At 70.0% G+C, this 56,390-nt stretch carries 52 protein-coding genes and 1 pseudogene (1 of these 53 running past the window's edge); 19 read left to right on the forward strand and 34 right to left on the reverse strand.

Features of this window, described 5'->3' with window-relative positions; translation table 11 throughout:
• The 8 genes from Adu01nite_RS26975 to Adu01nite_RS27010 all read left to right on the forward strand — a co-directional run.
• The coding region (locus Adu01nite_RS26975) for a fibronectin type III domain-containing protein (RefSeq protein WP_203730533.1) at window positions 1–564 on the forward strand (564 nt) is incomplete at its 5' end.
• Between the two features lie 218 nt (window positions 565–782).
• A complete protein-coding gene (locus Adu01nite_RS26980) occupies window positions 783–3,350 on the forward strand; it encodes a fibronectin type III domain-containing protein (RefSeq protein ID WP_203730535.1) in 2,568 nt (855 codons plus the stop codon).
• A gap of 11 nt (window positions 3,351–3,361) precedes the next feature.
• On the forward strand, window positions 3,362–4,351 hold the full coding sequence (locus tag Adu01nite_RS26985) for an AAA family ATPase (protein WP_203730538.1): 990 nt from the start codon (window positions 3,362–3,364) through the stop codon (window positions 4,349–4,351).
• A gap of 251 nt (window positions 4,352–4,602) precedes the next feature.
• Window positions 4,603–5,730 (forward strand): DUF58 domain-containing protein, encoded by a 1,128-nt coding sequence (locus Adu01nite_RS26990; protein WP_203730540.1) that lies wholly within the window; start codon window positions 4,603–4,605, stop codon window positions 5,728–5,730.
• Window positions 5,731–5,803: 73 nt separating this feature from the next.
• Window positions 5,804–8,326, forward strand: coding sequence for a transglutaminase domain-containing protein (locus Adu01nite_RS26995; RefSeq protein ID WP_203730542.1), 2,523 nt, complete (start codon window positions 5,804–5,806; stop codon window positions 8,324–8,326).
• 99 nt (window positions 8,327–8,425) lie between these two features.
• The gene (locus tag Adu01nite_RS27000; RefSeq protein ID WP_203730544.1) at window positions 8,426–10,216 is read left to right on the forward strand and encodes an FAD-dependent monooxygenase; all 1,791 of its coding nucleotides are present in this window, start codon (window positions 8,426–8,428) and stop codon (window positions 10,214–10,216) included.
• Window positions 10,217–10,289: 73 nt separating this feature from the next.
• Window positions 10,290–11,384, forward strand: coding sequence for a M4 family metallopeptidase (locus tag Adu01nite_RS27005; protein ID WP_203730546.1), 1,095 nt, complete (start codon window positions 10,290–10,292; stop codon window positions 11,382–11,384).
• Window positions 11,385–11,489: 105 nt separating this feature from the next.
• Window positions 11,490–12,098 carry a DUF3455 domain-containing protein gene (locus Adu01nite_RS27010; protein ID WP_203730548.1) on the forward strand — a complete coding sequence of 203 codons (609 nt, stop codon included), beginning with the start codon at window positions 11,490–11,492 and terminating at the stop codon, window positions 12,096–12,098.
• A gap of 24 nt (window positions 12,099–12,122) precedes the next feature.
• Here Adu01nite_RS27010 and Adu01nite_RS27015 read toward each other — a convergent pair whose 3' ends face one another.
• Window positions 12,123–12,968 carry an alpha/beta fold hydrolase gene (locus Adu01nite_RS27015; protein WP_203730550.1) on the reverse strand — a complete coding sequence of 282 codons (846 nt, stop codon included), beginning with the start codon at window positions 12,966–12,968 and terminating at the stop codon, window positions 12,123–12,125.
• 132 nt (window positions 12,969–13,100) lie between these two features.
• On the opposite strand from Adu01nite_RS27015, the gene Adu01nite_RS27020 reads away from it, so the two are divergent.
• A complete protein-coding gene (locus Adu01nite_RS27020; RefSeq protein ID WP_203730552.1) occupies window positions 13,101–14,045 on the forward strand; it encodes a carboxypeptidase-like regulatory domain-containing protein in 945 nt (314 codons plus the stop codon).
• Between the two features lie 136 nt (window positions 14,046–14,181).
• The gene (locus Adu01nite_RS27025) at window positions 14,182–14,670 is read left to right on the forward strand and encodes a hypothetical protein (protein WP_203730554.1); all 489 of its coding nucleotides are present in this window, start codon (window positions 14,182–14,184) and stop codon (window positions 14,668–14,670) included.
• A gap of 54 nt (window positions 14,671–14,724) precedes the next feature.
• Here the strand turns inward: Adu01nite_RS27025 and Adu01nite_RS27030 are convergent, their stop codons facing one another.
• The 7 genes and pseudogenes from Adu01nite_RS27030 to Adu01nite_RS49170 all read right to left on the reverse strand — a co-directional run.
• A complete protein-coding gene (locus tag Adu01nite_RS27030) occupies window positions 14,725–15,285 on the reverse strand; it encodes a hypothetical protein (RefSeq protein WP_203730556.1) in 561 nt (186 codons plus the stop codon).
• Window positions 15,286–15,350: 65 nt separating this feature from the next.
• Window positions 15,351–16,049, reverse strand: a complete 699-nt coding sequence (locus Adu01nite_RS27035) for a DivIVA domain-containing protein (protein ID WP_203730558.1) — start codon at window positions 16,047–16,049, stop codon at window positions 15,351–15,353.
• 85 nt (window positions 16,050–16,134) lie between these two features.
• Window positions 16,135–16,755, reverse strand: a complete 621-nt coding sequence (locus Adu01nite_RS27040) for a TetR/AcrR family transcriptional regulator (RefSeq protein ID WP_203730560.1) — start codon at window positions 16,753–16,755, stop codon at window positions 16,135–16,137.
• A complete protein-coding gene (locus Adu01nite_RS27045; RefSeq protein ID WP_203730562.1) occupies window positions 16,748–18,730 on the reverse strand; it encodes an acetyl/propionyl/methylcrotonyl-CoA carboxylase subunit alpha in 1,983 nt (660 codons plus the stop codon). The genes Adu01nite_RS27040 and Adu01nite_RS27045 overlap by 8 nt, the downstream gene beginning before the upstream one ends.
• An 8-nt stretch (window positions 18,731–18,738) precedes the next feature.
• Complete coding sequence (locus tag Adu01nite_RS27050) at window positions 18,739–20,334, reverse strand: acyl-CoA carboxylase subunit beta (protein ID WP_438871096.1); 1,596 nt, start codon at window positions 20,332–20,334, stop codon at window positions 18,739–18,741.
• Complete coding sequence (locus tag Adu01nite_RS49165; RefSeq protein ID WP_438871099.1) at window positions 20,331–20,669, reverse strand: AtuA-related protein; 339 nt, start codon at window positions 20,667–20,669, stop codon at window positions 20,331–20,333. The genes Adu01nite_RS27050 and Adu01nite_RS49165 overlap by 4 nt, the downstream gene beginning before the upstream one ends.
• 507 nt (window positions 20,670–21,176) lie before the next feature.
• Window positions 21,177–22,592: pseudogene (locus Adu01nite_RS49170) on the reverse strand (acyclic terpene utilization AtuA family protein); the annotation flags it as partial.
• A 128-nt stretch (window positions 22,593–22,720) separates the two neighbouring features.
• Between Adu01nite_RS49170 and Adu01nite_RS27060 the strand changes: the two are divergent.
• A complete protein-coding gene (locus tag Adu01nite_RS27060) occupies window positions 22,721–23,866 on the forward strand; it encodes an acyl-CoA dehydrogenase family protein (RefSeq protein ID WP_203730566.1) in 1,146 nt (381 codons plus the stop codon).
• 16 nt (window positions 23,867–23,882) lie between these two features.
• Here Adu01nite_RS27060 and Adu01nite_RS27065 read toward each other — a convergent pair whose 3' ends face one another.
• Window positions 23,883–24,761: an alpha/beta fold hydrolase gene (locus Adu01nite_RS27065; protein WP_203730568.1), complete on the reverse strand. Its 879-nt coding sequence runs from the start codon at window positions 24,759–24,761 to the stop codon at window positions 23,883–23,885.
• A gap of 49 nt (window positions 24,762–24,810) precedes the next feature.
• Here Adu01nite_RS27065 and Adu01nite_RS27070 point away from each other — a divergent pair, with 49 nt between their 5' ends.
• A complete protein-coding gene (locus tag Adu01nite_RS27070; RefSeq protein WP_203730570.1) occupies window positions 24,811–25,416 on the forward strand; it encodes a TetR/AcrR family transcriptional regulator in 606 nt (201 codons plus the stop codon).
• A 3-nt stretch (window positions 25,417–25,419) separates the two neighbouring features.
• Here Adu01nite_RS27070 and Adu01nite_RS27075 read toward each other — a convergent pair whose 3' ends face one another.
• Complete coding sequence (locus Adu01nite_RS27075; protein ID WP_203730572.1) at window positions 25,420–25,788, reverse strand: VOC family protein; 369 nt, start codon at window positions 25,786–25,788, stop codon at window positions 25,420–25,422.
• 64 nt (window positions 25,789–25,852) lie between these two features.
• On the opposite strand from Adu01nite_RS27075, the gene Adu01nite_RS27080 reads away from it, so the two are divergent.
• On the forward strand, window positions 25,853–26,311 hold the full coding sequence (locus Adu01nite_RS27080) for a MarR family winged helix-turn-helix transcriptional regulator (protein ID WP_203730574.1): 459 nt from the start codon (window positions 25,853–25,855) through the stop codon (window positions 26,309–26,311).
• A gap of 84 nt (window positions 26,312–26,395) precedes the next feature.
• On the opposite strand, the gene Adu01nite_RS27085 is transcribed toward Adu01nite_RS27080, so the two are convergent.
• Window positions 26,396–29,236 (reverse strand): glycoside hydrolase, encoded by a 2,841-nt coding sequence (locus tag Adu01nite_RS27085; protein ID WP_203730576.1) that lies wholly within the window; start codon window positions 29,234–29,236, stop codon window positions 26,396–26,398.
• A 114-nt stretch (window positions 29,237–29,350) separates the two neighbouring features.
• On the opposite strand from Adu01nite_RS27085, the gene Adu01nite_RS27090 reads away from it, so the two are divergent.
• Window positions 29,351–30,214, forward strand: coding sequence for a family 43 glycosylhydrolase (locus tag Adu01nite_RS27090; RefSeq protein ID WP_203730578.1), 864 nt, complete (start codon window positions 29,351–29,353; stop codon window positions 30,212–30,214).
• Here Adu01nite_RS27090 and Adu01nite_RS27095 read toward each other — a convergent pair.
• Together Adu01nite_RS27095 and Adu01nite_RS27100 are read right to left on the reverse strand one after the other, a co-directional pair.
• A complete protein-coding gene (locus Adu01nite_RS27095) occupies window positions 30,199–31,179 on the reverse strand; it encodes a permease prefix domain 1-containing protein (protein WP_203730580.1) in 981 nt (326 codons plus the stop codon). The genes Adu01nite_RS27090 and Adu01nite_RS27095 overlap by 16 nt on opposite strands.
• Entirely contained in the window at window positions 31,176–31,538 is a 363-nt protein-coding gene (locus Adu01nite_RS27100) for a PadR family transcriptional regulator (RefSeq protein WP_203730582.1), read from the reverse strand. Before Adu01nite_RS27100 ends, Adu01nite_RS27095 begins: the two co-directional genes overlap by 4 nt.
• Window positions 31,539–31,668: 130 nt before the next feature.
• Here Adu01nite_RS27100 and msrA point away from each other — a divergent pair, with 130 nt between their 5' ends.
• Complete coding sequence (gene msrA, locus Adu01nite_RS27105) at window positions 31,669–32,169, forward strand: peptide-methionine (S)-S-oxide reductase MsrA (protein WP_203730584.1); 501 nt, start codon at window positions 31,669–31,671, stop codon at window positions 32,167–32,169.
• Here msrA and Adu01nite_RS27110 read toward each other — a convergent pair.
• Window positions 32,118–32,723: a TetR/AcrR family transcriptional regulator gene (locus Adu01nite_RS27110; protein WP_203730586.1), complete on the reverse strand. Its 606-nt coding sequence runs from the start codon at window positions 32,721–32,723 to the stop codon at window positions 32,118–32,120. The genes msrA and Adu01nite_RS27110 overlap by 52 nt on opposite strands.
• 87 nt (window positions 32,724–32,810) lie before the next feature.
• On the opposite strand from Adu01nite_RS27110, the gene Adu01nite_RS27115 reads away from it, so the two are divergent.
• Window positions 32,811–33,182 (forward strand): DUF4267 domain-containing protein, encoded by a 372-nt coding sequence (locus Adu01nite_RS27115; RefSeq protein WP_203730587.1) that lies wholly within the window; start codon window positions 32,811–32,813, stop codon window positions 33,180–33,182.
• Here the strand turns inward: Adu01nite_RS27115 and Adu01nite_RS27120 are convergent.
• Both Adu01nite_RS27120 and Adu01nite_RS27125 read right to left on the reverse strand, forming a co-directional pair.
• The gene (locus tag Adu01nite_RS27120; protein WP_203730589.1) at window positions 33,165–33,836 is read right to left on the reverse strand and encodes a DUF3632 domain-containing protein; all 672 of its coding nucleotides are present in this window, start codon (window positions 33,834–33,836) and stop codon (window positions 33,165–33,167) included. The genes Adu01nite_RS27115 and Adu01nite_RS27120 overlap by 18 nt on opposite strands.
• A gap of 90 nt (window positions 33,837–33,926) precedes the next feature.
• On the reverse strand, window positions 33,927–35,075 hold the full coding sequence (locus tag Adu01nite_RS27125; protein ID WP_203730591.1) for an LCP family protein: 1,149 nt from the start codon (window positions 35,073–35,075) through the stop codon (window positions 33,927–33,929).
• Between the two features lie 258 nt (window positions 35,076–35,333).
• Here Adu01nite_RS27125 and Adu01nite_RS27130 point away from each other — a divergent pair, with 258 nt between their 5' ends.
• Entirely contained in the window at window positions 35,334–36,107 is a 774-nt protein-coding gene (locus Adu01nite_RS27130) for an NPP1 family protein (RefSeq protein ID WP_203730593.1), read from the forward strand.
• Window positions 36,108–36,112: 5 nt separating this feature from the next.
• On the opposite strand, the gene Adu01nite_RS27135 is transcribed toward Adu01nite_RS27130, so the two are convergent.
• From Adu01nite_RS27135 to Adu01nite_RS27200, 14 genes are all read right to left on the reverse strand, one after another.
• Window positions 36,113–36,295, reverse strand: coding sequence for a hypothetical protein (locus Adu01nite_RS27135; protein ID WP_203730596.1), 183 nt, complete (start codon window positions 36,293–36,295; stop codon window positions 36,113–36,115).
• A gap of 16 nt (window positions 36,296–36,311) precedes the next feature.
• Complete coding sequence (locus Adu01nite_RS27140) at window positions 36,312–36,539, reverse strand: helix-turn-helix domain-containing protein (RefSeq protein WP_203730598.1); 228 nt, start codon at window positions 36,537–36,539, stop codon at window positions 36,312–36,314.
• Window positions 36,539–37,123, reverse strand: coding sequence for a DUF2975 domain-containing protein (locus tag Adu01nite_RS27145; RefSeq protein WP_203730600.1), 585 nt, complete (start codon window positions 37,121–37,123; stop codon window positions 36,539–36,541). The genes Adu01nite_RS27140 and Adu01nite_RS27145 overlap by 1 nt, the downstream gene beginning before the upstream one ends.
• A 151-nt stretch (window positions 37,124–37,274) precedes the next feature.
• Window positions 37,275–38,414 (reverse strand): methyltransferase domain-containing protein, encoded by a 1,140-nt coding sequence (locus Adu01nite_RS27150; protein WP_203730602.1) that lies wholly within the window; start codon window positions 38,412–38,414, stop codon window positions 37,275–37,277.
• Window positions 38,411–39,382: an ATP-grasp ribosomal peptide maturase gene (tgmB, locus tag Adu01nite_RS27155; RefSeq protein ID WP_239132731.1), complete on the reverse strand. Its 972-nt coding sequence runs from the start codon at window positions 39,380–39,382 to the stop codon at window positions 38,411–38,413. The genes Adu01nite_RS27150 and tgmB overlap by 4 nt, the downstream gene beginning before the upstream one ends.
• Window positions 39,383–39,391: 9 nt before the next feature.
• Window positions 39,392–39,661, reverse strand: a complete 270-nt coding sequence (locus Adu01nite_RS27160) for a hypothetical protein (RefSeq protein WP_203730604.1) — start codon at window positions 39,659–39,661, stop codon at window positions 39,392–39,394.
• 334 nt (window positions 39,662–39,995) lie between these two features.
• The gene (locus Adu01nite_RS27165; RefSeq protein WP_203730606.1) at window positions 39,996–40,184 is read right to left on the reverse strand and encodes a DUF6879 family protein; all 189 of its coding nucleotides are present in this window, start codon (window positions 40,182–40,184) and stop codon (window positions 39,996–39,998) included.
• Window positions 40,185–40,240: 56 nt separating this feature from the next.
• Entirely contained in the window at window positions 40,241–40,672 is a 432-nt protein-coding gene (locus Adu01nite_RS27170) for a hypothetical protein (RefSeq protein ID WP_203730608.1), read from the reverse strand.
• Between the two features lie 7 nt (window positions 40,673–40,679).
• Window positions 40,680–41,012, reverse strand: coding sequence for a cupin domain-containing protein (locus Adu01nite_RS27175; RefSeq protein WP_203730610.1), 333 nt, complete (start codon window positions 41,010–41,012; stop codon window positions 40,680–40,682).
• Window positions 41,009–41,731 (reverse strand): respiratory nitrate reductase subunit gamma, encoded by a 723-nt coding sequence (narI, locus tag Adu01nite_RS27180; RefSeq protein ID WP_239132732.1) that lies wholly within the window; start codon window positions 41,729–41,731, stop codon window positions 41,009–41,011. The genes Adu01nite_RS27175 and narI overlap by 4 nt, the downstream gene beginning before the upstream one ends.
• Window positions 41,728–42,333 (reverse strand): nitrate reductase molybdenum cofactor assembly chaperone, encoded by a 606-nt coding sequence (gene narJ, locus Adu01nite_RS27185; protein WP_203730612.1) that lies wholly within the window; start codon window positions 42,331–42,333, stop codon window positions 41,728–41,730. The genes narI and narJ overlap by 4 nt, the downstream gene beginning before the upstream one ends.
• Window positions 42,330–43,988, reverse strand: coding sequence for a nitrate reductase subunit beta (narH, locus tag Adu01nite_RS27190; protein WP_203730614.1), 1,659 nt, complete (start codon window positions 43,986–43,988; stop codon window positions 42,330–42,332). Before narH ends, narJ begins: the two co-directional genes overlap by 4 nt.
• Window positions 43,988–47,659: a nitrate reductase subunit alpha gene (locus tag Adu01nite_RS27195; protein ID WP_203730616.1), complete on the reverse strand. Its 3,672-nt coding sequence runs from the start codon at window positions 47,657–47,659 to the stop codon at window positions 43,988–43,990. The genes narH and Adu01nite_RS27195 overlap by 1 nt, the downstream gene beginning before the upstream one ends.
• Before the next feature lie 57 nt (window positions 47,660–47,716).
• On the reverse strand, window positions 47,717–48,910 hold the full coding sequence (locus tag Adu01nite_RS27200; protein ID WP_203730618.1) for an MFS transporter: 1,194 nt from the start codon (window positions 48,908–48,910) through the stop codon (window positions 47,717–47,719).
• A gap of 197 nt (window positions 48,911–49,107) precedes the next feature.
• Between Adu01nite_RS27200 and Adu01nite_RS27205 the strand changes: the two genes are divergently transcribed.
• A complete protein-coding gene (locus Adu01nite_RS27205) occupies window positions 49,108–49,713 on the forward strand; it encodes an HAD family hydrolase (RefSeq protein WP_203730620.1) in 606 nt (201 codons plus the stop codon).
• A gap of 7 nt (window positions 49,714–49,720) precedes the next feature.
• On the opposite strand, the gene Adu01nite_RS27210 is transcribed toward Adu01nite_RS27205, so the two are convergent.
• From Adu01nite_RS27210 to Adu01nite_RS27225, 4 genes are all read right to left on the reverse strand, one after another.
• Entirely contained in the window at window positions 49,721–51,553 is a 1,833-nt protein-coding gene (locus tag Adu01nite_RS27210; RefSeq protein ID WP_203730622.1) for a sensor domain-containing diguanylate cyclase, read from the reverse strand.
• A gap of 64 nt (window positions 51,554–51,617) precedes the next feature.
• The gene (locus Adu01nite_RS27215) at window positions 51,618–52,643 is read right to left on the reverse strand and encodes a hypothetical protein (RefSeq protein WP_203730624.1); all 1,026 of its coding nucleotides are present in this window, start codon (window positions 52,641–52,643) and stop codon (window positions 51,618–51,620) included.
• An 81-nt stretch (window positions 52,644–52,724) separates the two neighbouring features.
• Window positions 52,725–53,651, reverse strand: a complete 927-nt coding sequence (locus tag Adu01nite_RS27220) for an alpha/beta hydrolase (RefSeq protein ID WP_203731056.1) — start codon at window positions 53,649–53,651, stop codon at window positions 52,725–52,727.
• Window positions 53,652–53,791: 140 nt separating this feature from the next.
• Complete coding sequence (locus Adu01nite_RS27225) at window positions 53,792–55,600, reverse strand: rhamnogalacturonan lyase (RefSeq protein ID WP_239132733.1); 1,809 nt, start codon at window positions 55,598–55,600, stop codon at window positions 53,792–53,794.
• Between the two features lie 178 nt (window positions 55,601–55,778).
• Here Adu01nite_RS27225 and Adu01nite_RS27230 point away from each other — a divergent pair, with 178 nt between their 5' ends.
• Window positions 55,779–56,390: the 5' portion of a ThuA domain-containing protein gene (locus Adu01nite_RS27230; RefSeq protein WP_438871097.1), read on the forward strand. 36 nt of this gene lie beyond the right edge of the window; 612 of the gene's 648 nt are visible here — the first part of the coding sequence; the start codon lies at window positions 55,779–55,781; its stop codon lies beyond the right edge, outside the window.

Consider the following 56,390-nt stretch of genomic DNA (forward strand, 5'->3'; position numbering starts at 1 on the left):
ATCTGGACGCCGCAGAGTCCGGCCCCGCAGTTTCCGGTGCCTCATCCTGGGTATGCGATTGAGGCGACCATCGTTCATCCCGACACGCCCAACGGCGGGTGGGGACAAAGCGGGCCTCCGTACATCGTGGAGGCGGGTGGGGCTTCCGCCTCGTACGGCAAGCGGGGTCTGGGGATTTTTGCTGCCGTTGCGGCTGTGCTGGCCGCTGTGATCGCTGTTGCCGCGCTGGTTTTTGTTCTTGCGAATCGGTCGGACAAGCCTGCGGAGAAGGACGATGTGCCAACTCTCGGGGGATCGCCGCCCAGTGGTGTGGTTCTCAAGGACAGCGGGGCGAGCATTCGGGTGACCTGGAAGGACCCCAGTGACGGGTCTGTTTCGTTCCTTGTCGCGATGGGGCATCCGGGGGAGCAGCTCAAGCCCGTTACCACGCTCGGACCTGGGCAGACGTCCTATGAGGTGCAGGCGCTCAACCCCACCCTGAACTACTGCTTCGCAGTGGTGGCGGTCTATCGGAACAACAAGTTTGCCACCTCGCAGCAGGCCTGTACGGACCGTCCGTCCTGAGAAGTCGATCACGCTCGGCGACCATAGTTATCCACAACCGTGACTTCCGGGTGTCGACAGCTATCCACCTCCCCCTATGATTGCCACCGTCCTTACGGATGGGGGTCCGTCAGAGGGGGAGGATTGCGGTAGTGACCAGCGCAGATAGCGCCAGCACGGAGGGTGTGCGGGTGACCGCGCAGCGACGTAAATGGCGTAGTCGGGGCTACCTCGTCACGATGGGGACCGTCCTTACGCTCGCGGGTGGGCTCGGGTTCACCGTGCTCGGGCTGGGAGCGGCCGATCAGGCCGTGGCCAGCTTCGACGCGGCTTCCTGGGTGTGGTCGCGGTCCAAAGGCGAGGTCGCGCGGATCAACGGCGTGACCGCCAAGGTCGACACGCGTGTCGACGTGCCCAAGGCACGCGGGCATGCGCTCGAGGTGACGCAGACCGATCGGTTCGTGCTGCTCCGGGATGTGAATACCGGTGCGATCGGATCGCTGGATCTGACCACCTTGCAGGAGTATTGGAACTCCACCTCCAGCCCGGGTCTCGGCGTGCGGGTCGCGCTCGACGAGGATTCCGCGTTCGTGGTGGACACCGTGCAGGGCCAGGTGCAGCAGCTCGACCCGCGCACGCTGGGGCCGATCGGTGAGCCGCTGCGCTTCCCGCCGGGCATCACCGGTGGCATCTTCGACGGCAAGGGCAAGCTGTGGATCGCCGCGCCGAGCGAGGGGACCGTCACAGCCATCGCGCCGGCCTCGCTGCCGTCCGATTCGCCCGGCGGTGCCACCGCCGGTGGGCCGCGGATCGTCCGGACCGAGGCGGTTGCGGCCGCCAGTCATGACCTGACCGTGTCCACGCTGGATGACGGGGTCGCGGTGCTCGACCGCACCACCAATCTGCTCGCGACTATCCGCGACGCGGCGCCGGCGGTGAAGCAGACGCTTCCGCTGACCGGGCCGGGCTCGCTCGCGCCGCACACCGACGGGCGATCCGTGCCGGTCACGGTGACCGACTCGCGGCACGTCTATGTGGTCGGTGACCAGGGCGTGCGTGCCGACTTCACGGTTCCCGGCGACGGTGACGCCCTGCAACCGGCGGTGGCGTGGGAGGGCTTCTTCTACGTGGCCGACTCCGACACCGGCAAGGTGCACGTCTTCGACGCGGCCGGCAAGGCGCAGAAGGACATCACGTTCCAGAAGCCGGGCGGCGACCTCGAGCTCGACGTGCGCGAGGGCTACCTGTTCATCAACGCCCCGGGCTCCTCGACCGCCCGGGTCGTCGACGACAACCATGCGGTGCGCACCGTCGACAAGTACGCCGACGACGTGCTCGGCGGCGATCCGCCGGCCACCCCGCCGAACACCGATCCGCCGCCGCCGGAGAAGCCGAAGAAACCCCTGGTGGCCAAGCCTGGAGCGCCGCGCAACGTGAAGGCCGCGGCCGGTAACGCCGAGGCCCGGGTCACCTGGCAGGCGGCGGCCGACAACAACGCGCCCATCACGCGCTACGTGGTGGAGGGCGCCGGCAAGACGTTCCAGGTCGGCGCCGACCAGCGGTCGCTGACCGTGACCGGGCTGACCAACGGCGAGTCGTACCAGTTCGCGGTGCACGCCGTGAACAAGAAGGGCGACGGGCCTACGCGTACGAGTAACAGCGTCAAGCCGACGTCCGAGGTGCCCGACGCGCCGACCGCGGTGACCGCCGAGGCCAAACCGGACGGCACCGTGCTGGTCAGCTGGCCGGCCGCCAACGGGCAGGGGCTGGAGATCAAGCGGTACACGGTGACGGCCATCTCCGAGGGCGGCAGTGCGCCGATCGGGGACGCCACCGAGACATCCCTGACCATCGCGGCGGGGCAATTGGAGTACGGCAAGCAGTACGCGTTCACGGTCGTGTCGGTCAACGAGCGTGGTGCCGGGTCCAAGGCGTCGCCGGTCAGTGGCAGCGTCGTGCCGTTCAACAAGCCGGGCAAGCCGGAGGGTGTCGACGCGGCGACCGTCGCCGAGACGGCCGGCGCGATCAAGGTGACCTGGCAGGCGCCGGCCGACAACGGCAGCGCGATCAGCAAGTACGTGGTGCGCGCGGGCGGGAAGTCGTCCGAGGTGACCGGCGGGACGGCGGTGACGCTGACCGGGTTCGGGGCCGGCGAGACCGTCGCGGTCGAGGTGCGCGCGGTCAACGACGCCGGCGAGAGCGAGCCGGGCACGGCCACCGCCAAGACGGTGTCGGTGCCGAAGGTGACGATCACCGGGGTGGACCCGGGGATCGACACGGCGGCGATCTCGTTCACCGTCGACCAGGGCGGTGGCACGGCGAGCTGCTCGGTCGACAGCTCGGGCACCGGCAGCTCGGCGTCGGGCAGCTGCACGAAGCTGAGCGTGTCGAAGCTGACCGCCGGCACGGCCTACACGTTCACGGTCACCGCCAAGAACGCGGCCGGGTCGGTCACGGCCAGGAGCACCACGACCACCGACTCCCGGTACGGGATCGCCACCTGCAACAACGGCGAGAACGGCGACACCGCGACCTACTGCGACAAGGACGTGTCCGGCCGCAACGGCAACGAGATCTTCAGCGGCACCCAGCAGGACAACGACAACCAGGTCGGCTGGGCCAAACCGGGCACGCGCCTGCAGGCGTACTGCAAGAAGTCCGGTGAAGAGGTGTACGCGTACATCTACAACAGCGACAAGCGCAGCACCTGGTGGATCCAGGTCAACTACAGCGGTAAGAACTACATCCCGTGGGCGTGGCTCAACCTCGAGGGCGGGGACGACCTGAACGACCTGCCGACCTGCTGAGGGGCGCCACCGTGCACAACGAACCGCTGCCGCCGCAGCACATCCAGGGCTTCGCCCAGGTGGCCGCGCAGCTCGCCGACCGGATCGGGACGGTGGTGCTGGGCAAGCCCGAGGTGGTGCGGCTGGCGCTGACCGCGCTGTTCGCGCAGGGGCACGTCCTCCTCGAGGACGTGCCCGGCGTGGGCAAGACGACCCTCGCGCGGGCCATCGCCGCGTCCATCCACGGGCAGTGGCGGCGCATCCAGTTCACGCCCGACCTGCTGCCCTCCGACGTGTCCGGCGTGACCATCTTCAACCAGGCCAGCCGCGGCTTCGAGTTCCACCCGGGGCCGGTGTTCGCCAACATCGTCATCGCCGACGAGATCAACCGGGCCTCGCCGAAGACCCAGTCGGCGCTGCTCGAGGTGATGGAGGAGAAGCGGGTCACCGTCGACGGGGTGCCGCACCCGGTGCCGCAGCCGTTCCTCGTCGTCGCCACCCAGAACCCGGTCGAGATGGACGGCACCTACCGGCTGCCCGAGGCCCAGCTCGACCGGTTCCTGGTGAAACTCTCCGTCGGCTACCCGAGCGAGGACGTCGAGATCGAGGTGCTGCGCGGGGCCGCGCTGCGCTCGCCCGACGCCCTCGAACCGATCACCGACACGGCCACCATCGGCGAGATGGTGAAAATGGCCATGCGCGTGCACATCGCCGACCCCCTTTACGGGTACGCGGTGCGCCTGGCCGCCGCCACCCGAAACCATCCACAGGTCCGCGTCGGGGTCAGCCCGCGCGGGGTGATCGCGCTGACCCGGGCCGCGTGTGCGTTCGCGCTGATCAACTCCCGCGGGTATGTGCTGCCCGAGGACATGAAGGAGCTGATCGGCCCGGTCTTCGCGCACCGCGTGCTGCTGTCGGCCGACGCGCAACTGCGCGGGGTGACCGCGGCCGAGGTGCTCGACGACGCGATCCGCTCGGTGCCGGTTCCGCTGCCCGACAACCGCGTCGCGGCCGGGGCGTGACCGGGGGAGCGGGCATGGCCGGACCATCGCACGAAGCCGGCGACGGCATGCCGCCGCCGGCCGGGGTTACACCGCCGCCCACGGCGGGAAACGCAGGGACAACGGGGACTCATACGCCGTCGCCGGCCGGCAGCGCTCCGCCGGCCGGCGACGGTCCCACCCGCGCCGGTAGCGGTGGCGGCGGTGGCGGTTCTGGCCGCGCAGTGATAGGCAATCGGGCCAGGATCCTAGGACGGCTTGGGCGTGGTGGCATGACCGGGCGCGGGGTCGGGCTGGCGGGCGGTGCGGTTGCGCTGCTCGTCGTGGGGTTCCGCTTCGGGTATCCGGATCTTGCTCTTCTCGGGGCTGCGGCGCTTGTCGCGGTCGTCTGTGGGGTTGTCTTTGCGTTCTGGCGGCCTCGGCTCGGCGTCGAACGGGTTGCCGACCCCGACCGGGTTGCCCGGGGTGAACCGGCTCGGATGACGCTCACCGTGCGGAACACCAGCCGGCTTCGAGCCGCCAACCTTGTCGCCACCGATCGGTGTGGTGGGGAAGCGGTGCCGGTTCCGCTGCTGCGGCTTCGGCCCGGTAAGGACACCACCGTTGACTATCCGGTGCCTACCAGCCGGCGTGGGGTGGTGCCGATCGGGCCGTTGCGGGTCACTCGCGGAGACCCGCTCGGGCTGATCAGCCTGGCTCGGACCTATGGCGGGGTGGCCTCCGTCTGGGTGCATCCGCGGATTCACCTGCTGCGGGCGGTGCCGGCGGGGATGGCTCGCAGCCTTGACGGGCGGATCGACAAGGTGCCGCACGGGACGATCACGTTCGACTCGCTGCGGGAGTACGTGGTGGGGGACGAACTGCGGCGGGTGCACTGGCGGAGCTCGGCCAAGGTCGGCGAGCTCATGGTGCGGGAACAGCTGGACACCTCGGAACCGACCATCGTGGTGCTGCTCGACGACCGGGCCGCCGCTCACCCGCAGGGACGGGACGGGGTTGCCGAGTCGTTCGAGTCGGCCTGTGAAGCGGCGGCCTCCATCGTGGCGGCGGCCGTTCGGGAAGATCTGCCGGTCAGCCTGCACCTGGTTACGGCCGTTCCGAGTGGGCCCTACCTGGATGTGCTCACCGAAGCCGTGCTGCGGCCGGGCGATCTCGACGCCACCCTGCGGCGGATGCGGGCCGGGCGGCTCGGCGACACGCTGGTCTTCCTCACCGGGCCGGGCGGGCGCGGCGACCTGGGCGCCGTCAGCGGGCTGCGTGGGCCGTACCCGGTGGTGATGGCCGGCCTGTTCGGCGACCGCGACGCGGCGCCGGTCTCGGCCGCCGACGGCCTCATCGTCATCGAGGCCGACAACGGCGAGGAGTTCGCGGCCGCGTGGGACGGGGTGCGCGGATGGTGAAGCAGGCGGCATTCGGCCTGGCCTCGGGGCGGCGTGATGCGGAGTTCGCCGCGGTGCGGGGCGGGGTGCGCGGATGGTGAAGTGGGGGCGGTGGAGCGCGGTGGCGGCCGTGCTGGCGGGGATGATCTCGCTGGCGGGGGTCGTGCTCGGTGGGATCTTTGCGGGTTCGCTGATCGTCGAGCTTGTCGCGGGGGCCGCCGTTGGGTCTGTGGGGCTCAGTCTTGCGGCGCGGCGGTTGCCCAACTGGGTGGTGGCGCCTATCTCGGCGGGGCTGCTGGGGGCGTACACCATCGTTGTTCTCCGGGTTGGGGCCGGGCGCGCTGAACTCAGCGAACCGCTTGCTCAGATCGCGCGGGATTCGCTGGTCAATGGGATTCCGCGGCTGCTCACCGCGATGATTCCGGTTGAGCCTGCGCCGGACACCCTGGTGGTGCCGGTCATCGCCGCCTGGCTTGCGGGGCTTGCCGGTGGGGAGATCGCGGTGCGGGCCGGGCGGGTGCTTCTGGGAATGCTTCCCGCGGTCGTGCTCTATGCGGGGGCGCTCTATGTCGTCGGGCCGAACGCCTCCGTGGCGGGGTGGACGACGCTCGGGTTTGCCGGGCTCGCGGTGGTGGGGATGGCCGTGAGTGCGCGGCCGAAGAACGAGACCGAGCTGGCCGGGGTGTCGGCGGCCACCCGGGCGAAGGTGCGTGGGCGGGCTCTTGCCGGAGCGGCGGCGGGGCTTGCGGCGGTGCTGGTGCTGGCGGCGGCGGTCGGGCCCTGGGTGGGCGGTCAGGTGGCGGCCACGCCGGTCGATCCGCGCAAGTATGTGGAGCCGCCGCAGGTGGACAGCCTCGACGAGAGCCCGCTCAACCGGATCTCCGGCTGGGCACTGAGCCCTGAGCAGCGACTGCTCGAAGTGGGCCCGGCGACCGGCAGCGGGGCGACCGGCAGCGGGGCGACCGGCGGCGCGGCAACGGGTAGCAGCGGCGCGGCGACGGGCGGCACCGGCAGCACGGCCGGCGGGACTGCGGGGAACAAGGGCCGGAAAGTGCGGCTTCGGCTTGCGGTGCTGCCGGACTACGACGGGATCACCTGGCGGGTCGGGGCCACCTATCGCAACGCGGGGCGGGTGCTGCCGACTCAGCCGCCGATGCCGGACGCGACCGTCAGCAACGTGCATCAGGAGATCACGGTCGACGGGCTTACCGGGCGGCTGCTGCCGGTGGTGCCGACGCCTACGCAGGTCACCGGGGCCCGGGTCGCCTATGACGCGGCCACCGGCACGCTGATCGGGTCGGAGCAGCTCACCTCGGGGATCAAATACACCGTGGACTCGCAGGTGCAGACGCCCGACTACAACCTGCTGGCGGCCGCCGATGTGCCGTCGGGCGACGCCGTCGCCCGCTATCTGGCCATCGGGGACGACGTGCCCGAGCAGATCACCCGGCTGGCCGAGCAGCTGTCCGACGGCAACGGCGCTGCCTATGACCGGGCCGCTGCCATCGAGGCGTTCATCGCTGAGCACTACCGGAAGGTGTCGGACGCGCCGAGCGGGCATGCGTACCCGAACCTGGCGTTCTTTCTTTTCGGGCCGCGTGGTCAAGGTGGGCAGGTGGGGACGTCGGAGCAGTTCGCGGCGTCGTTCGCGCTGCTGGCCCGGCTCACCGGGTTGCCGTCGCGGGTCGTGGTGGGATTCGACGCGCCGGCCGCCGGTGGCACGGTCACCGGGGGTGACGCGATCGCCTGGCCGGAGGTGTTGTTCGACGGGCTCGGGTGGGTCCCGTTCGATCCGATGCCGAAGTCGAAGAATCCGCGGCCGGTCGAGGAGGACTTCATCCCGAAGCCGACGACCCCGCCGACGCCGCCGTCCGAGGCGCCGACCGTGAGCCAGTCGGCGTCGGCCTCCGCGTCGGCCACCGTGCTCGCTGCCGGTGCCGGCGGTGGTCCGGGCGTGGTGCTCGTCGCCGGGGGGACGTCGGGGTCGCTGCTGCTGGTGCTGCTCGGCGCGGCGGTGGTGATCCTGTCGATGCGGCGTGGTCTGCGCCGGCGCCGGCTCACGTCGGGCACACCCGACGACCGGATCACCGGCGCCTGGACCGAGCTGAGCGATGCGTTGCGCCTGGCGGGCCACCCACTGCCGCGGCATCTCGCGGCGACTGAGGCGGCTGCGTACGCGGCCAGGCCCGCCCCGCCGAAACCCGGCCGTCTCCGCCGCGCCGCGCCGGGCCGGCCGCCGGACGACGCCGGAATGGACGTGTTCGGCACCGCAGGCGGTCCGGGCGACGGCACCGCAGGCGGTCCTGGGACAAAAGCCGACGGCACCGCAGGCGGTCCTGGGACAAAGGCCGACGGCACCACAGGCGGTTTCGGGGCGGGAGCCGGCACCGGCACGCTGGTCGTCGAGCGGCCGGCGGAGAGTGCTTTGCCGCCGCTTGATCAACTTGTTGCCGGGATCAACACGGTCGGCTTCGCGCCCGGGGCCGCCGACGACGGGCAGGCCGAGCAGGCCGGCCGGCAGGCAGTCGCCTACTCGACGGCCCTGCGGGCTCGCCGGTCCTGGTGGCGGCGCGTCTGGTGGAGCGTCCACCCGGGCCCGCTGCGCTGGCACCGCTGAGCCGGCGGCCCTGAGCCGGCGGCCCTGAGCTGGCGGCCCTGAGCCGGCGGCCCTGCGCCGGCGGCGCTGAGGAAGGCCGTCGATGCGTAGGCTCGGGCGATGCAGTTCTATCTGAACGGCTACCGGCCGGGTGATCCGACCGTCGAGGAGCCGCATCCCTCTGTTGCTGAGCGGCCGGACGGGCTGCCCGCCGAGGCCGATGTGCTGATCGTCGGGGCCGGGCCGGCCGGTCTCGTCCTGGCCGCGCAGCTCGCCGCGTTCCCGGAGATCTCCACCGTGGTCGTCGACCGGCGGGACGGCCCGCTCGCGGTCGGGCAGGCCGACGGGGTCGCGTGCCGGACGGTGGAGATGTTTCAGGCGTTCGGGCTGGCGCAGCGGCTCATCGACGAGGCGTACCAGGTGAACGAGGTTTGTTTCTGGCAACCCGATCCGGCCGACCCGAGCCGGATCGTGCGGGCCGGCCGGGTCGACGACGTCGAAGAGGGCCTGTCCGAGATGCCGCACGTGATCGTCAACCAGGCGCGGATGCTCGACTACCTGCGGGAGCACATGGAACGCTCGGCGGCCCGGTTGCGCCCGTTCTACGGACTGCGCGCGGAGAGCCTGGAGATCGGCGACGACCGGGTGGCGGTGACCCTGAGGGACGAGAGCGGCGAGGCCACGGAGGTCCGGGCGCGCTACGTGGTCGGGTGCGACGGGGCGCGCAGTGCGATCCGGTCGGCGATCGGGCGGGAGCTGGCCGGCGACCCGATGAACGTGTCGTGGGGCGTGATGGATGTGCTGGCGGTGACCGACTTCCCGGACATCCGGCTCAAGGCGGCGATCCAGTCGGCGAACGACGGCAGCATCCTGATCATCCCGCGGGAGGGCGGTTACCTGGTCCGGCTGTACATCGAGCTGGCCGACGGCCGTGGTGTCACGCCGGCGACGCTGGTCGAGGCGGCCAACCGGATCCTGCATCCGTACACGATCGAGGTCAAGGACGTCGGCTGGTGGTCGGTGTACGAGATCGGGCAGCGGCTGTGCGACAAGTTCGACGACGTGCCGGCCGGAGCGGAGGCGACCCGGCTGCCGCGGGTGTTCATCGCCGGGGACGCCTGCCACACCCACAGTGCCAAGGCCGGGCAGGGCATGAACGTGTCGATGGCGGACGCCTGGAATCTCGGCTGGAAGCTGGCGGCCGTGCTGCGTGGCACCGCCCGGCCGGAGCTGCTGCACACCTATTCGGCCGAGCGGCAGCGGGTGGCGGCCGAGCTGATCGACTTCGACCGGAAGTTCGCGGGCATGTTCAGTGCCCGGCCGGCCGGGTCCGGTGCGGAGTTCCAGCGGTATTTCGTCACCCAGGGTCGCTTCACGGCGGGGGTGGCCACGCGTTACTCGTCGTCGATGATCACGGGTGCGGGGGCGTACCAGGAACTCGCCGTTGGTTTTCCGGTTGGTATGCGGTTTCATTCCGCGCCGGTGGTGCGCCTGGCCGACGCCAAGCCGGTGCATCTCGGGCACGTGGCTCTCGCCGACGGGGCCTGGCGGCTCTATCTGTTCGCGGACCGGACGCGGGACGGCTTTGCCCGGGTGTGTGCGTGGCTGGGTGCGAACGCGCCCGGGATCGACATCCGCGCCGTCCTTCAGCAGGGGCATCGCGAGGTGGCGCCGGCGGCGATGCCGGCCGTGCTGCTGCCGCGGAAGGGCCGGTTCAGCCTGATCGACTACGAGAAGATCTTCTGCCCGGACCCGCGGCGCGGCGACATCTTCGACCTGCGCGGCGTCGACCGGGACGCCGGGTGCATGGTGCTGGTGCGCCCCGACCAGTACGTCGCCGAGGTGCTGCCGCTGGACGCGACGGCCGATCTGAGCGCGTTTGTCACCCGCTCGGTGGGGCGCGCTGTCTGAATGGGGACTGGTCCCTCGTACCCGGCAATGATCACTGAGAGTATCGGCGCACTGACCAACTTGGGAGTGCGCCATGACTTATCGGATCAACTGCATCACTCCGCCCTACCTCCTGAACCGGCTCCTCGACAGCGATAACGACGTTGTTCGCGAGGCCGCCCTCAACACCCTGCTCACCACCGCGCATTTACGCGGCCAGCGGGAGGTGCGCGGGCTGATCGCCGGGGCGCTCGGCGCGGCCGCCAGCGGCCGGCGCAGCGTCTTCGACTGCGAGCACGGGACCTTCCTGCCGCGCGCCGAGCTGGTCCGCTCGGAGGATGACGCGCCGGTGAAGGACGCGTCGGTCAACCAGGCCTTCGACGGCCTCGGCGCGACCCGGGACTTCTACCGGGAGGTGTTCCAGCGCGACTCGATCGACGGCCGCGGCCTGCGCCTGCTGGGCTACGTGCACCGGGGGCGGCGCTACAACAACGCGTTCTGGGACGGCCAGGAGATGGTCTTCGGCGACGGGGACGGCGAGGTCTTCGGCGACTTCACCGGGTCGCTCGACGTGATCGCGCACGAGCTGGGGCACGGCGTCACCGAGCACACCGCCAACCTCGAGTACCGGAACCAGTCGGGCGCGCTCAACGAGTCGCTGTCCGACGTCGTCGGCTCGATGGTCAAGCAGTGGAGCCGCAAGCAGTCGGCGGAGGAGGCGGACTGGCTGATCGGCGCCGAGATCTTCACCCCGGGGGTGGAGGCCGACGCGCTGCGGTCGATGAAGGCGCCGGGTACGGCGTACGACAACGAGATGTTCGGCAAGGACCCGCAGCCCGCGCACATGGACCACTACGCCGACCTGCCGGACACCGACGAGGGTGACAACGGCGGGGTGCACATCAACTCGGGCATCCCGAACAAGGCGTTCTACCTGGTGGCGACGGGTATCGGCGGCTTCTCGTGGGAGGCGCCGGGGCACATCTGGTACGAGTCGCTGCGCGCGTCGACCTCGACCACCGACTTCCAGGGCTTCGCCGACACGACGTTCCGCAAGGCCGACGAGTTGTACGGCGCCGGCAGCGCCGAACAGCAGGCGGTGCGGTCCGCGTGGGATGCGGTGGGCGTCCGGGTCACCACCACGCCGACGCTGGCGCGAGGATTAGGTCGAACGGCCAGTCCAAAGTGAACAAACGGGTAACAGAATAGTTGACCTTCATCCGTTGCCGTCGACGGCTCGTACGGAGGGGGGTGGGTAGGGGCCCACACACACCTTCCTCAGGGGGATAACTCCATGCTCAACACACGTCGCTCACGTGTCCGCGTTCTCGGTGGGGCCGCCATGGCCGCCGTCGTGGCGGGGATCGGTGCCGTCAGCTACAACGCGTCGGCGGCCGAGGTTGCCGCCCCGGCCGCGGTCGGGGCGGACGCCCGGGCCGTTTCCATCCCGCTCATCGCGGACGCGATCAAGCCGCCGGCCAAGTCGAAGCCGATCGGCGCGTTCTTCGTCACGAAGGGCACCCAGAACTACACGTGCGTCGTCGCCGACGGTGCCACCACCGGCGCGTTCACCGGCAAGTCGACGCCGGAGGCGCAGCTTCTCGGCACCGGCGGCCGCATCCACCACTTCGGCGGCCCGAGCTGGCAGTCGCTGCGGGACAACTCGCTGATCACGGCCGGTTCGCCGGTGCCGTCGCCGCGTACCGGCACGATCCCGGAGCTGCTGCTGACCGTCACCAGCCACACCGGCGCCGGCCTGCTCGCCAAGGCCGACTACATCAACCGCCTGCTCACCTCGGGCGGCGTCGCGCCGACCGGCTCGTGCACCGCGGGCCAGGTCGTCAAGGTGCCCTACGGCGCCGTCTACGTCTTCTGGGACGACCCGGCCACCGCGCCGGTCTGATCCTCGGCGCGCTGCCGTGCGCCATCAGCGCACGGCAGCGCCGCGGGGGGCGATCCGGTCGAGGGCAGCCTCGGCCAGGGCGATCGGCGCCTGATCCGGGATCCAATGGGTCACGCCGGCGAGCTCGACGAACCGATAATCCGCCTTCACCCAGTCGGCGCAGGCTTCTGCCGCGGTGCGGCCCATCGCCAGGTCACCGTCGCTCCAGACGTACGTCGTGGGCACCGCGACCGGGCCTACGCCCAGGTAGTCGGGTTCGGCCATCGCCGCGTACCACCGAAGCGCCGCAAGCAACGCACCCGGCTCGCGCATCGGCGCCACGTAGCGTTCGATGCCCTCCGGGCCGAGCCCGGACCCGGAGAACATGCGGCGCAGCCGCCGTTGGTCGTCGGCGAGAAGAATCCCGGCCGCCCGCTCGGTCTCCCGGAACAACTCGGCGTACGAGAACCGGTCCTGCTGGTCGGCGTCGTCGGTGAGGGCCTGCCACAGCGCCGCCGGATGCGGGACCGAGACGGCGGTCAGCGTGCGCACCCGCTCGGGGTGCCGGACGGCCAGCTGCCAGGCGACCAGCGAACCCCAGTCGTGGCCGATGACGTGCACCTCGGCCAGGCCCAGCTCGTCGAGCACCGCGGCGGCGTCGTCGGCGGCCTCGACCGTCCGGTACGCCTCGACCGCGTCCGGCCGCGCACCCGGTGAATAACCCCGCTGGTCGATCGCGATCGTCTGAAGCCCGGCCGTCCACAGGGCGGGCTGCACCGCGGCCCACTGCCGGCTGTTCTGCGGGAAACCGTGCAGGAGCAGAACCGTGCCACCGCCGGCCGGCCCGCCGCGGAAAACGTCGAAGGTGAGGCCTCGTGCCCGGACTCGCATCGTCGCGCTCCTGACAGTTACAGAGTGGACACTCCCGGTTTCGTGCCGACCCCCGCGCCGACGGCCCTGACCCTACTCCCGCCGTCGATAGCGTCCCCCTCACAGCAACTACACGGGGGAAGGAACCACCCAATGTTCAAGTCCGTCATCCTGGCCGCAACCCTGGTGGGCGTCGCCGCGGCGCCGCTCGTCGCCTCGCCCGCCCTGGCCGGCAACTCCACCACCGGCAACCTCGCCGGCGCCGTCCGGGACACCCGCGGTGCGGTCGTGGCCGACGCCGACATCACCATCCTCGTTCCGAACTCGCCCAACATCGCGGCGCAGACCCACACCGACGCCGCCGGCAAGTTCCGGGTCACCGGTCTGGACGCGGGCGGCTACGACATCCAGATCGACCGGGACGGCTGGTCCGAGTGGGCGCCGGGCCGCGTCGACGCTCCGGTCGAGTACGCCGTCCGGGCCGGCCGCACCACCAAGGCCGACAGCGTCGTCTACGCCGCCGGCAAGGTCACCGGGAAGGTCACCACCGCGACCGGTTCGCCGGCCGCCGGGGTGGTCGTCAACGCCGAGGACGACGAGCACGCCCGGAGCTTCGACGGCGTCACCGCCGCCGACGGGACGTACTCGCTGCGGGTCGCCCCGAACGAGACGTACGTGCTGCGTTTCACCGACGGCCGGCTCCATCAGTTCGCCCCGCACACCACCGACCGGGACGCGGCCACCCGCTACACCGTGCGCTCCGGCCGGACCGTGCACGTCGACGACCAGCTCCTCGAGTCGGCGACGCTGACCGGCACGCTCACCGACGCGACCGGTGCGCCGGCCGCCGGGGTCCGGGTCAGCTACGTCAACATGAACGCCAACGAGTACTCGGCGACCACCGACGCCAACGGCAACTACACCATCGACAAGCTGCCCGCCGGTGACTTCAAGGTCTACTTCCGGACCGTGGACGGCCAGATCCAGTGGGCGTACCAGAAGCTCAGCTACGACGAGGCCGAGACCTTCACGGCCGCGCTCGGCGGCACCACCACGGTCAACGACCAGCTGCTGCCGGTTCCGGCCGCGGTGAGCTAGGTTCCCTGCGCATCGCCGCCCCGGACCGCGATCTGGTCCGGGGCGGTTTCCGTTATCCGCTCGTTATGAACCAAAGGCCCTTCAGGCGCATCGCATTGAAGGACAGCACATCCGAACTTCACCAGGGACATAAAAAATGCGCACCTTCGCCGTTGCCGCCGCCGTCTTTCTCGCCGCCGCCTCGCTCGCCGCCTGCGACTCCTCCGTCGACACCGTGGACGGCCAGGCCGCGCCGGTGACCGCTACGACCACCGCCGCCGCCACGACCGCGGCCACGACCGCCGCCGCCACCACGACCACGCCGGCCACCGCCACGTCGAGCTCGGCCAAGCCGCCGGCCGCCAAGAGCCCCTGCCCGGTCACCGCCGCGGTGCTCGACAAGGCGCTGAAGAACGACGCGGCGTGGACGGACCGGGTGCCGAGCGACACCCACCTGACCGAGGTGACCTGCACCGGTGGCTGGGCGACCGGAATGTCCATCGTCAAGGACGTCGACCCGGCCGGGATCCTCTTCAAGTACAACACCGCCACCGGCGCCTGGAAGCCGGTCAACATGGGCAGCGGCGGCTACTGCGACGGCTTCACCTCGGTGGCCGTGGCGACGAAGCTCGGCAACGGCTGCTGAGCCGGTCCGGGGTAACGGGGGGGCGGGCGCCGGCCATCTGGCCGGCGCCCGTTGTTATGTGGTGGCCGACTGCACGAGGCCGACGATTTCCTTGGTGAGCGGCGGTGGGGTCCCCGCGCTGGGACACGTGTCATACCGGACCATCTGATAATTGACGATCAACAGATAGATGTACGTGTCGTTGCAGCGGCCGGTGGTCTCCTTGCGATCCGACTCGGTCTTGATCCGCGGGTCGGACGCCAGGCCGGTGAGCTTGCCCAGGTCGCCGATGTCGAGCTTGCCGCTGTCCTTGGCGCCCTTGGAGGTGTCCTTCTCCCAGGTGCCGTCGGCCTTGACGGTGATGGTCTCGGTGATGCCCGCGATGCCGCCGGTGCGCACCAGCTGAAGACCGTTGAAGCCGCTGCCGGCCGGGTCGGAGGACCCCGGGGCGGCCGATGGCGACGGCGGGGTGGGGCCCGACGGCCCGACGGGGGACGGCGCGTCGGGCGACGAGGGTGCGGCCGCCGACGAGGCGGCCGGGGCCGAACCGGGCGTCGCGGACGGCTTGTCCTGCGTGCAGCCGGCCAGCGTCACCAGCAGCAGGACGGCGCCCCAGCGCCGGAACTGATCGATCATCATCTCCCCCGTCGGATTGACGGCCGAACATATTCGGCGGGGATCGATGCTGTCAATGCACCGCCTCAGGCGATACCGCCGTCCGGCACCCCGTTCAGCTCCTGCAGCTGCTGGTTGACGTGGTTGTTCAGCGCCGTGTGGTAACTCTGCGCGAGCTGGCCCAGCCGCTCGATCTCCTCGAGCATCGCGGTCCGCTTCACGCCGATGCTGCTGATCGCCTCGGAGTGGTTGCGCCGCGCGTCGCTCTCGATCGTCGCCGCGTTCAGCTGCGCCTCGCTGGTGACCTGCTCGGCCTTGCCGCGGGCGGAACCGATGATCTGGTCCGACTCGGCCTGTGCGTCGCGCATGTGGTCGTCGGCGGTGCGCTGCGCCATCATCAGCACCCGTGCGTTGCGGTCGTCGTCGACCGGGGCCACCGGGACGAGCGCCGAGTTGCGGCTGCGCTCCAGCTCCGACTGCACGTTGCGGGCATTCTGCTCGGCGCGGGCGCGGGCCTCCTGCAGCCGGTCGAGCTGGTTGACCAGGTCGTTGAGCTCGGCGTTGAGCTGCATGTTCGTCTGCGTGGAGCTGGGGCCGCCGCCGAGGCCGCCGCCACCGCCGCGCTGCAGCGTGTCCTGCAGGACGTTGTTCTCCTCGAGCAGACGGATCAGCTCCTGCTCGACCTCGTCGAGAAAGGCGTCCACCTCTTCCTCGTCATATCCACGCTTGCCCATGGGCGGCTTTTTGAAGGCCATGTTGTGGATGTCTGCTGGCGTGAGCGGCATCGTGGTCCTCGGTTCGGCGGTCGGCGTACAGGCTGCGGCCCGAAATATTACGCAACGCTGCTGAGAGCCGGGGACGTGGGCGTGATCACTTCGCGTGCGAATCGGGCGAAATCGGTTGCAGAGCGGCCGCCAATTGCGTCGACCAGGCGCGAACCACCCGGGCGCGTCGCCGCGAGTCGTCGGTCAGAACGTCGGCCAAGGCGAGGCCACGGGCCATGTCGAGGGTCGCCTGGAGGAGAGCGCGGACCTCCGGGTCGGTGTCATCGACACCGAGTAACCGAACTGCCCGCAGGTGCACGCCGCGCGCAAAACGGCGTTCCAGCGGGACCACCGCGGCCCGCAACTCGGGGTCGGCGGCGGCGACCGTCCAGACCTGCAGGGCCGCCCGGAACAGCTCGCCGCCGATCGTGTCGACCAGGCCGGCGACGACCCGGTGCACCCGTGCGGTGCCGGCGCCGGTCGGCTCGGGCAGCGCGTCGAGCAGCGCCGCCCGCTCCTCGAACATGAACTCCAGCGCCCCCAGGATCAGCGCCTCCCGGGTCCGGTAGTGGTGCTGCACGGCGCCCCGGCTGAGCCCGGCCTCGGCCGCGATGAAACCGACCGTGGACGTCTCCCAGCCGTGCGTGGCCAGGCAGCGGATGGTGGTCTCCAGCAGGCGCTGCCGGGTGGCGCGGCTGCGGTCCTGCTTCGGCCGGACGTCAGTCATCGGTCACCACGGCCAGCGGCGTGCCCTGGGCCACCTGCCGGCCGACCCGGACCGGCAGTTCGGTGACCGTGCCGGCGGCCGGGGCCCGCACGGCGTGCTCCATCTTCATCGCCTCCAGCCAGACCAGCGGCTGACCGGCGGTGACGGTGTCGCCGACCGCGACGGCGACCCGGACGACCGTGCCGGGCATCGGGGCGATCAGGGCGCCGGCGGGCATCCGGCCGGCCGGGTCGGCGAAGCGGGGGAGGCGCCGCAGCTCGGCCGAGCCCAGCGCACCGTCGACCACGACACGGTCGTCGAAGCGGGCGACCGCGAAGGTGCGCCACACGCCGTCCAGATCCAGCACGACCTGGTCTTTCGTCGCCTCGACAAGCGTTACCGGCGTTGCCGGCGGACCGGCCGGGGCCGCCGCCGAGCCGCCGTCGCTGCCCGCCGTCGATTCGCCTCGGTCGACCGTGAGACCGTCCCGGTCAAATCGGTATTTGACCGAGATTTCGCTCACGCCGATCGCGTAGCGGCGCTGCCGGAAGCCCACCGAGATGTTGCGGAATCCGCTGCCCAGGCCGGGAAGCAGCGGCCCGCGCTCGGCGGCCGCGTCGGAGACGGCGGCGATCAACGCCGCCAGCGACGGTTCGAGTCCGGTGCCGGCGAGCAGATCGGCCGGAGGGTTCTGGGTGTAAAAGCCGGTATCGGCGGTTCCGGCCAGGAAGTCCGGATGCAGCAGGCTGGCGACCAGCAGGTCCCGGTTGGTGGTCACGCCGTGCACGCGGGCCCGGCGCAGGGTCGCGGCGAGCTGCCGCGCCGCCGTCTCCCGATCATCTGCGTACGCGATGACCTTGGCCAGCATCGCGTCGTAGTGGATCCCCACCACGCTGCCGTCGGCCACCCCGGAGTCGACCCGGATGCCGTCCGCGGCCGGCACGTCGAAGCGCACCACCGTGCCGGTCTGCGGCCGCCAGTCCGCGGCCGGGTCCTCGGCGTACAACCGGGCCTCGATCGCATGCCCGGTCATCGCCGGTTCCCGGCCGGCCAGCGGCCGCCCGTTCGCCACGTCGAGCTGCAGGCCGACCAGGTCGACCCCGGTCACGCACTCGGTCACCGGGTGCTCGACCTGCAAGCGGGTGTTCATCTCCAGGAACCAGAACCCGCCCGCCTCGTCGGCCAGGAACTCGACCGTCCCGGCCCCCCGGTAGCCGACCGCGGCGGCCGCCGCCCGGCCCGCCGCGAGGAGCCGTGTGCGCAGGTCACCGCCGAGCCGGTCGACCAGCGGCGACGGCGCTTCCTCGATCACCTTCTGGTGGCGGCGCTGCAGCGAGCACTCCCGTTCGCCGAGCGCCCAGATCGTGCCGTGCTCGTCCGCCATCACCTGCACCTCGACGTGGTGCCCGCCCTCGAGGTAGCGCTCGCAGAACACCGTCGGGTCGCCGAACGCGGCCGCCGCCTCCCGGGCCGCCGAGGCGAGCGCATCCGGCAGCTCGGCCAGCGTGCGGACGACCCGCATGCCCCGCCCGCCGCCGCCGGCCGACGCCTTGACCAGCACCGGCAACTCCTTCTCGCCGATCTCGCTGATGTCCAGGCGGTCCAGGATCGGGACGCCGGCCACGGCCATCCGCCGCTTCGACTCGATCTTCGAGCCCATCACCTGGATCGCCTCGGGCGTGGGACCGATCCAGATCAGTCCGGCGTCGCGGACGGCGTACGCGAAATCGGCGTTCTCGCTGAGGAACCCGTAACCGGGGTGGATCGCGTCGGCGCCCGCCTTGATCGCCGCGGCGATGATCAGATCGCCGCGCAGGTAGGTCTCGGCCGCGGTCTCGCCGGGCAGCCGGACGGCGCTGTCCGCCTCGCGCACGTGCGGGGAGCCGGCGTCCGGGTCGGCGAAGACCGCCACCGTGGCCAGGCCGCGGCGGCGGCAGGTGGCGAAGACCCGCCGGGCGATCTCGCCGCGGTTGGCCACCAGCACACTCGTGATCATCGTCCGCCTCACATTCGGAAGACGCCGAAGGCGTCGGTGCCCTGGACCGGCGCGGAGTGGATCGCGGACAGCGCGACGCCGAGGACGTCCCGGGTGTCGCGGGGGTCGATGATGCCGTCGTCGTAGACCATTCCGGACAGTACGAGGGGCATCGATTCGGCGGTGATCTGCTGCTCGATCATCGTGCGGACCACCTGGGCGCCGTCCTCGTCGAACGGTTTCCCGCGGGCCATCGCCGACGCTTTCGACACCAGATAGGTGACGTCGGCGAGTTGCTGGGCGCCCATCACCGCCGAGCGGGCACTGGGCCAGGCGAACACGAACCGCGGATCGTAGGCCCGCCCGCACATGCCGTAATGCCCCGCGCCGTACGAGTTACCGATCAGCACCGACACGTGCGGCACCGTCGAATTCGACACCGCGTTGATCATCATGGCGCCGTGCTTGATGATGCCGCCCTGCTCGTATTCCTTGCCGACCATGTAGCCGGTCGTGTTGTGCAGGAACAGCAGCGGGGTGTGCGACCGGTTGGCGAGCTGGATGAACTGCGCGGCCTTCTGCGCCTCCGCACTGAACAACACGCCCTGCGCATTGGCGAGAATGCCCACCGGATAGCCGTGCAGCCGCGCCCATCCGGTCACCAGCGACGTCCCGTAGAGCGGCTTCACCTCGTCGAAATCGCTGTCGTCGACGATCCGGGCGATGACCTCCCGCGGATCGAACGGCGACTTCAATCCGGGCGGCACGATCGACAGCAGATCCTCGGCCGGAAAACGCGGCGGTTGCGCCGGGGTGGGCGCCGGCCCGTCCTTGTGCCAGTTGAGCCGGGCCACGATCCGCCGCCCGATCCGGATCGCGTCCGGTTCGTCGATGGCGAAATGGTCGGCCAGCCCCGACACCCGGGCATGCATCTCCGCCCCGCCCAGCGACTCGTCGTCGGACTCCTCGCCGGTCGCCGCCTTGACCAGCGGCGGCCCGGCCAGGAACACCTTCGACCGCTTCTCGATCATCACGACGTGGTCGCTCATCCCCGGCAGATAGGCGCCACCGGCCGTCGAATTGCCGAACACCAGCGCGATCGTCGGAATCCCCGCCGCCGACAGCCGGGTCAGATCCCGGAAGACCGCCCCGCCCGGAATGAACACGTCCTTCTGGGTGGGCAGATCCGCGCCCCCGGATTCGACGAGGGCGATCAGCGGAAGCCGGTTCCGCAACGCGATCTCGTGCATCCGCAGCGTCTTGCGCAACGACCACGGATTGCTGGCGCCGCCCTTGACGGTCGGATCGTTGGCGACGATCAGGCATTCGACGCCGCTGACCACGCCGATTCCCGCGACGACGCTGCCACCGACGGCGAACGGCGAGCCGTAGCCGGCCAGCGCCCCCAATTCCAGAAAATGCGCGTCGAGGTCGAGGAGCAGTTCGATGCGTTCCCGGGCGGTCATCTTCCCGCGGGCCTGATGCCGGGCGACGGCCTGCGCGCCGCCGCCGGCCACCGCTTTCGCGGTCTCGGCGCCGATGCCGGCGAGCGCTTCGAGCATCGCTTCCCGCGCGGCGACGGCATCCGCCCCGGCCGGATCGAGCGTGGATCGCAGGACGGTCACAGTTCCTCCAGCAGCGATTCCGGAATGTCCACGAGCCGCGACCGCAGCCATTCACCGAGCCCTTTGGCCTGCGGATCAAACCGGGCGTTGAAGGCAACGCCCTCCCCGAGCAGCCCCGACACAACAATGTTGACGGCCAGAAGATTCGGAAGCCGGGTGATCGCGATCGGCAGCCCCGCGGTCTCCGGCAGCAGTTCCCGCAGAACCTTTTCGGTCAAAAGCCCAACCAGCCAGGTGTACGCCGCCGGTTGACGCACCCAGACCCCGATGTTGGCGTCCCCGCCCTTGTCGCCCGACCGGGCCCCGGCGATCGTGCCGAGCGGCAGCCGCCGCACCCCGTGCCCGTGCTCGCCCTGCTCGGCAGCGATGTCCGTTCCTGCCCGTTCGGTGGCGCCATCAGTCCCGGGCGGCCCGGCGGGGATGTCCGTCCTAGCCCGTTCGGTGTTGCTGGCCGTCCCGGGCGGCCCGACGGCGATGTCCGTTCCGGCCCGCCCGGCGGCGCCATCCGTCCCGGCGCGCTCCGCGCTGCCAACCCCATTCAATATTTCCGATTTATCGGGAAAAGAAGGCTCGTTGTTGGTCTCTTCAGAATTTGGGTCCGGCCCGTCTGCGAGCGTCGCCCCCGTCTTCCTGGATGTCGGGGTGTCCGCAGCGATTGAGGCCCCAACTTCCTGGAAATCGGGGCGGCTCTGGCTCGGGAGGATCCCCGGCTCGTTGTTGGTCTCTTCAGAATTTGGGTCCGGCCCGTCTGCGAGCGCCGCCCCCGTCTTCCTGGATGTCGGGGTGTCCGCGGCGATTGAGGCGCCAACTTCCTGGAAATCGGGGTGAGTCTGGCTCGGGAGGATCCCCGGCCCGAACAAGGGCGAGAGGGGTCTGGTTTCGGCGGGTGGGGCGATCGGCTCGGTGGTGCCGTCGTCGTGCAGCACCTCGTGGGCCACCGTGGCCTGCGGGACGTAGCCGGCGGTGAAAACGCCGTAGGGGTGGGCGCGGCCTGGTGGGGTGGTGCTGAAGAAGCCGGGGTAGGAGGCCAGCGCGACCTCGACCGCGGCGTTGGCGAACGCGCGGCCGGCCTTCTTCTCGTCCGGGTCGCGGGCGACGACCGTGAGCAGCGCGGACGCTTGCTGCTGGGTGGGCGCGTCGGGGGTGTCGACCCGGGACAGCGACCACGTCAGGGACGCCGGGCGGGCCGGGAGGCCGGCCTCGAACTGGTGGCGGAACAGGTTGGCCTTCGCCTCGATGTCCAGGCCGGTCAGGACGACCGTCATCTCGTTGCGGAAGCCGCCGACCGCGGTCAGCGAGACCTTCAGGTCCGGCGGGGGAGCCTCACCGCGTACCCCGGAAATCGCCACTCGATCGGGGCCTTCCTGCTGCAAGGACACCGTGTCGAGGCGGGTCGTCACATCGGGGCCTGCGTAGCGAGCGTCCTGCACCTCGTACATCAATTGGGCAGTGACCGTGCCGACGCTGACGGCGCCGCCGGTGCCGGGGTGTTTCGTGATGACCGAGGTGCCGTCGTCGTGGATCTCGGCGATCGGGAAGCCGGGGTGCCGGAGATCGTCCATCTCGGCGAAGAATGGGTAGTTGCCGCCGGTGGCCTGGGTGCCGCACTCGAGGACGTGCCCGGCCACGGTGGCACCGGCCAGACGGTCGAAGTCGGTGCGCCCCCAGCCGAAATGCGCGATGGCCGGCCCGATCACCAACGACGCGTCGGTGACCCGCCCGGTCACCACGATGTCGGCGCCGGCTTCGAGAGCCCGGGCGATCCCGAACGCACCCAGATAAGCGTGCGCCCCCAGCGGCCGGCCGAAGCTCCGCTCCGCCGTGCCCGGGAGCCGGTTGGGGTCCTGCCCGCCGTGACGGTCCTGGTCCGCCGGGGCCGACGGCCGGCCGGTGGCCCCTGCGCCGAAGCTCTGGTCCGCCGGGGCCGACGGCCGGCCGGTGACGCCGGCGCCGAAGCCCAGCTCAGCGGCGCGCGGGGTGAGGTCGTCGCCGCGGATCAGGGCCAACCGGGCCGGTAGGCCGAGGGCTCGGATGGCTGCTGCCAGGCCGGACGGGTTGACGCCGCCGGCGTTCGTGACGATGCGGACCCGGCGGTCCAGGGCCAGGGTCAGGCAGTCGCGCAGCTGGGTGAGGAACGTGCGGGCGTAGCCGGTTGCCGGGTCGGCGGCGTGGTCGCGGGCGAGGATGAGCATGGTCAGCTCGGCCAGGTAGTCGCCGGTCAGGACGTCCAGGTCGCCGCCCTCGAGCATCTCGCGCATGGCCGCGAGCCGATCGCCGTAGAAGCCGGAGCAGTTGCCGATGCGCAGCACCAGGTGACAGTGGCACAGCCCGGAAAAACAAGCAAGCGTGCTTGTTTTTTCCGGTGCCGGGTCGCTACCGTGCGGTAATGCGGCTCAACGAGGACCATGCAGCCTTCCGGGACAGCGTGCGGCGGTTCGTCGACACCGAGGTCAACCCGCACGTCGACGGGTGGGAGGCGGCCGGCCGGGTGCCGCTGCACGACCTGTTCCCCAAGGCCGCGGCGCTCGGGCTGCTCGGCCTCGAATACGACGAGGCCTACGGCGGCGAGGGCGCCGACCACAGCTTCCAGCTGGTCGCCGCCGAGGAGTACGGGCGGATGCACGCCGGCGGCGTCGGCATGGCACTCGGCGTGCAGGCGATGATGGCGACACCGTCGCTGCACGCGTTCGGCACGCCGGAGCTGAAAGATCAATACCTCAGGCCAGCGATTTCGGGTACGGCGGTGACCGCGATCGCCGTGACCGAACCCGACACCGGCTCCGACGTGTCCCGGCTGCGCACCCGCGCGGTCCGCGACGGCGACGACTGGGTGATCACCGGCCGGAAGGTCTACATCACCAACGGCGCCCAGGCCGACTGGCTGTGCCTGCTGGCCCGCACCTCCGACGAGGGCGGCTACCGCGGCATGTCGCAGATCGTCGTCCCCACCGACCTTCCCGGCTTCAGCGTGGTGCGCACCTTCGAGAAGCTCGGCAACCGCTGCTCCGACACCGCCGAGCTGGCCCTCGACGAGGTGCGGGTGCCGGTGGCCAACACGATCGGCGAGATCGGCCGCGGCTTCCAGCAGCAGATGCGCCAGTTCGTGACGGAGCGGGTGTTCGCGGCCTACACGACGGCGGGCCAATGCCAGTACGCGCTGGACCGCACCCGGGCCTTCGTGCACGACCGCACGGTCTTCGGCCGCCCGCTGGCCGACCGCCAGTACGTGGCGTTCCGCCTGACCGAGCTGCAGGCCGAGGTGGACCTGCTGCGCAGCCACAACCTGCAGACCGCCGAGGCGTTGATGGCCGGCGACGACATCACCCGGATGGCCACGGTGGCCAAGTTGAAGGCGGGCCGCCTGATCCGCGAGGTGGCCGACTGGTGCCTGCAGTTCCACGGCGGCATGGGCTACCTGGAGGACACCTGGACGTCCCGCATGCTGCGCGACGTCCGCCTGACCTCGATCGGCGCCGGCGCCGACGAGGTGATGCTGCAGGTCCTGGCCCGCCTCGACGGCCTGCCCGCCTGAAGCGGGCGATCGACCGTCAGGCCCGGGCCGGGCTGCCGGCGGCGAAGGTGACGATCCGGGCGGCGAGCTCGTCGGGGCGCCAGAGGGCCAGGTCATGGCTGGCTTCGGGGATGATCTCGGCGACGGCGTGCGGCATCCGGGCGCTGATCCTGGCGGTGACCTCGCGTGCGTCGTACAGCTGGCTGTGGCCGCCGACCAGCGCCAGCGTGGGCGTCGTGATCCGGCCGAGCTCGTCGTCGGTGAGCGGGGCCGGCAGGATGTGCCGGCGGCGGAAGCCGAAGGTGGCCTTGACCAGCGGCATGGCGTCGTCGTCGCGCAGTGCCACGTTGCGCAGCGGGCGGGCCAGCGCATGCCGGATCGCCCGGGGCGCGAACCCGGCAAGCCCGCACGCGATTATCCAGATCAGGAACTTCCGGCTGACTTTCCCGAAGCCGCCCGGGTCGAGCAGCGCGAGACTCGCGACGGCATCCGGTGATCGCAGGGCGTGACGCAGGGCGATCCACCCGCCGTACGAGGTGCCGACCAGGTGGGCACGGTCGACGCCCAGCCCGGTGAGAACCTCGTCCAGCCATGCGGACCATTCGTCGCCGCTGTCGATGGCGCGGGTCTGGACGGACGGGCCGGGCTCACCGACGAGATCGATCGCGATCACCGGGCGGGATGCGGCAAGCCGGCCGACGTAGGCGTGCCACATCAGCGACGGCCCGCCCGAGCCGGGCAGCAGCACGAACGGAGTCTCATCGCCGGCACCGAGCCGGTGGACGCGAGTCGTGCCGAAGCTCGTGACCACATCGGAGTCGACCGACGCGGACGGCCAGAGCCGCGCGACCAGATCGTCGTAGACGGTGAAAAAACGATCACGGGCCTGGTCATTCCGGAACTCGCCGACGGGCATCGTGGCCTCCGTTCAACGCCGTTTAGTGATACGAGCGTATCATCAAGCGGTGCCGAAACGGGTGGACCATGAGCAGCGACGGCGGCAGATCGGCGAAGCCCTGCTGCGGATCGCGAGCACGCGCGGCCTGCAGTCCGCGACCATGCGGGAGGTGGCCGCCGAGGCCGGCGTCTCGCTCCGCCTCGTGCAGTACTACTTCCACACCAAGGAGCAACTGCTGCTGGCCGCGCTCGCCTACCTCGGCGAGCAACTCACCGAACGCGTATCGGCGAGCATCCGGGCGCTCGGCCCGGTCACCGCACGCACCGTCGTCTACGGCACGCTCACGGCCGCCCTGCCGACCGACGAGGAGAGCGTGCGGCTGACCCGGGCCTACACCGGCTTCTACACCCTGGTGTTCAGCGAGCCGGAGATGGCCGAGCGGCACGGCGCCGTCTACCCCGACAAGCTGGAATCGCTGCTTGCCAAGCACATCGCCGCCGCTCAGGAGGCAGGCGAGGTGGCCGGCGACGTGGACCCGAAGCTCACCGCGGCCGCGTTGCTCGCCCTGACCAACGGCCTGGGCTCGAGCGTGCTGGGCGGCCAGCGGAACGGCGCCGCGGCGCTCCGGATCCTCGAGGATCAACTCGGCCGGCTGTTCCGGCCACTTGATTAGCGTTCAGGCGCGGTCGTGCAGGGTGATCTGGTAGCCGTCGGGGTCGGCGAAGGTGAACGTGCGGCCGAACGGGCCGTCGATCGGGGCGGTGACGATGGGGTGGCCGTCGGCGGTCAGGGCGTCGTGGATGGCCTGGACGTCGGTGGCGTGCAGCCAGATCGCCGCGCCGATGCCGGGCTGAGAGGCCGATGCCAGGTCGGTGCCGGGGACGATGTCGCGCAGGGCGAAGGCGATCGGCTTCGTCTCGAAGACCACGGCGTGCGGCGGGCCGGCGGGGGAGCGCACCAGGCCGAGGTACTGCTCGTAGAACGCCTGCGACGCCTTGAGGTCGCTCGCCTGCAGGGAGATGAAGTCGGGGCCGGTGACCGGCATGGTGGGCGCTCCTTCGGTTCGTGTCAGTCTACTGACATGCACTAAGGTATGTCAGAATACTGACATGATGCAAGGTGATGGCGTCGTCGATCTGGCAACTTCCCTCGGCTACCTGCTCAAAGAGGCGTCGAGCGCCCTTCGCCTGGCCATGGAGGCGGTGCTGCGGCCGCTCGGGATGACCGTCACGCACTACTCCTGCCTCGAACTGCTGGCGCAACGCCCGGGGCTGTCCAACTCCGAGCTCGCGCGCGGAGCGTTCGTGACGAGGCAGTCGATGAACGTGTTGCTCCAGGCCCTGGAACGCGACGGCTACGTGACCAGGCCGGCCGAGGCGCCGGTCGGCAAGGCGCTGCCCACGCGGCTCACCCCGCTCGGCCGGCGAAGCCTCGCGACGGCGTCGGCCGCGGTCCGGGCGGTCGAGGTCCGGATGCTGAGCGGGATGACCGAGGCCGAGCAGTCGGCCGCGCATACCAGCCTGCAGAGCATGATCCGTTCCCTGAGGGGCGCGGACGAGGGCAGGTGAGTGGTTCGCGGCACGCCGACGACCCAAATCACCCGCCCAGCGGAGCGGCGCGTCTATGTGCGCAGAGCAAGTGGTCGAAACCTTCTACGGGGCGGCCTTGGCGTACACCTCGATCTCGCTGGCCGTGATGTAGCCGGATGGGCGGGCTGTCATCACTATGCGGACAGCCGAAGCGCGGGCGGTGACCGTCAGTGGCACGTCGATCGTCGGGGTGCCGGTCTCGGGCACGGTGATCTCGGGGCTTGCGTCCTGCCATGTGCCGTCGGCGGTCAGGATCTGCGCGCGCAGACTGGCCGGGAAGCTGACGTTGGTGCCGTCGCGGTAGAAGTACGTGACCACGCGGGTCAGGTCGCGTGCGGCGGGCAAGGTTGCGGTGAGCGTGTCGGCCGGGTTCTTGGTGCCGGAGCGCCAGTTCGACCAGGCCTTCTCCGTGCGGTTGCCGTTGCGCAGGCCGGCGGGGGAGTAGCCGCTCTCCGTGTAGGTCGCGGTCATCGTCACGCCCTCGTCCAGGGCCGCGTTCACCTCGATCGGCTCCACCACCGTCACGATCGCCGTCGCCGGCAGCGTGCTCCCGTCCACCACGGTCGCGGTGCCGCGCACGGTCACCGTGCCCACCTGGTCGAAGGTGCCGGCCTCCCAGGTCACCGGCAGGGCGGCGCGGCCGCCGTGCCGGCCGATTCCGGTCACGGTGAGCGGGAGACTCGGGCTTCCTCCGGTGTACGTCGTGACGCGGGCCGGCGCCGTCGCGACAAAGGTGTCCACGGTTACCTTGGCGCTCGCCGGGTGCGTGCCGCCGAGCGGATCGGTGGCCGAGCCCCTCACCACCACCGTGCCGGGACGGCGCCACGCGGACGCCGGCGGCATGGTCCAGGTGACCGGGAGGGTGCCGCGGGCGCCGTTGCGGTAGATCGGGGTGACCGTGGCCGGCAGGGTCGGGGCCAGGCGCGGAACCGTGTAGGTGATCGCGGGCGTCGTGCGCAGGACGGTCTCGTCGATGACGGTCCAGCGCTGGTTGGCGCCCGACGTCGGGGTGTAGGTGCCGACCGGGCTGCCGTCGGCGGTCGCCTGCCCGGTCACGTCGACCAGGGTGCCGCTGCCCGCGTTGATGAGCGTCCAGCTGCCGTCGCCGGTGGTCGACATCCTCCACTCGGCGAAGGTGCCGTCCGCGGCCGTGCCGTCGGTGACCAGCGCCCCGGAGCGCACGGCCAGGCGGGTGCCGGTGGCGGCGTTGGTCACGGTGCCGCGGCCGTCGATCGTCCAGAGCTGGGCAGCGCTCGCCGGATCGGTCGTGCGCAGCACCGCACCGTCGGTCAGCGATCGGCCGCTCGCCACGCCCTGCAGGCGGTAGACGTGGCCGGGCTGCACGAGCGCAACGTTGCGGGCCACCCCGGAGACGCCGGCGATCTCGAAGGTGGTGACCGAGCGAGCGGGGACGGTCAGCGTGGCCGAGCGGCCGCTGACCCGGACCGGTGTGCCCTTGACCAGGGCGCCGACCGCACTCGACACGATCGGCGTCACGGTGGCGCCGGGGCGGATCCGGCCGAAGCCGGACAGGTCGAGGGTGACCGCCTGGTCGTCGGTGCCGCTGTTGGCGTGCACGACCGTCGCCGACGACGCGCGGACCGCCGCCACACTGGCCGTGTCGTCGACCTTGACCAGGTGGTCGCCGGGGCGGATGTAGTGGGTGAAGTTCCGGATCGTGTCGAACTTCGTGTTCGTGCGGATCGGGCAGGTCTCGGCGGTGGCGTCGGCGGCGCAGTTGAACGGGATGTGGATCTCGCCCCAGTTGCCGCCGCCGGCCTGCTGCGGGATCGCGTCCTCGATCGGCTGCCACAGCACCCACGCCGACGGTTCGAGCTCGCGCAGGTCGTCGATGATCCGGCCGGCCATGCCGAGGCCCGGGCCCATCCCGGTGTAGTCGGTGGTGCCGGTGCCGAAGTCGCCCTCGACCTCGCTCATCCACAGTGGCTTGCCGGCCGCCTTGGCCGCGTCCCGCACGCTGGTCCGCCGGCCGGTGCCGTAGGTGTGCACGTTCATCCGGTCGACGGCGGCCCGGGCCGCCGCGTCGTAGCCGGCCCAGTCGGTCATGAAGGTGCCGGGGTTGGTCTCGTCCGGGGCGGACACCCTGGTGGTGGAGCCGGCGAGCGCGCGGTCCAGCGCCTTGACCACGGTCGCCTGCAGGGCCGGGCTCGCGTGGGCGCCCTCCTGACGGCCGCCGGTGGGCTGACCGTCGGCGCCCAGCGTCGTACCCCAGTAATTGGTGTTGGGTTCGTTCAAGGGGTTGATCGTGTCGAAGTGGATGCCGTGCGCCTGCTCCAGGTGGGCGGCGACCCTGGTCAGGTAGGTCGCGAAGGCGTCGACCCGGTCGGTGCGGATCTGGTCGGTGGTGGCGCTGAAGCCGCCGGAGACGTAACCGCTGACCGTCTGGAAGTAGGGCGGCGAGTTGCTGAACGCCTCCCACGTGGTGATCCGGTCCTTGATCTGGTCGACCCACCAGCGCTGGTTGGCGTCGGCGTCGAAGTTCCAGTCGGCCGGGTCGTCGGCGTCCCACCAGTCGGTGTCGTTGTGGGTCGTGCCGGGCGGCGCGTTCCAGAAGCCGGGCATGGTGGCGCCGACCTTCATGTAGTCGGTGCGCACGTCGGGCGCGTTGCCACCGCCGATGTTGTAGCGGGCGATGTTCAGGTTGAGGCCGTCCGCCCCGAACACAAGGTCGACCAGCCGCTGCCGGATCGGCTCGGGGTAGCCGCCGGTCGCATTCGCGAACCAGACCAGGCTCGTGCCCCAGCCCTCGAACGCCGGCTGCTGATAGGACGGATCGATGTGAACGCTCACCTTCGACACCGCGGCGGCGTGTGCGGGAGCGGCCTGGACGGTCAGTCCGGAGGTGACGAGAGTAGCGGCGACGATCAAGCGAACGGCTCTCATCGCGACAGCATAGATGGAAATGAGTTGATGTCCTTGACTCCGGCCGGAAATCCCCCGGACACTGCGTGAACGTTAACAACTGGCCGGGCCCTGAGCCCGAGGGAGGCGCTCACCTTGGCCGAAGGCACCGATCCCGCCGCCGTGGCACCCGCCGGTCTCAACGCCGACCCGAACCTGACCGTCTTCGACGGGGTCTACTGGCTCTACCCGACCACCGACGGCTTCGCGGGCTGGTGCGGGACGCAGTTCCACGCGTTCAGCTCGACCGACCTGGTCAACTGGACCGACCACGGGGTGATCCTCGACCTCGGGCCGGACGTCAGCTGGGCCGACTCACGGGCCTGGGCGCCGACGATCACCGCGCACGACGGGACGTACTACTTCTACTTCTGCGCCGACGCCAGCATCGGGGTGGCGGTCGCGGACAACCCCGCCGGGCCGTTCCGGGACGTCCTCGGTAAACCGCTGGTCGCGGCCGGCTCGTTCGCCGGGCAGGCGATCGACCCGGCCACCTTCACCGACGACGACGGGACGACCTATCTGTACTGGGGGCAGGGTCACGCGTACGTCGTACCGCTGAATGCTGATCTTGTGTCTTTTGATCGGGCCAAGGTCAAGGAGATCACGCCGGCCGGGTACAACGAGGCGCCGTTCGTGGTGAAGCGCAACGGCACCTACTACTTCATGTGGTCGCAGAACGACACCCGCAGCGCCGACTACCAGGTTGCCTACGCGACCGCGCCGACCCCGACCGGCCCGTTCACCCCGCACGGCCTGATCCTGAGCAAGGACCTCGAGCGGGGCATTCTCGGCACCGGTCACCACTCGGTGGTGCAGGCGCCGGGGACCGACGAGTGGTACATCGCCTATCACCGCTTCGCCGTCCCCGGCGGGGACGGCACCCACCGGGAGACGGCGATCGACCGCCTGCGGTTCACCGCAGGCGGTCTGATCGAGCCGGTTCATCCGAAGTTGTAGTTGCCCGTGCCGGGGACCTTCGACGGGAGGCCCCGGCGCGACTGCTCGCCGCGCAGGATCACCTTGACGATGTCGTAGAGCGTGCCCAGCGCCACCGCGATGATCGCGCCCACCGTGAACCAGTGCTTGACGTCGCCGCCGTTGAGGTCGGCGAAGTGGTGGTACTCGGGGTTGAAGAAGCGGTCGGAGGCCAGCAGCCAGATCAGCGGCACCGCGAAGAGCAACTGCTGCACGGCGTTGACCACCGACACCGTGCGGTCGTAGGAGCGGCGGCGGAACAGCCAGATCTGGTAGCCGGCCCCGATCACGAGGGCCACGATCATGTACGGCCACCAGAAGGACCAGTTCGCCGGGTTGAGCACCGGCACCTCGTTGAGGCCGAAGTGCTGCCACAGCAGGGCCGCGGTCAGCAGGATCGGCCAGACCACGCCCGCCGCCACCTCGGTCTTCGGGACCGTGCTCGGCTCATACCTCGGCAGGTCCTTCAGCGTCCAGTCGAGCCGCAGGCCGGTGCGGCCGGGACCGGCCCCGGTCCGCTCCAGGACCACGAACACCGCGGTCGTCCAGAAGGCCATCTGAATGCCCACGTTGAGGATGGCGGTGACCGCGCCGCCGATCACCTTGCCGATGTCGGGGTCGTCGAACAGCTGGACGACCACGCCGATGATCACCACGATCGGGAGCACGGCCGCCAGCATCAGGGTCAGCAGCCGCCGCCACGCCGGGTAGAACTCCGGCCCGATCAGCACATTGGACCGTCCCGAATACTGATCGGCGAGCCGATCCGGGTCGCCCAGTTCGGTCAGCGTGCCCTCGACGGCGGTCTCCCGCTCCTCGCCGGCCTCGACACGGGCGTCGACCGCGTCCTCGATGCTGGCGCGCAGCTCCCGGTCGATGTCGCCGCGCTGCTGCTCCGGGATGCGGCGCAGGGCGGTGTAGACGTAGCGGTCGATGAGACTGGTCATTCTGCACTCCCCGTTTTGTCGTTGGCCGTGGTCTTTGCGATGTCGCCGATGGCGGAATCGATCCGGGTCCACTCCGACCGCAGGGTGTCGGCGATCGCGTCGCCCTGCTCGGTGGTCCGGTAGAACTTGCGCGGGCGGGCCTCGTCGGTGTTCCACTCGCTGGTCAGCAGCCCCTGCGCCTCGAGCCGGCGCAGCAGCGGATAGAGGGTGTTGGCCTCGACCTCGAAGCCGGCCCGGCTCAGCGTCTCGAGCAGCGAATAGCCGTAACCGGGCGTCCGCAAGACGATGAGGCTGGCGACGACGACGGTGCCGCGGCGCAACTCTTGCAGGTGCCCCGAGAGCGTCGCATCCATTGTCATGCTCAACACGATACTGTGCGACACACACTATAGCAACCCACTACACCAATGTGTCGCTGCCGCCCTGGTCGGGCGGGCGGGGGTCGTAGGCTTGGCCGGACTGAACCGAGTGATGGATGGGGAGTGCGCGATGGCCACGGAGAAGGCGGTTCTGGCCGGCGGCTGTTTCTGGGGGATGCAGGATCTGATCCGGCGGCGGCCCGGAGTTGTCGCCACGCGGGTCGGCTACACCGGGGGGAACGTCGACAACGCGACCTACTACCACCATGAGGGTCACGCCGAGGCCATCGAGATCACCTTCGACCCGGCCGTGACGTCCTACCGGGATCTGCTCGAGTTCTTCTTCCAGATCCATGACCCGACCACGGTCAACCGGCAGGGCAACGACATCGGGACCAGCTACCGGTCGGCGATCTTCTACGAGACCGACGAGCAGAAGCGGGTCGCCGAGGACACCATCGCCGACGTCGAGGCGTCGGGGCTGTGGCCGGGCAAGGTGGTCACCGAGGTGACCGCGGCCGGGGCGTTCTGGGAGGCCGAGCCGGAGCACCAGGACTACCTGGAGCGCATCCCGGACGGCTACACCTGCCACTTCCCGCGGCCGGGCTGGAAGCTCCCGCGCCGGGCCTGACCGCTGAAGCGTTGCAGCAGCAGGGCGAGCCGCCGGTCGTGATCCTCCCGGCGCAGGCGGCCGCCCCGCATCAGCGTCATCAAGCCGTGCAGGCTTGCCCAGAACACCTCGGTCTGCGCGTCGAGGTCCTCGTCGCCGTTCGTGGCCCGGAGCGCCTCGCGCAGCTCGCCGAACCCGGCCTGCAGTGGGGCCGGCGTCTCCGTGCTGGCGAAGGTCAGGTCGACGGCGCTGGTGAACATGGTTTCGTACAGCACCGGGCGGGTCTCCGCGAACCGCGTGTAAGCGGTCGCCACCTCGGCCAGTCCGGCTTCGGTCCGGGCCGCCCGCAGCTCGGCGGCCAGCTCGGCGAAGCCGTCGATCGCCACCGCCGCCATGATGGCGTCCTTGCCCTTGAAGTGGCTGTAGAGCACCGGCTGGCTGTACTCGATCCGCTCGGCGAGACGGCGCGTCGTGACGGCGTCCCAGCCCTCGGCCTCGGCGATCTCCCGGGCCGCGTCGATGATCCGCCGTTCCCGGTCCTCGCGTTCGCGCTCGCGGCGCTCTCGAACAGTCATGGCAGGAATTCTAGCGGCACTAGATGTGCTGTCGACGATCTGCTAGCGTCGATTCAAATCCTAGCGCTGCTAGAAATGGGAGTCGTCATGCTCACTGCCTTCGCCTACGGGCTCGCCATCGTGCTCGACCTCTTCATCGCCTTCATCGGCTTCCGGTTCCTGCTGGTCCCGCAAGCTGCCGCGGCGGGCTACGGCGTGCCGGTCGCCGCGGGGGAGGGGGCCGCCTACCTGTCGGTCAAGGGTGTCCGCGACCTCACCTACGGGCTGGTCGGGCTGGCCCTGCTCGCCTTCGTCGGCACGCAGGCCGAGGCGTGGTTCATGCTCGTGGTCGCGCTCGCGCCGTTCGGCGACACGCTGATCGTCCTGCGCAACGGCGGCTCCAGGGCGACCGCCTTCGGCATCCACTTCGCCACCGCGATCGTCGTGCTGATCAGCGCCGCCCTACTTTTTGCCGCCTGAGACGATGCGCGCGTCGTACCGCTTGATCGCCTTGAAGCCCTCCCGCGACAGCGTCTGCAGGCGGCTTCGCCAGAACGCCCAGCGGGGGACGCTGAAGCCGGGCTCGGTCACGCCGGCCTGCGCCGCCAGTTCGCCCAGGCGGGCGGCGTAGGTGCGGCCGTGGATCGCGGCGCCGGCCAGCCGATCGCCGGCCTGGGTGAACCATTCGACGGCGGCCGGGAGATTCTCGGCGGGGCCCTCGAAGGTCTCCAGCGCCGAGCTGATCGTCCACAGGCCCAGCAGCAGCGCGTCGTGCGTGCCGGCCGCGGTCAGCCGGGCGGCGAACGAGTTCAGCGCGGTCCACTCGGCCTGCGGGCGGCCGCCGTTCCACTCCTCGCGCAACTGAGCGCCGAGAACCGGCAAATCAGTAAAAACCCGAAGCTCCCATACGCGTACGCCGGAAAGCTCCTGACCCTGCACCGCCGCGACCAATGCACTCAGCCGGGCCAGCTCCTGGTCGCTCTTCGCCTCGGCGGCGAACGATGTCACCGTCTGCCAGGCCGCCCAGAGCAGCGCCTCGGGATCGTCAGCGCCGGCCAGCGGAGCGACGAACGCGTCGGCGTCGGCGGCCGCCACCGCCGATCGATAATGGCGCAGGGCTTCTTCGTACGTCATCCGATTCTCGCCCTTACCCTGCTCGAACATCCCGGCCCTAGCTTCACGGCATGACCGACCGCCGGACCGGGGGAGGTGTGGGGCTGATGCCTATTTGGCGGTGCCGCCGTCGCTGATCAGCAGCTCCGGGTGGCGGCCGAGGAACTCGGGCAGCTTGTCGGCGGCGGTCGCGGCGAACAGGTCGGTGGTCGCCTGGGTGACGCCCTCGTTGCCGTTGCCGCCGCCGGCGAACGTGCCGCCGTTCGTCTTGATCGGGATCAGGTCGGCGGCGGCCAGGCCCTTGAGGCCGAAGATGAAGTCGGTGACCTTCACGCCGTGCGTGTCCATCTTCAGCGACGAACCCGCCGCGGCCAGCACGTCGGCCACCTTGGCCGGGTTGGTCATGATGCCGGCGCTGGTCGCCTTCTTCGCCATCGCGCGCAGCAGCTGCTGCTGGTGACGCTGCCGGTCGTAGTCGCCGTTGGTCGAGTGCCGGATGCGGGAGAACTCCAGCGCCTCCCACGGCTGCATGTTGCGGCAGCCCTTCTTGAACCACAGCGCGTTCTTCGGCGCGGTCTCCGGGTTGGCGCCCTCGGCGTACTTCACCTTGCCGTCGACGACGATGTAGTGGCTCGACCACGAGTCCTTGTCGACGCACATGTAGACGCCGCCCATGGCCTCCAGGATGCCCTTGAAGCCGTCGAAGTCGATCACCATGACGCCGTCGAAGCTGATCCCGGTCAGTTCCTTGATGGTCTTGGTGGCCAGCTTCGCGCCGCCGGCCCAGCCGCGCCCGTTCATCGACCCGTACGCGTACGCCGCGTTGACCTTCTCGGTGGCTCCGCCGAAGTTCATCGACTTGTCGGCGGGGATGTGCGCGTTCATGTCCCGCGGGATCGAGATCATGTACGCCTGGTCGTGCGAGGCGGTGATGTGCAGGATCATGATCGTGTCGGAGCGGGACGTCTCGCCCTTCTCCTCCCAGCCGGTGCGGGTGTCGAGGCCGAGCATCAGCAGGTTCATCGCGCCGTCCGGGAGCTTGCCGGAGGAGACCGTGCCGGTGGTGTCGTCGAGCACGCTCTCGGTCGTCTGGATGTTGTTGGTGAGCTTGCCCAGGAAATACCGCGAGCCGATCAGACCGCTGACGCTGACCAGAGCGAGCACGACGCCGAAGGTCAGGACCATTTTTGTCCAGATCGGGGCCTTCGACCGCTTCGCCTTTTTGGTCGGCTTACCCTTTGCGGCGGTCTGTCCCGGCATCCGTCGACTCCTCCTGGCACGAGCGTGTTTCGAGCCTCGTAATGGCGAGACCGCCCGAACCGGGCCCAACACTGCAGGAAATTAAATATAGGTTCACGTTGCAAGAGTCAACCCCGTCGTGAAGCGGAGAATGCTCGCGCGTGACCGATAGTGATATGGCGGCAACTTCACGTCCATCATTGACTCGGTTCTATGGCGGAAGCGAAGATTTCCCAGCCATTACCGCAATGTTGAAAACGCGACGAAGGACCCCCATCCATGCGCCGTGACCATCCCCGCCGGATCGGCATCGCCACCGGCCTCGCCCTCCTGCTGATTGTGATCCCCGCTACTCCGGCCTTCGCCGACCCGCCACACAACCTGCCGCAGAACGCGAACGGGTACGAGCAGTCCTTTTCGCCCGCTTATGACTACGACACCGACGGCTGCTACGCGGTGCCGGCGATCGGGCCGGACGGGACCCTCAACGGCGGCCTCAAAACCACCGGAGCGGTCAACGGCAGCTGCCGCGACCAGTCCGACCTCGACAACTCCCAGACATACTCCCGATCGAAGTGCAACAACGGCTGGTGCGCGATCATCTACGCCAGCTATTTCGAAAAGGATCAAGCGGTGGCCGGCAGTGGTCTCGGCGGTCACCGGCACGACTGGGAACACGTCATCTCGTGGGTCGATCAGGCCGCCAACGAGGTGAAATACGTCAGCACCACGCAGCACTCCAGCCAGGTCACCTACGCCAGTTCCGCGGTGCGATTCGAGGGCACCCACCCGAAGGTCGTCTACCACAAGGACGGGGCGTCGACCCACTTCTTCCGGCTCGCCAACAGCAACGACGAGCCGCCGGAGAACCACTACCACAACTGGCGCTACCCGGCGCTCGTCGGCTGGGACGGCTGGCCCACGGTCGAGCTGCGCACCAAGATGGTGACCGCGGACTTCGGCTCGGCCACCCAGAAGATCAGCGACGGCCGCTTCGAGTCGCTGCTCAACGCGGCGAAGCCGACCGGCATCCCCTTCGACCCGTACGCGTAATTCTTCTACCGGCCGCACAGCTCCGGGGGCGCCCTGTTCTCGGAGTGTGCGGCCGGTGCCGCGACCGCGCACAGCCGTTCGACGGCCTCGCCCGGATCGAGGCGCCAGACGGCGACCGTCCAGTCGCCCTGGCCGGCGATGAGGGTGCGGCTGTCCGCGGTGAAGCGGATCTGCCCCCACTGATCCACTGTGCAGCCGTTCTCTTCAATCGGCCGGATGGCAGGTGAACAGGTCGCCCGGCTGGCACTGCAGGGCGTCGCAGAGTGCGGTGAGCGTGCTGAAGCGTACGGCCCGGGCCCGTCCGTTCTTGAGGATCGAAAGGTTGGCGAGGGTGATGCCGACCCGGTCGGCCAGCTCGGTCAGGGTCATGCCGCGCTCGGCGAGCAGCTTGTCGATGTGCGCCTCGATGCGATGGGCTTCCTCGGGCGGCATCACACCACCCCGTCGAGCTCGACCCGCATCGCCTGGCCGCGGCGCACGATCTCGCCGACCGCGAGCGCGCCGAAGCCGGCCAGCGCCCACGCCGCCGGGGCGGTGAGATCCAGCGTCGCGTACACCCCGCCGGTGTCGGCGCCGGCGCTGAGGGCGAAGTCGCCCAGGAACTCCGTCACCCAGACGATCGGCCCGGCGGCGACCAGCAGGAGACCGAGCCGCCGCAGGCGCCGCGCGACGTCGACCGTGAACGGATCGCCCCGGCGGGCCTGCCCGGTCAGCCGCCAGAGCAGCACCAGCGCCAGCGTGAGCAGGGCATACCCCGGCAGCGTGGACAGCAGCTCCCAGCCGCGCTGGGCCGCGGTCGGATCGTCCAGCCGAAGCGGGATCCCGTCGGCCGCACTGACTCCGGCCGGCAGGGCGGGCAGTGCCAGGGCGGACCCGGCGACGGTGACCTCCACCGGCCGCCCGGCGAGGACGGCGACGGTGCTCACGGCGGTGCCGATGCCGCTCAGAACAACCGCGATACCGAGCAGCCGACGCAACTCGTCCAGCCAGTCGGGCCGGCGCAGAGATTCCAGCATGACCAAGCTCCTTATCGAAAGTCGATACATCGATTATCGATAACGTAGCCCGCGTCGTCAACCCGGCCCAACCCGAGGCGGAGGAGACTGCGTTGGTCCAGTCAGGAGGGTCCGATGATCGGTACGGGGGATTCCGGGAGTTTGCCGCCGCTCAGTGTCGGGGTATCGGTTGGTCCTCCCGGTCGAGCCAGATGAGTTGACGGCCATCGTCGTAAGCGGTCAGCCCGAATCGGGATCGCTCGGGGCGTCCACGGCCGTTCCACCAGTGCCACGTGTCAGCGACATCGGGCCACAGCAGCCGTGGCCCGCCGTACAGGACGGTTGATCCGTTGCCGGTATCGGGGCTGATCTCTGCCCAGGACGTGTCATCCTCGGTGACCAGGAAGATCCCTTCGCCGCCGTCTCGGATCGCGTGCCCGACCGCGCCGAGGCCGGGCACCGCGAGTTGCAGGGCGAAGCGGAAGTCCTCGTCATCAAACGCGGCGAGCGGGATGTTCGTCGTGCCGGTCTTCGGTTCGGTGAAGTCGTACACCGCGCCGAACCCGCCGCCGTTACGCAGCGGGTTGTCAGCCTTGGCGCGCATCCACATGAAGTGTCCGGACGAGGTGAGGAATCGGCCGGCGACCGAGTGCGGGGTGCTCTTGCGAGCAACCACCAGGCTGGAGCCCAGTTCGCCCCGGACGTCGGCCACGATCAGCCCACCGGTCGTCAGTTGGGTGATCCACGCCAGGGGGATCTCCGGTACTCCACAGGTAGCGATGATTCGGTCATAGGGTGCGTGCTCGACGACGCCCTCCGCGCCGTCCCCGGCGCTCAGGCGCGGCCGGTACCCCAGGCCCGCGAGTCGTTCCCGGGCGGTCTCGACCAGCGCGGGATCAATGTCGATGCTGGTCACGTCGGTGTCACCGAGCCGATGACTCAGTAACGCCACGTTGTATCCGGTGCCCGTGCCGATCTCCAACACCCGATGTCCGCCGGCCACGTCGAGCAGACCCAGCATCCGGGCCATCAGACTCGGCCGGGTCGAAGAGCTGGTGGGCCAGGTCAGATCGGTTCCGGGCGCGGTCATGAGCTGCGTCGTCAACGAGGTGTCGGAGTACACCGACGCGAGCCACCGATCATGCTGAGCCGCATCGTCCGCACTGACCCGCTCGTCATCGTCGGTAAAGAACTCCGGCACGAATACGTGCCGAGGCACCTGCTCGAACGGCGGGCGCCAGCCGGGCGCCAGCACTCCCGCATGGGCCAGCTCTGTCACCAGCGCGGCAGCGTACGGCTGCCAGACGATCATCGGTCGCGTCCTTCCGTGAGCAGGTCCGCCAGCGCGGCCGCGATCGGCACGCCCGTCTCGTGTTCCAGCCACAGCCATTGACCCGCCGGGTTGCATTCCAGCATCACCCAATCACCGTCCGGGGTGATAACGAAGTCGAACGCGCCGTAGTTCAGCCCCAGGGCGTCCAGGAACCTGCCGACGCCGTCGGTCACGGCCTCGGGGACTTTGATTCGCTCATAGGTCAGCGCGTCGTAGTCCGACCGCCAATCGATCCGGCCCGCCTCCGAGGCCGACCGGATGACCACGCCGAGCGGGATCCGGCCGACCACCGTCACCCGTGCCTCGTATGCCTTGGGCACGAATTCTTGGATCAGGTGCGCGGTCGCGGCGAATGCTGCCGGTTCGATCGTCGCCGGGTCGATGACCGTCGTGTACGTCGTGCGCATCTCGTCGTTCTCGCTGAACACCAGCGAGGACAACTGCTTGCACACCACCGGTCCGCCGATCTTGTTCCCGAAGTCGATCACCTCCTGATGCAGGTTGGTAAGCAACGTCGCGGGGGTGCGCAGGCCGCAGGCGGCGGCGGTCGCCAATTGCAGCGGCTTGTACTCCGCCGCCGCCTGCCGGATCGGCTCGTTCACCCACAGCACGTCAAGTGCCGCGAGCAGCCCGCCAAACCCGTGCCGTGCTTCGACCGCCGCGAACACCTCGTCAGCCGCAGACATCCCCGCAGGTAGCCGGAATCGGGTCGGCCGGCGAAAGTACACCGAACGCACATCATCAAGATCAACGCTGGTGTCATCGGTCGCCAGCCGACCCGTCCAACCGCCGTCCGCCGTGGTCGCGCTCATCCGTAGCGCGGTCGGGAAGTCGCCGGTGTCCATCCGGGCCACGCGGGTGTCCCGCCGCGCCAACTCGGCTGTCACCGCGTCGGCGGTCGAATCCTCGGCGCAGGTCAGGATGAGTACGGTGTCCGAGGTGTTCACGGCCCGCCCCTAGCTGTCCTGGCCGGTGTCCGATTGGGAATCGTTCACGACTTTCCCGTCGTCGGAGCGCTGCGTCGGGATCGACGTCGCCGGCCTGGTGCTGGTCGTGTTGTGCTTGCCGGTCAGCGGCATCGGCACCGCGAGGGTGGCTGAGTAGGGGCGCAGCACACCGGGGGTGTTCTGCATCGGGTACGAGACTCCGCCGGGCTCGCTCAACGGCAGCAACGCCGTAGACGAGAACAGCGGGGCGACTACCGTCGCCGGACGCGAAGGTTGCATTGTCGGACTCCTCTCTCACCGCCATCTTGAGGCGGCCAGCGGAACGGACACGGCAGCTTGTAGGCGTCAGCCGCGTCGCGGGGGTATGCCGTCATCGTGTCAGTGTGTAGCTGGAGCGCCACTTTCGGTAGCGCATAGGGTGAGCTCGCACCGCGGCGTACTGCGAAAGTTGCGGGTTGTTGCACGAGGTCGAACCGAGCTTTCCAGTGCCCATGAGCGCGTATCAACCGAGTGCGCTCGTAGCGGGCCGCGGCGGAGTCATGCAGGCGGCGCTGGCCGGCGCGGGTGTGCCGTCATCACTCGCGGTAGGCCGCGTCGACGACGCGCATCTGCGCTATGAGGCCCGGACCTTGTCGCAATAGGGCGCGAGCCACGCGAGATCGTCGGCCTCGCCGGCGGCCCACTTCGCCATCCTCGGCAGCTCGGATTCCGTGCCGTACGAGTCCCGCAGCTCCAGATGCAGCGACTCACGGCCGAAGCGGTGGATCCTGGCCTGGAACTCGGGCAGCGTCAGACGCGCCATCGTCCTCCAGCCGTCAAAGGTTGCGCAGTTCATCCCATCGCGTGGTGCGTTTGCCGTCAACCGCAGCCCTCTGGTGCAGCATCTGTCCGGAGGCTGCGCCACCAGTCGAGGTCGATCGTCAGGTCGCCGCTGAACAGGGCCTGTTCGAAGGCGTCGGGGTCGACCGGGTCGGGGGTGGTGGTGGCTGCCAGCGAGACGACCTCGGGTGGCAGGCGGACGTGGTGGGTCTCCACGTAGTGGGCCAGGCCGTCGGGCCACACGAAGTGGTGGCCGTCTGTTCGCTCGGTCGAACCGTTGGGGAGTCCGCACAAGCGGCAGGTTGATGTGCCCGCTGCGGCTACGAAGATCGTTCCGGAGCGCAGATACGCCGCCACCGACTGCTCGGTGGCGGCGTCTTGTTCGGTGGCGACGAAGGCTCGGACGTCGGGGAAATCGGTCGGCTCCTCGGGGCCGGACCAGTAACCGATCAGGCGGAGCGTGCTCGTCATCGGTGCATTATGCGACCAGCTTGGCCACCGTCAGCAGGAGCACCGTGTTCTCCAGGGCCAGCAGGGCGTGCCGGGCGTCCGGGATGATCAGGAGCTCGCCGGCCTTGACGTCGGTGTGGTCGGGGCCGGTTATCAGGCGTACCTCGCCCAGCAGGACCTGGAGGGTCGCCTCGCCGGGGTTCTCGTGTTCGTCCAGGCGGCGGCCGTCGAGCAGGGCTATCGCGGTCTGGCGTAGGACCTTGTTGTGGCCGCCCTGCAGGGTTTCGGCGGCTCGGCCGGCCGGGGCCTCGCGGGCGGTGGCCAGCAGGCGGGTGGCCAACTCGGTGAGTGAGGTCTTCATGGCACTCGTTCCCAGCCGGGCTTGACCGGGCGGGAGCCCAGCTGCCGGTCGCGGCTTCGGTAGACGATGTAGGGGCGGGTCAGGTAGCCCAGCGGGGCCGAGAACACGTGCACCAAGCGGCTGAACGGCCAGAAGGCGAACAGGATCCAGGCCGCGATGACGTGCAGGCGGAAACCGATGGGGGCCGCCTCGATCAGGGTGCGGTCGGGCTGGAAGTAGAAGATCGAGCGGAACCACGGTGACACGGTCAGGCGGTAGTCGTGCGGGTGGCCGGTCACGTTGCCCAGGACCGTGGTGCCCAGGCCGAGGACGATGACGCCGATCAGCAGGACGTACATGATCTTGTCGTTCACCGTGGTGGCCGAGAAGACCGGGCCGACCGTGCGGCGGCGGTAGATCAGGATGGCGGCGCCGCCCAGGGTGCAGATGCCGGCGACGGTGCCGAGGCTGAACGCGACCGCGTGGTAGGCGCCCTCGCTGATCCCGACCGCCTCCGTCCACGACTCGGGGATCAGCAGGCCGCCGACGTGGCCGAGTGCGACCAGCAGGATGCCGAAGTGGAACATCGGGCTGCCGATCCGCAGCAGGCGCCGTTCGTAGAGCTGGGACGAGCGGGTGGTCCAGCCGAACTTGTCGTAGCGGTAGCGCCAGACGTGGCCGAGAACGAAAATCGCCAGGCAGACATAGGGGAGTACGACGAACAGAAGCGTCCCGGTCACGATCGGGCTCCTTCGAATTGCGGGCCGAAGGGGGCGAGGCCGACCTGCTCGGCGGGCGGCCCCTGGGCGGCGAGCCTGGCCACCGCGGTGCGCTGGTCGCCGGCGAGGGCGGGCAGCGTGGCGGAGACCGAGTTGAGCACGTCGGCCCACGGGGAGTGGGCGTCGTGCAGGGCGAGGCGCAGGAGTTCCAGGCCGGCCCGGTGCGTGAGGAGGAGGTCGAGGCCCTCGGCCGGCTGGATCGCGGCGTATTCGAGCACCACCGAGAGGTGGTCGGGCAGCTCCTCGTCGGTCAGGGCCAGCCCGGCCGCCATGTACTGCTGCTTCATCTCCAGCAGGGCCATGCCGCGCTTGCGGGTGTCGCCGGCGCCGTAATAGGTGAGGAACAGGCAGCAGCGTTTGCGGTGGTCGAAGGTGGCGACGTAGTCGGCCTCCAACTGGCCGGCCGGCGTCGAACGCAGATGGTCGAGGAAGCGCAGCAGCGGGTCGCCGACCGGGGTGGGCAGCGTGGCGGCGGCCTCGGCGAGGAGGCCGGCCCGGTCCCGCAGCTGGGCGTCGGGGTAACCGATCAGCAGGGACTGACACTGCCAGGCGCGGGCGTTCATCGGCGCTCGTCCCGCGGCGGGAACAGACCCTCGGGGCGGCCCTTGCCGTCCCAGTTGAGCAGGTTGACCCGTAGCTCCTTGTTGCCGGAGTCGACCATGGTGTCGCTGGTCTGGCGGTCGACGAGCATGTGGAAGTTCTCCACCGCGATCGGCATCGGGCTGCCGGACTGCTCGCCGAACGGCCCGGAGCCGCCCATCCCGGGGCCGCCGTCGTAGTCGAGGCTGCACTCGGTGGCGAGCTCTTCGAGGCTGTGCGCCTGCTCGGCGTGCGCGGGCGGGATCACGTACCGCTCGTCGTACTTCGCGAGGGCGAGCAACCGGTACATGTCGTACATCTCCTGGCCGGTCAGGCCGACCGCGGCCGGGATCGACTCGTCGGGGTCGCGGCCGAGGTTGATGTCGCGCATGTAGGAGCGCATCGCGGCCAGCCGGCGCAGCACCAGGTCGACCGGGGCCGGGTCGCCGGCGGTGAACAGCTGGGCGAGGTAGTCGATCGGGATGCGCAGGGCCTCGATCGCGGCGAACAGGTTGCCCTTGTCCTCGGCGTCGTAGCCGGTGTCGCGGACGACGTCGACCACCGGGGACAGCGGCGGGATGTACCAGACCATCGGCATGGTCCGGTATTCCGGGTGCAGCGGCAGCGCCACCTTGAACCTGTTGATCAGCGCGTAGACGGGAGAGCGCTGGGCCGCCTCGATCCAGTCGCGCGGGATGCCGGCCTGTTCGGCGGCCGCGATCACCGCCGGGTCGGACGGATCGAGGAACACATCACGCTGCGCCTCGTACAGGCCGTGCTCGTCCTCGGTGGACGCGGCGTCGAGGACCCGGTCCGCGTCGTACAGCATCAAGCCGATGTAGCGCAGGCGGCCGACGCAGGTCTCCGAGCAGACGGTGGGGATGCCCACCTCGATCCGCGGGAAGCAGAACGTGCATTTCTCGGCCTTGCCGGTGCGGTGGTTGAAGTAGATCTTTTTGTACGGGCAGCCGGACACGCACATCCGCCATCCGCGGCAGCGGTCCTGGTCGACCAGCACGATGCCGTCCTCGGCCCGCTTGTAGATCGCGCCGGACGGGCAGGAGGCGGCGCAGGACGGGTTGAGGCAGTGCTCGCAGATCCGCGGCAGGTAGAACATGAAGGTCTGCTCGAACTCGAACTTCACCTTGTCGGCGATGCCCTTGAGCAGCACGTCCTTGTCGCCGTGGTCGGGGGAGCCGCCGAGGTTGTCGTCCCAGTTCGCCGACCAGGAGATCTTCATGTCCTCGCCGGTCAGCAGCGACTTCGGCCGGGCCACGGGCGTGTGCTCCTGGAGCGGCGCATTGGTGAGGTTCTCGTAGTCGTACGTCCACGGCTCGTAGTAGTCGGCGATAGCCGGCATTTTGGGGTTGGAGAAGATGCTGAAGAGTTTCTTGATCCGGCCGCCGCCCTTGAGCGCGAGGCGGCCGCGCCGGTTGAGGGTCCAGCCGCCCTTCCATTTCTCCTGGTCCTCGTAGCGGCGCGGATAACCCTGGCCGGGCCGGGTCTCGACGTTGTTGAACCAGACGTACTCGACGCCGCTGCGGTTGGTCCACGCCTGCTTGCAGGTGACCGAGCAGGTGTGGCAGCCGATGCACTTGTCGAGGTTCATCACCATCGCCATCTGGGCCATGACGCGCATCAGTACTCGACCTCCTGGTTGCGGCGCCGGATGACGGTGACCTCGTCGCGCTGGTTGCCGGTCGGGCCGAGGTAGTTGAACGCGAACGACAGCTGGGCGTAGCCGCCGATCAGGTGCGTCGGCTTGATCAGCAGCCGGGTGAGCGAGTTGTGGATGCCGCCGCGCCGGCCGTTGGTCTCGGTGCGCGGCACGTCGATCAGCCGGTCCTGGGCGTGGTGCATGTAGACGGTGCCCTCGGGCATCCGGTGCGACACGATCGCGCGGGCCACGACGACGCCGTTGCGGTTGACCGCCTCGATCCAGTCGTTGTCGTGCACGCCGATCTTCGCGGCGTCCTCCTTGGACATCCAGATGTTCTGGCCGCCGCGGGACAGCGACAGCATGAACAGGTTGTCCTGGTATTCGGAGTGGATGGACCACTTGTTGTGCGGGGTCAGGTAGCGCACGGTGATGCCCAGCTCGCCCTGGTCGCCGACCTTGGGCTCGCCGAACAGCGCGTGCATGTTCAGCGGCGGCCGGTAGATCGGCATCCATTCGCCCAGCTCGGCCATCCAGTCGTGGTCGAGGTAGAAGCTCTGCCGGCCGCTGAGCGTGTGCCACGGCTTGAGCCGCTCCACGTTGATCACGAACGGGGAGTAGCGGCGGCCGCCCGACTCGGAACCGGACCACTCCGGCGAGGTGATCACCGGGGTGGGCCGGGACTGGGTGTCGGCGAAGGTGATCTGCTTGCCCTCGTGCTCGGCCGACAGGTCGGCCAGCTTCATCCCGGTCAGCGCTTCGAGCTGCCGGAAGCCCTGGGTGGCGAGGTGCCCGTTGGTGGTGCCGGAGAGCGCCAGGATGGCCTCGCAGGCGTCGACGTCGCGGGCGATCGAGGGCCGGCCGTTGGCGGCGTGCACCCCGTTCTTCTGCCGCAGGTAGTCGAGTTCCTTGCCGACCTGGAAGGTGACGCCCTTGGTGGTGGCGCCGAGCGTGTCGAGCAGCGGGCCGAGCGAGACCATCTTGTCGGCGATCGCACCGTAGTCCCGTTCGACCGGCACCAGCTTCGGCATGGTCTTGCCGGGGATCGGCTCGCACTCGCCGCGCTTCCAGTCGGCGACCCGGCCGTAGGGGTTGGCCATCTCGTCCGGGGTGTCGTGCAGCAGGGGCGCGGCGACGACGTCCATTCGCGTCCCCAGATGCGAAGCCGCCATGGCGCTGAACGCCCGCGCGATGGTCAAGAACGTGTCCCAGTCGGTGCGGGTCTGCCAGGGCGGGGCGATCGCCGGGTTGAACGAGTGCACGAACGGATGCATGTCGGTGGTGTTCAGGTCGTGCTTCTCGTACCAGGTCGCGGCGGGCAGCACGATGTCCGAGTAGATGGTGGTCGAGGTCATCCGGAAATCCATGGTGAGCAGCAGATCGAGCTTTCCGGTGGGCGCCTCCTCGTGCCACTCGAGGTCGGTGGGGCGGGCGCCGGCCGGCGCTTCCGTGGCGCGTACGCCGTGGTCGGTGCCGAGCAGATGCCGCAGGAAATACTCGTTGCCCTTGGCCGACGAGCCCAGCAGGTTGGCCCGCCAGATGGTCAGCACCCGCGGGAAGTTCTCCGGCGCGTCCGGGTCCTCGCAGGCGAACCGCAGCTCGCCGCTTTTCAGCTTGCCGACGACGTGCTCGCCGACCGGCACCCCGGCCGCCGCCGCCTCGTCGGCCAGCTCGAGCGGGTTCCGGTTGAAGTGCGGCACCGACGGCATCCAGCCCATCCGGGCCGACGACGCGATCAGGTCGGCGGTGGATCGGCCGGTGAACGAGCCGCCCGCCTTCGACGCGGTCAGCGTGGCCGCCGAGAACGGGTCGTAGCGGTACTGGTCGGTGTGCAGATACCAGTACGCGGTCTGGATCATCTGCCGGCCCGGCCGGGACCAGTCGGAGGCGGTGCCGAGCACGCTGTACCCGGTGATCGGCCGGACCTTCTCCTGGCCGACGTAGTGCCCCCAGCCGCCGCCGTTGACCCCCTGGCAGCCGGTGATCGTGGTCAGCATCAGGAAGGAGCGATAGATCGTGTCGGAGTGGAACCAGTGGTTGGTCCCGGCCCCCATGATGATCATCGAGCGGCCGCGGGTCTCCTCGGCGTTGGTGGCGAACTCCCGCGCGATGCGGGCGGCCGCCTGACCGGGTACGCCGGTGATCGTCTCCTGCCAGGCCGGGGTGTACGGCTCGTCCGCGTCGTCGTAGCCGGTCGGCCAGGTGCCGGGCAGTCCGGGCCGGGCCACGCCGTACTGGGCGAGCATCAGGTCGTAGACGGTGGTGACCAGGTGGTCCCCGATCCGCCGGACCGGGACGCCGCGCCGCATCTCGGCGGCCTCCCCGGTCGGGGTGTCGAAGCGGGGGAGAACGACGGTGACCGGCGCGTCGGAGCCCCCGTCGGCCGACAGCCGGGGCCGCACGTCGCCGAGGTCGAGGTTCCACTTTCCGGCCGTTTCGCCGTAGCGGAAGCCGAGTGATCCGTTCGGCACCACCGGCATCCCGTCGTGGTCCAGCAGCACCGTCTTGAACGCGGCGTTCTCGGTGTCGGCGAGCGCGCCCGGCAGTTGCGCCGCGGTCAGCTGCTTGCCCGGCCGGTAGGTGCCGTCCCCGGCGTCGTCGAGCGTGACCAGAAACGGCAGATCCGTATATTTAGCGACATAGTCGGCGAAGTGCGGCGTCTGCCGGTCGACGAAGAACTCCTTCAGGACGACGTGCCCCATCGCCATCGCCAGGGCGCCGTCCGTGCCCGGCGCCGGGGCCAGCCACTCGTCGGCGAACTTCACGTTGTCGGCGTAGTCGGGGGCGACCGCGATGACCTTCTGGCCGCGATAGCGGGCCTCGGCCATCCAGTGCGCGTCCGGCGTGCGGGTCACCGGCAGGTTCGAGCCCCACATGATCAGGTAGCCGGCGTCCCACCAGTCGCCCGACTCGGGCACGTCGGTCTGGTCGCCGAACATCTGCGGCGACGCCACCGGCAGATCCGCATACCAGTCGTAGAACGACAGCATCGCCCCGCCGAGCAGGTTGTAGAACCGGGCCCCGGCCGCGTGCGACACCATCGACATCGCCGGGATCGGCGAAAAACCGGCAAGCCGATCCGGGCCGTACGCCTTGATGGTGTGCACGTGGGCGGCCGCGATCATCTCGGTCGCCTCGTCCCAGGAGGCCCGCACCAGGCCGCCCCGGCCGCGCGCCGACTTGTACTTGCGGGCCTTCTCCGGGTCGCCGGTGATGTCGGCCCAGGCCGCGACCGGGTCCTTCAGTCGGCCCTTGGCCTCGCGGTACATGTTCAGGAGCACACCGCGGACGTACGGGTAGCGCACCCGGGTCGGTGAGTACGTGTACCAGGAGAAGGCGGCCCCGCGCGGGCAGCCGCGCGGCTCGTACTCCGGGCGGTCCGGCCCGACGCTCGGGTAGTCGGTCTGCTGCGCCTCCCAGGTGATGATCCCGTCCTTGACGTAGACCTTCCACGAGCAGGAGCCGGTGCAGTTGACCCCGTGCGTGGAGCGCACCACCTTGTCGTGCGACCAGCGGTCACGGTAGAAGACGTCGGACTGGCGGCCACCGATCTGGAAGAGGGTTCGATGGTCGGCCGACACCTCCGCCTTGGTGAAGAAGCGGCGGGTGCCGACCAGGGCGTCGGTCAGCGGGTCGTCGAGTCTGCTGGGCATGGGTGGATCCTCCCGGTTTGTCCGGCGACTCTGCACATTACTTGTCTATGGCAATCATCATGCATGGATGGCCGTCTTGTCCGGCCGGCGGCTCACCGAGAAGACGTTCAGCAGCAGCGCGGCGAGGGCGACCAGGGCGAGCAGGATCAGGCCGAGCGCGTAGTCCCGGTAGTGGCCGTAGATCGCGCCCATCACCAGCGGCGGCACGAACCCGCCGAGACCGCCGGCCGCACCGACCACGCCGGTGACCGAGCCGACCTGGTTGCCCGGCGCGTTCTGCGCCACCAGGGCGAACGTCGCGCCGCTGCCGCAGCCGAGCGCCGCCGCCATGGCCAGGAACGCGATCGTGCCGAGCGGAGCGAGCGGTGGCGTGAACGACTGCAGGACCGCGCCCGCCACCACCACCGACAGGGCGATGCCGAGCACCCGGCTCGCGGGCATCCGGTCGGACAGCCAGCCGCCGACCGGCCGCATGATCACGGCGAGCAGCACGAAGCCGGCCATCCGGTTGGCCGCGTCCGCCTGGGTCAGGCCGTAGGCGGTCTTCAGGTAGGACGGCAGGTAGACCGAGAACGCGACGTAGCCGCCGAAGGCCACCGCGTACAGGGCGGACGCCTGCCAGGTGATCTTCAGGCGCAGCGTCGCGGCGAGCCGCTCGGACAGCGGCGCGGTCGGCACCGGCCGGTCCGGGGCGTCCCGCAGCACCAGGTAGGCCACCACCGCGTAGACCGCGAGGACGACCGCGGTCAGGATGAACGGGGTGGCGGTGCTGCCCGCGTTGACCAGCTTGACGGTGGTCAGCGCGCTGATCGCGGTGCCGCCCATGCCGGCGCCGAAGATGCCGACCGCGGTGCCGCGCTTTTCCGGCGGGAACCACGCGTTGACGAACGGCACGCCGACCGCGAACGCGGTGCCGCCGATGCCGAGGAAGAAGCCGCCGATCAGCAGCGCGGCGAGCGAGCCGTGCCCGGCCAGGCCGAGGAAGAGCACCGGGACGATGGTCACGACCGACACCAGCGGGAACATGATCCGCCCGCCGAACTTGTCGGTCAGCGCCCCGACCGGGATGCGCCCGACCGAACCGACCACGACCGGAACGGCCACCAGCAGCGCCTGCTGGAACGAGCTCAGATGCAGGGCGGCGGTGAACTTGACGGCGAGCGGGCTCAGCAGAGCCCAGGCCCAGAAGTTCACGGCGAAGCCCACGGTCGCCAGGGCGAGCATCAGCCCTCGGCGTTGCGAAGTGGTCATTGCGGTCCCTACTTGGTCGTGGCCCGGCGGTGGCTCGGGCCCCACGATCAGAGTCCCCACCCGGATCGGTACACAACAGGGACTTTGTACCCCCGGAAAAGGGTCGGTTGCCCGGCCTTCGGCACATCCGCCCTGGTCGGTGACTACGCAGTTATTCGTATGGAGCCCGGTGGGGTCGCCGCCATACCGTGCGGAGCATGACGATTCGAGCGGTTGTCTTCGATATCGGGGGCGTGCTGGCCATCGACGAGCCGATGGACTTCGACGCGCGCTGGGAGGCCACGCTGGGCCTTGCGGCGGGCACGATCGGCACGGTCATGGCCGACGTGTGGGCGGCCGGCGCGATCGGCAAGGTCACCGAGGCCGAGGTGAACGACGCCATGCGCGACCGGCTCCGGCTCACCGCCGGGCAGGTCGAGGCGATCATGGCGGACATGTGGCGGCAGTACCTCGGCGTCGCGAACACCGAGCTCATCGAGTACGCGCGCGGTCTGCGCCCGCGCTATCGCACGGGGATCCTCAGCAACAGCTTCGTCGGGGCCCGGGAACGAGAGCAATCTGCGTACGGGCTGGAAGACCTCGTCGACGACCTCATCTACTCGCACGAGGCCGGGATGAACAAGCCCGACCCGGCCCTGTGGGAACTGGCCTGCCGTCGCTTCGGGGTGGAGCCGGCCGAGATGGTCTTCCTCGACAACGCCCCGCGCCTGGTCGACGCGGCCCGCGACGTCGGCATCCGGGCCGTGCTCTACGAGAGCCCCGGGCAGTCGATCGCCGCCATCGAGAAAGTTCTTGCCCGATAGGAAGGCCTCAGCGGTGGTGCCCGACCAGCCCGCGGCGGGACTGCTTCGAGCGGTACATGGCGTCGTCGGCCTCGCGCAGCATCCGGTCGGCCTCCGCGGGCGTGCCGGTCGCGATGCCCACGCTGGCACCGACCGAGACCACCGCGCCGGTCACCGCGATCGGCTCCGCGACCACCCGGCTGATCATCGCGGCCAGGCCGGTCGCCCGTTCCTGCTCGGCCTTGGCCAGCACCACGGCGAACTCGTCGCCGCCGAGCCGGGCCACCGTGCCGGAGTCGCCGACCAGCTCGCGGAGCCGGTCGGCGACCGCGATCAGCACCTGGTCGCCGGCGTGGTGCCCGTGCACGTCGTTGACCTGCTTGAACCCGTCCAGGTCGATGACCAGGACGCTGATCGGCAGGCCGGGGTCGGCGGTCAGCACCTTCTGCTGGAGCAGGAAGCGGTTGGCCAGGCCGGTCAGCACGTCGTGGGTCGCCTGGTGACGCAGCTCGTCCTGCAGGCGGCGGGCCTCGGTGACGTCCCGGCCGTTCCAGACCAGGCCGCGGATGTTCGGGTTGGCCAGCAGGTCGGTGCCGATCAGGTGGGTCCAGTGGTAGGTGCCGTCGACGTGCAGCACCCGCAGCTCGGCGGCCGCGGTGCCGGCCCCGCCGGTCATCTCGTCGAGGAGCAGCTGCGCCACCCCCATGTCGTCCGGGTGGATGCGGCCGCCCAGGTCGACGCTGGTCTCCTCGCCCGCCTGCAGCCCGAACAGCCGGACCGCGGACGGGCTCGCGTAGCGGACCCGCTGGCTGCCGTCGGTGACGATGGTGGTGTCCGAGGCGTGCTGGGCCAGCGCGTTCGACCACTCGTCGCGCCGGCTGATCTCGGCGAGCAGCCGCTCGTTGTCGTGGAAGGCGGCCTGCTGGCGGGCCAGGACCAGGACGGTGCTGATCAGTACGCCGGCGGCCACGCCCCAGATCCGCATGTCGGCGCCGATGCCGGGCAGCGCCAGGATCATCAGGACCTGGGTGCCGGCTACCGCGGCGTACGGCAGGCGGCTGAATTTCTTCCGGCGCGTTGCCGCCGTCTGCTCGACCTGGCGCCGGTTGTTCACCTCCTGCAGGCGCAGGGCGATCGGGATGAACACGCACGGCACCAGTTGGGCCAGGTACATGATCCGTGGGTCGGAGTGGTCCATGAACAGCGCGGCCAGCGGCGCGGCGACCGCGGTGCCGGTCACGCCGAGCGCGCCGATCACCCCCGGCAGCTGCTGGAACGGGGCGTTCGTGCTGAACAGCAGCTTGATCACGGCGAACGTCACGAGCATCATCACCGCGGTGGTGGCCGAGGCGGCCAGGCGGTCGGTGGTGGTCCGGCCGCCGGTCAGCTCGCCGGCCAGCATGAAATACCAGAGGAAGGCGCCGACCGCGGTGAGCACCGTCGCCGCGTCCAGCCAGAGCCGCAGCCGCAGCCGGCCGGTGCCGCCGAACGGGTGCCGGAGCATGGTGACCACCGCGACCACCATGCCGCCGACCACGAAGGCGGTCTGCACCACGCTGGTCTGGCCGGCCGGGCGACCGCCGGCCACCAGCGCGGTCTGATAGATGTCGGCGACCGCGCTGCTGGCCATGGCGAAGACCACCGCACCCCAGAAGCGCCTGGTGTATTTGTCGATGCCGGGCTGCCGGAAGAGCCGCCAGGCCATCACGACGGTGATCACGTCGACGGTGGCCTGGACGGCCCACAACGAGATGTCGATGCCGGGCCCGAACAGGAACCACGGGATCAGCAGCAGACTCGCGACGACCAGCGCGCACAGAACGGGGTCGAGTCGAGTCAGCACGCCCCGATCTACCCGCATTCGATTAGTACACGGGACCCCGGTTGCACCGCGGTTGCAGATCCGGTTGCAAAAGGTGAGGCTCTCAGACCAGCGCGGGGGACGCCGTGATCTCAGGCTCGGCGGCGGCGGGGCGGCGGGACCGGCGCACTGTGCTCGCCGCGCAGAGCAGCAGGCCGAACGTCAGCCAGCTGAGCAGGACGAGCAGCGGGCGGGTCGCGCCGCCGCCGTCGAAGAACGCCACCGAGCGCAGCAGGGTGACCGCCGAGCCGGGCGGCAGCAGCTGGCCGAGCGCGCCGGACCAGCCGGGCAGCATCTCGGGGGCACTCGCCGCGCCGCTCAGCGGGTTGCCGAGCAGGAAGATCACCGCGGCGCCCAGGCCGAAGCCGGGGAAGCCCAGCAGCGACTCCAGGCCGAGCAGGGTGAGTGCGGTGGCCGCCAGGGACAGGGCCATCACGGCCGCGTTGAGGGCGTAGGTGCCGTCGATCGAGCCGAGCCAGAACTGCAGGATCGCGGCCATCGCCAGGCCGCCGACGACCGCGTAGGAGACGGCGCCGGTCACCCGGCGGGCGGTGCCGCGGATCCGGAAGGTCAGCGCCACGGCCGCGATCATGCCGCCGATCACCAGCGGGAGGGCGCCCGCGGCCAGGCCGGCGCCGCGTGGGTCGTCGGTCGGGAGCGGGGCCAGGTCGCGGACGGCCACGGCGGCCTCGGTGCCGGGCTCGGCCGCGGACAGCGCGGCGGCGATGCCCTGCAGGGTCTGGGCGACCACCGGGCTCGCCGCCGAGGCGGTCAGCACCTGGGGTTTCCCGGTGGACAGGTCGATCGCGCCGTAGACCTCGCGGTTGCCGATCGCGGTCTCGGCGGCGGCCGTGTCGGCGACGGTGGTGATCGCGAAGCCGCCGGGGAGACGCTGCTCGAGGGCGGCGGTGACCTGGGCGGTGGCGGCGGCCGGGCCGGCCACGGCGATCGGCACGTCGTGCACCGAGGACCGGGTGGCGGGCCAGGCGAACGCGGTGACCAGGACGCTGAGAGCGATGGACAGGAGGGCGACGACACCCGCGACGTGGATCCACGGCGAGGGCGCCTTGGCTGCGGTGGCCGATGACATGACTACTCCTCAAAAGAGAACGAGCGTTCGTTTTGGAGAGTAGAAGTGGGTCGCCCCGCGTGTCAAGAACGAGCGTTCGTTTTAGTGGGAGAGCGAGCTGTGCAGGAACGCCTCGATGGTGGCGAGGGTCGGCCGGGTACCCGGCGGCGAGGTGCCCGCGGTGCGGCGCACGATCGCCTGCTCGTTCGCCGGCGAGACGATCCGCTTGTCGTGACCCGCGCCGGGGACCAGGTAATACGTGGCGGGCACGCCCGCCGCGGCGAGCGCCGCGAAGAGCAGATCGCTCTGGTGGGTGGGGACCAGACCGTCCCGCTCACCGTGGGCGATCAAAAAGGGCGGGGAGTGCTTGGTGACGTACGTCATCGGACTCGCCTTTCGCACGAGATCCGGACGCGTGCGGATCGGGTGACCCAGCAGGGACGACTCGGGGGAGCGCGGGTCGGCGTGGCACTCGGTCAGGCCGAACGCGTGGTTGAAGTGGTCGCAGGCGCCCGGGAGCATGTGCGCGTCCATGGTCAGGAAGTCGGTCGGCGCGTAGAGGTCGACCACCGCCTGGACGTCCGTCGACCGGCCGGGGTCGCCGGTCAGTCCGGCCATCGCGGCGGTCCAGCCGCCCGAGGAGTCGCCCATCACGGCCACCTGGCGCGGGTCGATGTCGTAGGTGCCGGCGTTCGCGCGCAGCCAGCGGATCGCGGCCTTCACGTCGTGGAGCTGGGCCGGGAACTTCGCCTGTCGGCTCGACCGGGTGGAGACGCCGGCCACGACGTAACCGGCCTTGGTGAAGAACGGGGCCAGGTCGGCCGCGTACGCCTTGCCGTTGTCGCTGTACCAGCCGCTGCCACCCATCACGATCAGCAGCGGTCGCCGCTTCGGGCCCGGCTGGCGCGGGAGGTAGAGGTCGAGCAGGTGGCCCCGGGTTCCGGCGCCGACCGGGGCGGCGTACGCAATGTTGGCATGCACCTCGAAGCCGGGACCGGCGTTGGCGTCGGCGGTGTCGGCGGCAAACATCACGGCGACCACGGTAAGGGCACACCCGAGGATGCGACGAGGGCTCACAGGATGATGGTCGCTGGTGAATGCGAATCCGATGAATGCCGCAAACAGGGGATACCGCCACGACCGAGTGGCGACATCCCCTGTCCGATCAGTTAGCCGAGCGCGAAGCTCGGGTGCGGCGGCTGGTTGTAGGCGGTGTTCTGCCAGGCCACGGCCTCGCGGTACATCCGGTCCTGCATCAGCGACACGTGCGAGATGCTGGTCGCGTCGGTCGTCGAGTAGATCCGCAGGGCCTTGTTGTCGGTCGTCGGCCAGATGACCTCTTCACGCCAGTCACCCTGGATGTCGGCCTGCAGCGACGGGGTCGCCTTGGTGCTGTTGTTGGAGTGCACGCCGCTCGCGGTCAGCAGCCGGGTGTCGGCGCTGGTGCCGTACTTGTCGATGTGCGTCGCGTCGAGCAGCTCGCGCTGCGCGTCGCCGTCCCACCAGATCACGAAGTTGGTGCTGGACGGCTTGCGGCCGATGTTCGCACCGGACGTGTTGAACAGGCCGGAGACGCCGGACGACCACGACTCGGCGCCGGGGCTGCCGGCGTAGATGTCGTCCGAGACGCCGCGGCCGTTGTCGCAGCCGCAGGACGCGTTGGACCAGATGATCGCGCCGGTCTTCGCGTCTGCCATCCAGGCGGCCAGCTTCGAGGTGTCCTCGTCGACCTTGAAGACCTCCAGGCCGGCCCGGCTCGGGATCAGGTCACCCACGTGGTAGGCGTCGCCGTGGCCCTGACCGTTCTTCCACAGCCCCGCGCCGTTGTCGTCGATCGCCATCGCCCCGTACAGGATCTCGTCCTTGCCGTCGCTGTCGACGTCGGCGATGGAGAGCTGATGGTTGCCCTGGCCGGTCCAGGCCGAACCGTTGGTGGACGAGTTGCTGTCGAAGGTCCACTTCCGGGTGAGGGCGCCGTTGCGGAAGTCCCAGGCCACGATCACCGAACGGGTGTAATAGCCGCGGGCCATGATGATGCTCGGGTACGACCCGTTGATGTACGCCGTGCCGGCCAGGAAGCGGTCGACCCGGTTGCCGTACGAGTCGCCCCAGCTGGAGACGGTCCCGCGCGGCACGACGTAGTCGGCGGTGGCCAGGGCCTTGCCGGTCGGGCCGGCGAAGACGGTCAGGAACTCGGGGCCGGACAGGATGTAGCCGGAGGAGTTGCGGTAGTCGGCGGTCGAGCTGCCGATCACCACGCCGGTGCCGTCCTTGGAGCCGTCGGCGGTCTTCATGACCACCTCGGCCTTGCCGTCGCCGTCGTAGTCGAACACCTGGAACTGGGTGTAGTGCGCGCCGGCCCGGATGTTCTTGCCGAGGTCGATGCGCCACAGCCGGGTGCCGTTGAGCTTGTACGCGTCGATGAACACGTTGCCGGTGTAGCCGGACTGCGAGTTGTCCTTGGCGTTCGACGGATCCCACTTGAGGACGATCTCGTAGGAGCCGTCGCCGTCCAGGTCACCGACGGAGGCGTCGTTGGCGGCGTACGTGTAGGCGACGCCGTCGGGCGTGGTGCCGCCGGCCGGGATCTGGATCGGCACGTCGGTGTAGGCGGCGTCGAGGGCGGCCACCGGTGCGTCCGCGGCGAGCGTCGAGGCGCCGGTCGGCCGGACCGTGTAGGCGGCACCGACCTTCGCGCCGGCGTCGGTGAAGTTCGTCTTGCCGGTCGTCGTGATCTTGGTGCCGTCGCGGTAGACGTCGAAGGTCACCCCGGCCGGGTCGGACTTCAGCAACCGCCAGGACAGGAAGTTGCCGGTGCCGGCCCGCAGGCTGATCAGGCCGCGGTTGAGGTTCTCGGTGGTGCTCTGCGGGTCGGCGGCGGTGACGGCGGCGGGCTCGACGGAAGCCCTCGCCACGGCGGCGGTGGAACCGACGAGGACGAGGGCGGCCAGGGCCGTCAGGGTCTTGGCACGTTTCATTCGGGTGTCTCTCCTACTCGGTGGAGGGTAGGCAAGCGCTTTCCTCGGGAAGCTAGTCCTCAGATTGAGGCTTGTCTATGTCTTCGCGCCTTTTGGTGGGCGGGGGCGGTCTTGATCTGGTAGGCGTTAGGGCATGAAGGCTTTGGTGGTACGCGGGGGATGGGAAGGGCACCGGCCGGTGGAGGCCACGGACCTCTTTCTGCCGTTCCTCGCTTCTCGTGGTTTCGAGGTCCGGATCTCCGACTCGCCGTCGATTTACGCGGACGCCGCGGTGATGTCGTCAACCGACCTGATCGTGCAGTGCGTGACCATGTCGTCGATCTCGCCGGAGGCTTTGGCGGGCCTGCGGGCAGCGGTGGTGGCCGGCACCGGGTTCACCGGCTGGCACGGCGGTATTGCCGACTCGTTCCGTGCCTCGTCGGACTATCTGCAGTTGGTGGGCGGCCAGTTCGCGACCCACCCCGGGAAGGAGCCTTCCGCGTGCGGCGGGGATGAAACGGACAATTTCCTGACTTATCGTGTTTCTTTTACGGGTGATCATCCGATCACGACCGGCCTGGACGATTTCGAACTCACCACCGAGCAGTACTGGGTGTTGCACGATGACCTCATCGACGTCCTCGCCACCACCACCCACCCGGTCCAGCCGTGGCATCCGTGGCACCGGCCGATCGTCTCGCCGGTGATCTGGACCAGACAGTGGGGTCAGGGGCGGATCGTCGTCACCACGCCCGGGCACAGCCTCGACGTCCTCGAGAACCCGAACATCCGCACCGTCGTCGAAAGGGGC

It is taken from the genome of Paractinoplanes durhamensis (assembly GCF_016862175.1).
GTDB classification, from domain to species: Bacteria; Actinomycetota; Actinomycetes; order Mycobacteriales; family Micromonosporaceae; genus Actinoplanes; species Actinoplanes durhamensis.

Coding starts and splice junctions, on each gene's coding strand:
- Adu01nite_RS26980 (WP_203730535.1), top strand. CDS start 783: ATGGGGACCGTCCTTACGCTCGCGGGTGGGCTCGGGTTCACCGTGCTC.
- Adu01nite_RS26990 (WP_203730540.1), top strand. CDS start 4,603: ATGACCGGGCGCGGGGTCGGGCTGGCGGGCGGTGCGGTTGCGCTGCTC.
- Adu01nite_RS26995 (WP_203730542.1), top strand. CDS start 5,804: ATGGTGAAGTGGGGGCGGTGGAGCGCGGTGGCGGCCGTGCTGGCGGGG.
- Adu01nite_RS27000 (WP_203730544.1), top strand. CDS start 8,426: ATGCAGTTCTATCTGAACGGCTACCGGCCGGGTGATCCGACCGTCGAG.
- Adu01nite_RS27005 (WP_203730546.1), top strand. CDS start 10,290: ATGACTTATCGGATCAACTGCATCACTCCGCCCTACCTCCTGAACCGG.
- Adu01nite_RS27010 (WP_203730548.1), top strand. CDS start 11,490: ATGCTCAACACACGTCGCTCACGTGTCCGCGTTCTCGGTGGGGCCGCC.
- Adu01nite_RS27015 (WP_203730550.1), bottom strand. CDS start 12,968: ATGCGAGTCCGGGCACGAGGCCTCACCTTCGACGTTTTCCGCGGCGGG.
- Adu01nite_RS27020 (WP_203730552.1), top strand. CDS start 13,101: ATGTTCAAGTCCGTCATCCTGGCCGCAACCCTGGTGGGCGTCGCCGCG.
- Adu01nite_RS27025 (WP_203730554.1), top strand. CDS start 14,182: ATGCGCACCTTCGCCGTTGCCGCCGCCGTCTTTCTCGCCGCCGCCTCG.
- Adu01nite_RS27030 (WP_203730556.1), bottom strand. CDS start 15,285: ATGATCGATCAGTTCCGGCGCTGGGGCGCCGTCCTGCTGCTGGTGACG.
- Adu01nite_RS27035 (WP_203730558.1), bottom strand. CDS start 16,049: ATGCCGCTCACGCCAGCAGACATCCACAACATGGCCTTCAAAAAGCCG.
- Adu01nite_RS27040 (WP_203730560.1), bottom strand. CDS start 16,755: ATGACTGACGTCCGGCCGAAGCAGGACCGCAGCCGCGCCACCCGGCAG.
- Adu01nite_RS27045 (WP_203730562.1), bottom strand. CDS start 18,730: ATGATCACGAGTGTGCTGGTGGCCAACCGCGGCGAGATCGCCCGGCGG.
- Adu01nite_RS27060 (WP_203730566.1), top strand. CDS start 22,721: ATGCGGCTCAACGAGGACCATGCAGCCTTCCGGGACAGCGTGCGGCGG.
- Adu01nite_RS27065 (WP_203730568.1), bottom strand. CDS start 24,761: ATGCCCGTCGGCGAGTTCCGGAATGACCAGGCCCGTGATCGTTTTTTC.
- Adu01nite_RS27075 (WP_203730572.1), bottom strand. CDS start 25,788: ATGCCGGTCACCGGCCCCGACTTCATCTCCCTGCAGGCGAGCGACCTC.
- Adu01nite_RS27080 (WP_203730574.1), top strand. CDS start 25,853: ATGATGCAAGGTGATGGCGTCGTCGATCTGGCAACTTCCCTCGGCTAC.
- Adu01nite_RS27085 (WP_203730576.1), bottom strand. CDS start 29,236: ATGAGAGCCGTTCGCTTGATCGTCGCCGCTACTCTCGTCACCTCCGGA.
- Adu01nite_RS27095 (WP_203730580.1), bottom strand. CDS start 31,179: ATGACCAGTCTCATCGACCGCTACGTCTACACCGCCCTGCGCCGCATC.
- Adu01nite_RS27100 (WP_203730582.1), bottom strand. CDS start 31,538: ATGACAATGGATGCGACGCTCTCGGGGCACCTGCAAGAGTTGCGCCGC.
- msrA (WP_203730584.1), top strand. CDS start 31,669: ATGGCCACGGAGAAGGCGGTTCTGGCCGGCGGCTGTTTCTGGGGGATG.
- Adu01nite_RS27110 (WP_203730586.1), bottom strand. CDS start 32,723: ATGACTGTTCGAGAGCGCCGCGAGCGCGAACGCGAGGACCGGGAACGG.
- Adu01nite_RS27115 (WP_203730587.1), top strand. CDS start 32,811: ATGCTCACTGCCTTCGCCTACGGGCTCGCCATCGTGCTCGACCTCTTC.
- Adu01nite_RS27120 (WP_203730589.1), bottom strand. CDS start 33,836: ATGACGTACGAAGAAGCCCTGCGCCATTATCGATCGGCGGTGGCGGCC.
- Adu01nite_RS27125 (WP_203730591.1), bottom strand. CDS start 35,075: ATGCCGGGACAGACCGCCGCAAAGGGTAAGCCGACCAAAAAGGCGAAG.
- Adu01nite_RS27130 (WP_203730593.1), top strand. CDS start 35,334: ATGCGCCGTGACCATCCCCGCCGGATCGGCATCGCCACCGGCCTCGCC.
- Adu01nite_RS27140 (WP_203730598.1), bottom strand. CDS start 36,539: ATGCCGCCCGAGGAAGCCCATCGCATCGAGGCGCACATCGACAAGCTG.
- Adu01nite_RS27145 (WP_203730600.1), bottom strand. CDS start 37,123: ATGCTGGAATCTCTGCGCCGGCCCGACTGGCTGGACGAGTTGCGTCGG.
- Adu01nite_RS27150 (WP_203730602.1), bottom strand. CDS start 38,414: ATGATCGTCTGGCAGCCGTACGCTGCCGCGCTGGTGACAGAGCTGGCC.
- Adu01nite_RS27160 (WP_203730604.1), bottom strand. CDS start 39,661: ATGCAACCTTCGCGTCCGGCGACGGTAGTCGCCCCGCTGTTCTCGTCT.
- Adu01nite_RS27165 (WP_203730606.1), bottom strand. CDS start 40,184: ATGGCGCGTCTGACGCTGCCCGAGTTCCAGGCCAGGATCCACCGCTTC.
- Adu01nite_RS27170 (WP_203730608.1), bottom strand. CDS start 40,672: ATGACGAGCACGCTCCGCCTGATCGGTTACTGGTCCGGCCCCGAGGAG.
- Adu01nite_RS27175 (WP_203730610.1), bottom strand. CDS start 41,012: ATGAAGACCTCACTCACCGAGTTGGCCACCCGCCTGCTGGCCACCGCC.
- narJ (WP_203730612.1), bottom strand. CDS start 42,333: ATGAACGCCCGCGCCTGGCAGTGTCAGTCCCTGCTGATCGGTTACCCC.
- narH (WP_203730614.1), bottom strand. CDS start 43,988: ATGCGCGTCATGGCCCAGATGGCGATGGTGATGAACCTCGACAAGTGC.
- Adu01nite_RS27195 (WP_203730616.1), bottom strand. CDS start 47,659: ATGCCCAGCAGACTCGACGACCCGCTGACCGACGCCCTGGTCGGCACC.
- Adu01nite_RS27200 (WP_203730618.1), bottom strand. CDS start 48,910: ATGACCACTTCGCAACGCCGAGGGCTGATGCTCGCCCTGGCGACCGTG.
- Adu01nite_RS27205 (WP_203730620.1), top strand. CDS start 49,108: ATGACGATTCGAGCGGTTGTCTTCGATATCGGGGGCGTGCTGGCCATC.
- Adu01nite_RS27210 (WP_203730622.1), bottom strand. CDS start 51,553: ATGCGGGTAGATCGGGGCGTGCTGACTCGACTCGACCCCGTTCTGTGC.
- Adu01nite_RS27215 (WP_203730624.1), bottom strand. CDS start 52,643: ATGTCATCGGCCACCGCAGCCAAGGCGCCCTCGCCGTGGATCCACGTC.
- Adu01nite_RS27220 (WP_203731056.1), bottom strand. CDS start 53,651: ATGTTTGCCGCCGACACCGCCGACGCCAACGCCGGTCCCGGCTTCGAG.
- Adu01nite_RS27225 (WP_239132733.1), bottom strand. CDS start 55,600: ATGAAACGTGCCAAGACCCTGACGGCCCTGGCCGCCCTCGTCCTCGTC.